55 protein-coding genes and 3 tRNA genes are annotated in these 57,671 nt (G+C 37.8%); 33 read left to right on the forward strand and 25 right to left on the reverse strand.

Going from position 1 to position 57,671, the window contains the following annotated elements:
* The 6 genes from ACZBKJ_RS07650 to ACZBKJ_RS07675 form a co-directional block, all read right to left on the reverse strand.
* A partial coding sequence (locus ACZBKJ_RS07650) for a hypothetical protein (protein WP_463200413.1) occupies positions 1-186 on the reverse strand: 186 nt, incomplete at its 3' end.
* A gap of 252 nt (positions 187-438) precedes the next feature.
* A complete protein-coding gene (gene prfB / locus ACZBKJ_RS07655; protein ID WP_463200414.1) occupies positions 439-1,533 on the reverse strand; it encodes a peptide chain release factor 2 in 1,095 nt (364 codons plus the stop codon).
* A gap of 37 nt (positions 1,534-1,570) precedes the next feature.
* Positions 1,571-2,245: an HAD family hydrolase gene (locus ACZBKJ_RS07660; RefSeq protein ID WP_463200415.1), complete on the reverse strand. Its 675-nt coding sequence runs from the start codon at positions 2,243-2,245 to the stop codon at positions 1,571-1,573.
* Between the two features lie 39 nt (positions 2,246-2,284).
* Complete coding sequence (locus tag ACZBKJ_RS07665) at positions 2,285-2,662, reverse strand: cupin domain-containing protein (protein WP_463200416.1); 378 nt, start codon at positions 2,660-2,662, stop codon at positions 2,285-2,287.
* 37 nt (positions 2,663-2,699) lie between these two features.
* Positions 2,700-4,295 carry an inorganic phosphate transporter gene (locus ACZBKJ_RS07670; protein ID WP_463200417.1) on the reverse strand — a complete coding sequence of 532 codons (1,596 nt, stop codon included), beginning with the start codon at positions 4,293-4,295 and terminating at the stop codon, positions 2,700-2,702.
* A 168-nt stretch (positions 4,296-4,463) separates the two neighbouring features.
* Positions 4,464-5,123, reverse strand: a complete 660-nt coding sequence (locus ACZBKJ_RS07675; protein WP_463200419.1) for an NAD(P)-dependent oxidoreductase — start codon at positions 5,121-5,123, stop codon at positions 4,464-4,466.
* A gap of 139 nt (positions 5,124-5,262) precedes the next feature.
* Between ACZBKJ_RS07675 and ACZBKJ_RS07680 the strand changes: the two genes are divergently transcribed.
* Genes ACZBKJ_RS07680 through ACZBKJ_RS07690 form a run of 3 tightly spaced genes read left to right on the forward strand, consistent with a single transcriptional unit; the run spans position 5,263 to position 7,256 of the window.
* The gene (locus tag ACZBKJ_RS07680) at positions 5,263-5,634 is read left to right on the forward strand and encodes a winged helix-turn-helix transcriptional regulator (protein WP_463200420.1); all 372 of its coding nucleotides are present in this window, start codon (positions 5,263-5,265) and stop codon (positions 5,632-5,634) included.
* A 38-nt stretch (positions 5,635-5,672) separates the two neighbouring features.
* Positions 5,673-6,389 carry an FFLEELY motif protein gene (locus tag ACZBKJ_RS07685; RefSeq protein WP_463200421.1) on the forward strand — a complete coding sequence of 239 codons (717 nt, stop codon included), beginning with the start codon at positions 5,673-5,675 and terminating at the stop codon, positions 6,387-6,389.
* A 15-nt stretch (positions 6,390-6,404) separates the two neighbouring features.
* Positions 6,405-7,256, forward strand: coding sequence for an ATP-binding protein (locus ACZBKJ_RS07690; RefSeq protein WP_463200422.1), 852 nt, complete (start codon positions 6,405-6,407; stop codon positions 7,254-7,256).
* Here ACZBKJ_RS07690 and hemE read toward each other — a convergent pair.
* The 5 genes from hemE to rplU all read right to left on the reverse strand — a co-directional run bounded on the left by hemE (position 7,253) and on the right by rplU (position 11,540).
* Positions 7,253-8,365 carry a uroporphyrinogen decarboxylase gene (gene hemE, locus ACZBKJ_RS07695; RefSeq protein ID WP_463200423.1) on the reverse strand — a complete coding sequence of 371 codons (1,113 nt, stop codon included), beginning with the start codon at positions 8,363-8,365 and terminating at the stop codon, positions 7,253-7,255. The two genes, ACZBKJ_RS07690 and hemE, sit on opposite strands and share 4 nt — an antisense overlap.
* A 24-nt stretch (positions 8,366-8,389) precedes the next feature.
* Complete coding sequence (proB, locus tag ACZBKJ_RS07700) at positions 8,390-9,505, reverse strand: glutamate 5-kinase (RefSeq protein ID WP_463200424.1); 1,116 nt, start codon at positions 9,503-9,505, stop codon at positions 8,390-8,392.
* A gap of 40 nt (positions 9,506-9,545) precedes the next feature.
* Entirely contained in the window at positions 9,546-10,757 is a 1,212-nt protein-coding gene (gene cgtA, locus ACZBKJ_RS07705) for an Obg family GTPase CgtA (protein WP_463200426.1), read from the reverse strand.
* Positions 10,758-10,919: 162 nt separating this feature from the next.
* Positions 10,920-11,177: a 50S ribosomal protein L27 gene (gene rpmA, locus ACZBKJ_RS07710; RefSeq protein ID WP_463200427.1), complete on the reverse strand. Its 258-nt coding sequence runs from the start codon at positions 11,175-11,177 to the stop codon at positions 10,920-10,922.
* 51 nt (positions 11,178-11,228) lie between these two features.
* The gene (rplU, locus tag ACZBKJ_RS07715) at positions 11,229-11,540 is read right to left on the reverse strand and encodes a 50S ribosomal protein L21 (RefSeq protein ID WP_463200428.1); all 312 of its coding nucleotides are present in this window, start codon (positions 11,538-11,540) and stop codon (positions 11,229-11,231) included.
* Between the two features lie 230 nt (positions 11,541-11,770).
* Here rplU and ACZBKJ_RS07720 point away from each other — a divergent pair, with 230 nt between their 5' ends.
* The 3 genes from ACZBKJ_RS07720 to ACZBKJ_RS07730 are packed head-to-tail and all read left to right on the forward strand — an operon-like array spanning position 11,771 to position 14,326.
* On the forward strand, positions 11,771-12,094 hold the full coding sequence (locus tag ACZBKJ_RS07720; protein ID WP_463200429.1) for a hypothetical protein: 324 nt from the start codon (positions 11,771-11,773) through the stop codon (positions 12,092-12,094).
* Between the two features lie 25 nt (positions 12,095-12,119).
* Positions 12,120-12,338: a hypothetical protein gene (locus tag ACZBKJ_RS07725; protein ID WP_463200430.1), complete on the forward strand. Its 219-nt coding sequence runs from the start codon at positions 12,120-12,122 to the stop codon at positions 12,336-12,338.
* The gene (locus tag ACZBKJ_RS07730; protein ID WP_463200431.1) at positions 12,314-14,326 is read left to right on the forward strand and encodes an esterase/lipase family protein; all 2,013 of its coding nucleotides are present in this window, start codon (positions 12,314-12,316) and stop codon (positions 14,324-14,326) included. The genes ACZBKJ_RS07725 and ACZBKJ_RS07730 overlap by 25 nt, the downstream gene beginning before the upstream one ends.
* A gap of 7 nt (positions 14,327-14,333) precedes the next feature.
* On the opposite strand, the gene adk is transcribed toward ACZBKJ_RS07730, so the two are convergent.
* The 6 genes from adk to ACZBKJ_RS07760 all read right to left on the reverse strand — a co-directional run bounded on the left by adk (position 14,334) and on the right by ACZBKJ_RS07760 (position 20,853).
* On the reverse strand, positions 14,334-14,990 hold the full coding sequence (gene adk / locus ACZBKJ_RS07735; RefSeq protein WP_463200490.1) for an adenylate kinase: 657 nt from the start codon (positions 14,988-14,990) through the stop codon (positions 14,334-14,336).
* A 135-nt stretch (positions 14,991-15,125) separates the two neighbouring features.
* Positions 15,126-16,388: a c-type cytochrome biogenesis protein CcmI gene (gene ccmI, locus ACZBKJ_RS07740; RefSeq protein WP_463200432.1), complete on the reverse strand. Its 1,263-nt coding sequence runs from the start codon at positions 16,386-16,388 to the stop codon at positions 15,126-15,128.
* A complete protein-coding gene (locus tag ACZBKJ_RS07745; RefSeq protein ID WP_463200433.1) occupies positions 16,388-16,876 on the reverse strand; it encodes a cytochrome c-type biogenesis protein in 489 nt (162 codons plus the stop codon). The genes ccmI and ACZBKJ_RS07745 overlap by 1 nt, the downstream gene beginning before the upstream one ends.
* A gap of 8 nt (positions 16,877-16,884) precedes the next feature.
* Complete coding sequence (locus ACZBKJ_RS07750; RefSeq protein WP_463200434.1) at positions 16,885-17,472, reverse strand: DsbE family thiol:disulfide interchange protein; 588 nt, start codon at positions 17,470-17,472, stop codon at positions 16,885-16,887.
* Positions 17,469-19,481: a heme lyase CcmF/NrfE family subunit gene (locus tag ACZBKJ_RS07755; protein WP_463200435.1), complete on the reverse strand. Its 2,013-nt coding sequence runs from the start codon at positions 19,479-19,481 to the stop codon at positions 17,469-17,471. Before ACZBKJ_RS07755 ends, ACZBKJ_RS07750 begins: the two co-directional genes overlap by 4 nt.
* A 61-nt stretch (positions 19,482-19,542) precedes the next feature.
* Complete coding sequence (locus ACZBKJ_RS07760) at positions 19,543-20,853, reverse strand: hypothetical protein (protein ID WP_463200491.1); 1,311 nt, start codon at positions 20,851-20,853, stop codon at positions 19,543-19,545.
* A 283-nt stretch (positions 20,854-21,136) separates the two neighbouring features.
* On the opposite strand from ACZBKJ_RS07760, the gene mrdA reads away from it, so the two are divergent.
* The 3 genes from mrdA to ACZBKJ_RS07775 all read left to right on the forward strand — a co-directional run bounded on the left by mrdA (position 21,137) and on the right by ACZBKJ_RS07775 (position 25,305).
* Positions 21,137-23,158, forward strand: a complete 2,022-nt coding sequence (mrdA, locus tag ACZBKJ_RS07765) for a penicillin-binding protein 2 (protein WP_463200436.1) — start codon at positions 21,137-21,139, stop codon at positions 23,156-23,158.
* Between the two features lie 109 nt (positions 23,159-23,267).
* Positions 23,268-23,885: a 16S rRNA (guanine(966)-N(2))-methyltransferase RsmD gene (gene rsmD / locus ACZBKJ_RS07770; protein WP_463200437.1), complete on the forward strand. Its 618-nt coding sequence runs from the start codon at positions 23,268-23,270 to the stop codon at positions 23,883-23,885.
* The gene (locus ACZBKJ_RS07775; protein WP_463200438.1) at positions 23,842-25,305 is read left to right on the forward strand and encodes a GTPase/DUF3482 domain-containing protein; all 1,464 of its coding nucleotides are present in this window, start codon (positions 23,842-23,844) and stop codon (positions 25,303-25,305) included. Before rsmD ends, ACZBKJ_RS07775 begins: the two co-directional genes overlap by 44 nt.
* Positions 25,306-25,382: 77 nt before the next feature.
* Here the strand turns inward: ACZBKJ_RS07775 and recJ are convergent, their stop codons facing one another.
* The gene (gene recJ / locus ACZBKJ_RS07780) at positions 25,383-27,308 is read right to left on the reverse strand and encodes a single-stranded-DNA-specific exonuclease RecJ (protein WP_463200439.1); all 1,926 of its coding nucleotides are present in this window, start codon (positions 27,306-27,308) and stop codon (positions 25,383-25,385) included.
* 225 nt (positions 27,309-27,533) lie between these two features.
* Here recJ and ACZBKJ_RS07785 point away from each other — a divergent pair, with 225 nt between their 5' ends.
* From ACZBKJ_RS07785 to ACZBKJ_RS07840, 12 genes are all read left to right on the forward strand, one after another.
* On the forward strand, positions 27,534-28,007 hold the full coding sequence (locus ACZBKJ_RS07785) for a hypothetical protein (protein ID WP_463200440.1): 474 nt from the start codon (positions 27,534-27,536) through the stop codon (positions 28,005-28,007).
* 279 nt (positions 28,008-28,286) lie between these two features.
* On the forward strand, positions 28,287-28,610 hold the full coding sequence (gene fdxA, locus ACZBKJ_RS07790) for a ferredoxin FdxA (protein WP_463200441.1): 324 nt from the start codon (positions 28,287-28,289) through the stop codon (positions 28,608-28,610).
* A gap of 40 nt (positions 28,611-28,650) precedes the next feature.
* Positions 28,651-29,967: a lipid-A-disaccharide synthase gene (gene lpxB / locus ACZBKJ_RS07795; protein WP_463200442.1), complete on the forward strand. Its 1,317-nt coding sequence runs from the start codon at positions 28,651-28,653 to the stop codon at positions 29,965-29,967.
* A gap of 197 nt (positions 29,968-30,164) precedes the next feature.
* The gene (locus tag ACZBKJ_RS07800; protein WP_463200443.1) at positions 30,165-30,860 is read left to right on the forward strand and encodes a TetR family transcriptional regulator; all 696 of its coding nucleotides are present in this window, start codon (positions 30,165-30,167) and stop codon (positions 30,858-30,860) included.
* A gap of 64 nt (positions 30,861-30,924) precedes the next feature.
* Positions 30,925-31,545 carry a guanylate kinase gene (gene gmk, locus ACZBKJ_RS07805; protein ID WP_463200444.1) on the forward strand — a complete coding sequence of 207 codons (621 nt, stop codon included), beginning with the start codon at positions 30,925-30,927 and terminating at the stop codon, positions 31,543-31,545.
* A gap of 85 nt (positions 31,546-31,630) precedes the next feature.
* The gene (gene rpoZ, locus ACZBKJ_RS07810) at positions 31,631-31,900 is read left to right on the forward strand and encodes a DNA-directed RNA polymerase subunit omega (RefSeq protein WP_463200446.1); all 270 of its coding nucleotides are present in this window, start codon (positions 31,631-31,633) and stop codon (positions 31,898-31,900) included.
* Between the two features lie 160 nt (positions 31,901-32,060).
* Positions 32,061-34,253: a RelA/SpoT family protein gene (locus ACZBKJ_RS07815; RefSeq protein ID WP_463200447.1), complete on the forward strand. Its 2,193-nt coding sequence runs from the start codon at positions 32,061-32,063 to the stop codon at positions 34,251-34,253.
* 22 nt (positions 34,254-34,275) lie between these two features.
* Positions 34,276-34,665 carry a RidA family protein gene (locus ACZBKJ_RS07820; RefSeq protein WP_463200448.1) on the forward strand — a complete coding sequence of 130 codons (390 nt, stop codon included), beginning with the start codon at positions 34,276-34,278 and terminating at the stop codon, positions 34,663-34,665.
* 127 nt (positions 34,666-34,792) lie between these two features.
* Positions 34,793-37,129: a primosomal protein N' gene (locus ACZBKJ_RS07825; protein WP_463200449.1), complete on the forward strand. Its 2,337-nt coding sequence runs from the start codon at positions 34,793-34,795 to the stop codon at positions 37,127-37,129.
* 258 nt (positions 37,130-37,387) lie between these two features.
* The gene (locus ACZBKJ_RS07830) at positions 37,388-37,855 is read left to right on the forward strand and encodes a DUF4124 domain-containing protein (protein WP_463200450.1); all 468 of its coding nucleotides are present in this window, start codon (positions 37,388-37,390) and stop codon (positions 37,853-37,855) included.
* Between the two features lie 74 nt (positions 37,856-37,929).
* Positions 37,930-39,078, forward strand: a complete 1,149-nt coding sequence (gene queG, locus ACZBKJ_RS07835; protein WP_463200451.1) for a tRNA epoxyqueuosine(34) reductase QueG — start codon at positions 37,930-37,932, stop codon at positions 39,076-39,078.
* Positions 39,079-39,087: 9 nt separating this feature from the next.
* The gene (locus ACZBKJ_RS07840) at positions 39,088-39,786 is read left to right on the forward strand and encodes a metallophosphoesterase family protein (RefSeq protein WP_463200452.1); all 699 of its coding nucleotides are present in this window, start codon (positions 39,088-39,090) and stop codon (positions 39,784-39,786) included.
* A 13-nt stretch (positions 39,787-39,799) separates the two neighbouring features.
* Here ACZBKJ_RS07840 and rpoN read toward each other — a convergent pair whose 3' ends face one another.
* A complete protein-coding gene (rpoN, locus tag ACZBKJ_RS07845; protein WP_463200453.1) occupies positions 39,800-41,404 on the reverse strand; it encodes an RNA polymerase factor sigma-54 in 1,605 nt (534 codons plus the stop codon).
* A gap of 512 nt (positions 41,405-41,916) precedes the next feature.
* On the opposite strand from rpoN, the gene ACZBKJ_RS07850 reads away from it, so the two are divergent.
* The gene (locus ACZBKJ_RS07850) at positions 41,917-42,780 is read left to right on the forward strand and encodes a DUF3025 domain-containing protein (protein ID WP_463200455.1); all 864 of its coding nucleotides are present in this window, start codon (positions 41,917-41,919) and stop codon (positions 42,778-42,780) included.
* Positions 42,781-42,796: 16 nt separating this feature from the next.
* Positions 42,797-43,240: a hypothetical protein gene (locus ACZBKJ_RS07855; protein WP_463200457.1), complete on the forward strand. Its 444-nt coding sequence runs from the start codon at positions 42,797-42,799 to the stop codon at positions 43,238-43,240.
* Between the two features lie 47 nt (positions 43,241-43,287).
* On the opposite strand, the gene glyS is transcribed toward ACZBKJ_RS07855, so the two are convergent.
* The 5 genes from glyS to ACZBKJ_RS07880 all read right to left on the reverse strand — a co-directional run bounded on the left by glyS (position 43,288) and on the right by ACZBKJ_RS07880 (position 49,798).
* Complete coding sequence (glyS, locus tag ACZBKJ_RS07860; RefSeq protein WP_463200458.1) at positions 43,288-45,342, reverse strand: glycine--tRNA ligase subunit beta; 2,055 nt, start codon at positions 45,340-45,342, stop codon at positions 43,288-43,290.
* 106 nt (positions 45,343-45,448) lie between these two features.
* Entirely contained in the window at positions 45,449-46,387 is a 939-nt protein-coding gene (glyQ, locus tag ACZBKJ_RS07865) for a glycine--tRNA ligase subunit alpha (RefSeq protein ID WP_463200459.1), read from the reverse strand.
* Positions 46,388-46,541: 154 nt separating this feature from the next.
* On the reverse strand, positions 46,542-46,793 hold the full coding sequence (locus ACZBKJ_RS07870; RefSeq protein ID WP_463200460.1) for a PspC domain-containing protein: 252 nt from the start codon (positions 46,791-46,793) through the stop codon (positions 46,542-46,544).
* 250 nt (positions 46,794-47,043) lie between these two features.
* Positions 47,044-48,543, reverse strand: a complete 1,500-nt coding sequence (gene pta / locus ACZBKJ_RS07875) for a phosphate acetyltransferase (protein ID WP_463200462.1) — start codon at positions 48,541-48,543, stop codon at positions 47,044-47,046.
* A 73-nt stretch (positions 48,544-48,616) separates the two neighbouring features.
* Positions 48,617-49,798 carry an acetate/propionate family kinase gene (locus tag ACZBKJ_RS07880; protein WP_463200464.1) on the reverse strand — a complete coding sequence of 394 codons (1,182 nt, stop codon included), beginning with the start codon at positions 49,796-49,798 and terminating at the stop codon, positions 48,617-48,619.
* Positions 49,799-50,009: 211 nt separating this feature from the next.
* Between ACZBKJ_RS07880 and lptM the strand changes: the two genes are divergently transcribed.
* From lptM to ACZBKJ_RS07900, 4 genes are all read left to right on the forward strand, one after another.
* Positions 50,010-50,192 carry an LPS translocon maturation chaperone LptM gene (lptM, locus tag ACZBKJ_RS07885; RefSeq protein ID WP_463200465.1) on the forward strand — a complete coding sequence of 61 codons (183 nt, stop codon included), beginning with the start codon at positions 50,010-50,012 and terminating at the stop codon, positions 50,190-50,192.
* 136 nt (positions 50,193-50,328) lie between these two features.
* Positions 50,329-51,120 (forward strand): type I methionyl aminopeptidase, encoded by a 792-nt coding sequence (gene map / locus ACZBKJ_RS07890; protein WP_463200492.1) that lies wholly within the window; start codon positions 50,329-50,331, stop codon positions 51,118-51,120.
* A gap of 61 nt (positions 51,121-51,181) precedes the next feature.
* Complete coding sequence (gene glnD / locus ACZBKJ_RS07895) at positions 51,182-53,869, forward strand: [protein-PII] uridylyltransferase (RefSeq protein ID WP_463200466.1); 2,688 nt, start codon at positions 51,182-51,184, stop codon at positions 53,867-53,869.
* A gap of 68 nt (positions 53,870-53,937) precedes the next feature.
* On the forward strand, positions 53,938-54,711 hold the full coding sequence (locus ACZBKJ_RS07900) for a WG repeat-containing protein (protein WP_463200468.1): 774 nt from the start codon (positions 53,938-53,940) through the stop codon (positions 54,709-54,711).
* A gap of 35 nt (positions 54,712-54,746) precedes the next feature.
* Here the strand turns inward: ACZBKJ_RS07900 and ACZBKJ_RS07905 are convergent, their stop codons facing one another.
* Positions 54,747-55,319: a DNA-3-methyladenine glycosylase I gene (locus tag ACZBKJ_RS07905; RefSeq protein ID WP_463200470.1), complete on the reverse strand. Its 573-nt coding sequence runs from the start codon at positions 55,317-55,319 to the stop codon at positions 54,747-54,749.
* An 88-nt stretch (positions 55,320-55,407) separates the two neighbouring features.
* Between ACZBKJ_RS07905 and ACZBKJ_RS07910 the strand changes: the two genes are divergently transcribed.
* The 6 genes from ACZBKJ_RS07910 (at position 55,408) to ACZBKJ_RS07935 (ending at position 57,665) form a co-directional block, all read left to right on the forward strand.
* A complete protein-coding gene (locus ACZBKJ_RS07910) occupies positions 55,408-55,719 on the forward strand; it encodes a rhodanese-like domain-containing protein (RefSeq protein ID WP_463200471.1) in 312 nt (103 codons plus the stop codon).
* Positions 55,720-55,822: 103 nt separating this feature from the next.
* Positions 55,823-55,899: transfer RNA gene (locus ACZBKJ_RS07915), tRNA-Pro, on the forward strand.
* Positions 55,900-55,960: 61 nt separating this feature from the next.
* A tRNA-Arg gene (locus ACZBKJ_RS07920) sits at positions 55,961-56,037 on the forward strand.
* Positions 56,038-56,067: 30 nt separating this feature from the next.
* Positions 56,068-56,143 (forward strand) — tRNA-His (locus tag ACZBKJ_RS07925).
* 144 nt (positions 56,144-56,287) lie between these two features.
* A complete protein-coding gene (locus ACZBKJ_RS07930) occupies positions 56,288-57,178 on the forward strand; it encodes a class I SAM-dependent methyltransferase (protein ID WP_463200473.1) in 891 nt (296 codons plus the stop codon).
* 34 nt (positions 57,179-57,212) lie between these two features.
* On the forward strand, positions 57,213-57,665 hold the full coding sequence (locus tag ACZBKJ_RS07935; RefSeq protein WP_463200474.1) for a universal stress protein: 453 nt from the start codon (positions 57,213-57,215) through the stop codon (positions 57,663-57,665).
* Positions 57,666-57,671 lie beyond the last annotated feature (6 nt).

Genomic DNA, 57,671 nt, shown 5'->3' on the forward strand with positions numbered 1-57,671 from the left:
TTCAGCTTGGGCTTTTTTCTCAGCTTCAGCTTTTGCGTCGGCTTCTGCTTTGGCTTTATCAGCTGGTTTGGTGGGAATGGTGGTTGGGTTGTTCGTTGGTGTATCTGGCGAATTACTACCACAAGCAGCAATTGCTAAAGCCAATGCGGTTAATGTACCAACTTTACAAATATTAGAAAACAGCATAGAAACTCCCTAAAATGGTTAGATTTTAGGGTGGGGAGAGTACATTTGACAAAGAGTGTACCCCCCCCCTGAGATTTTAAGTGCACTTATATACACTAATTATTTATAGAAAGACTAAATAGATAGTGTGATATAAACAGTACATTCATATTCTTACGCAATTCTCAACAAAAGGCAAGTATGAATTACACTAATTTTAGATAAATTTACAAAATATGACATTTTTGATTACCAATGTTACACTTTAGCCCATCAAAGCCCTGCTTTTAAACTTGCCACAATAAATCTATCCAAATCACCATCAAGCACCGCTTGAGTATTTGAATTTTCTACACCTGTGCGCAAATCTTTAATTCTTGAATCATCAAGTACATAAGAACGAATTTGTGAGCCCCAGCCAATATCTGATTTACTTTCTTCTAAGGCTTGTTGCTTTTCCATGCGTTTTTGCATTTCCAGTTCATAAAGTTTAGCACGAAGCATTTTCATAGCAGTGTCTTTATTAGCGTGCTGGCTGCGTTCATTTTGACACGCCACCACCACACCCGTAGGCTGGTGCGTAATTCGCACAGCACTATCTGTAGTATTAACATGCTGACCGCCTGCACCACTAGAGCGATAAGTATCAATTCTTAAATCTGCAGGGTTAATGTCAATTTGAACATTATCATCAATCTCGGGCGATACAAATACCGCCGCAAACGAGGTGTGTCGTCCATTATTACTATCAAAAGGAGATTTTCGCACCAGTCTATGAACGCCAATTTCAGTACGTAGCCAACCAAAAGCGTAATCACCTTTGACAGCAATGGTTGCCGATTTAATGCCAGCAACCGAACCTTCTGAAACTTCCATTACTTCAGCTTTAAAGCCATGCGATTCACACCAACGCAAATACATTCTTAAAAGCATTTGCGACCAATCCTGAGCTTCCGTACCACCAGAGCCAGCTTGGATATCCAAATAACAATTATTTGCATCCATTTCGCCACTAAACATGCGTTTAAATTCCAAATCAGCAACTTGGGCAGCCGCAGCATCCAGTTCAGTCTGTACATCCACAAGTAAACTTTCATCATTGGCTTCTTGCGCTAGCTCAAGCATTGCAGCAGCATCATCTAATTTGGTATTTAAATTATTAATTGTATCAATAATACCATCCAAAACCGATTTTTCTTTACTGATTTTGGTGGCAAGTTCAGGATTATTCCAAATCTCTGGATTTTCCAACTCTAGATTAACTTCTTCTAAACGTTCTTTTTTAGTTTCTACATCCAGATAACGGTATAATTCTTCACCGCGATTATGTAAATCTTTGATTTGTTCAGTATAAGTTGCAATTTCCACAAAAAACTCTCTTAAATAATTTTTTAAAATTTAAACATTAAATTGCCCAATCCGCCACTTGCCAGCCGTTTTCTATCGCATGAGCCTTTAATGTTTTATCGGGATTAACACATACAGCCACATCAGCGTAGGTTAAAAGTGGTATGTCATTTTTAGAATCTGAATAAGCAATTAGTTTATCAAAAACCACGCCTGCATTTTGTTTTTTTTGAATGAAATTTTTAAGATGGAAAATCTTACCATCTTTAAAATTAGGCTGTCCCAATACTTTTCCTGTATAACCCCTATCAGTTACTTCAAGACGTGTGGCAATGGTATGTCGATTATCCACCCCAAACAATTTGGCAATCGGCAACACCACAAAATCATTGGTGGCACTAATAATCACCACAGTATCGCCGTTTTGTTTGTGGCTGTTGATTTGTTTTAAACCTAAAGGACGCATATTGGGTTTTATCCAAGCTTCTAAATAGTTTTGCTGATAGATGGCAAGCTCAGACAATGATTTGGTTTTTAAAAATTTAGCAACAAATTCGTTATATTCTGTGGCATCAAGCACGCCTGCGATATAATCTTGATAAAATTTATCATTCATTTGTTTGTAATAATCTTTATCCACCAAATCATTTTGGCATAAAAACTCGCCCCAACTGTGGTCGCTATCCACATTTAATAGCGTCATATCCAAATCAAATAACGCCAAATTTGCCATATTATTCCTATTTTTTTGACTGATGGTTGTTTGATTTCTTTATTTGTTATTTAAAGGTACAAAACCAGCATTTATATCAACGATGGATAATAAAATCAAATCATCATTACTAAAGTTATAAATGCCATGTTTTTGATTGGCATCAATGACTACAATCTCGCCTGCTTGCACAATTCTTTGACTGTCTTTATCATCAATCAGTTTTGCGCAGCCTGATACAATCAACCACGTATCTTGACCGTTTGGGTGTTTGTGAGCAGGTAAACTGTGATTTTTGGGGATTTGCCACAGCACTACATTGCTACTTTGGGTTTTATTGGTTAAATCTTTATTTGTCTGATAAATCACCGTGCGAATAGCGCCGTTGGGATTTTTTTGTAAAAACGATGATACATCAATCACATCTGGAATATTCATAAATGCACCCACCATCAGCTAAACTGACAAAAGTAAATTAATGAAAAACTGCTGAAAGTCCAATAAAGGATAATGCACTAATGAGCGCGGCAGCAGGCAATGTTACCACCCAAGCCAAAGCGATTGGACGCATAAGTTTCCAGTTGGTGTTTTTATTGACCATACCAATACCCAACACCGCTCCCACCAAAATATGAGTGCTAGAAACTGGAATGCCAAGACTGGATGCACCCATAACCACGGTTGCCGCAGCAAGCTCAGCTGCAAAACCTGATGCAGGGTGCATTTCTGTTAGATTGGTACCAACGGTTTGAATGACTTCTTTGCCAATAAACCACAAACCAACAATCAGTGACACCCCAAAAGTTACCATCACAGGTGCAGGCACTACGGTTTGATCAGCAATCATGTTGTCCTTTATCACATCCATAATCGCCACAAATGGACCTACAGCGTTAGCAATGTCATTTGAGCCATGACTAAAAGCAAAAGCACAGGCTGTAAATACCTGCATCCAACTAAACATAATAAACGTTGCTTTTCCCAAATCTTCTTTATGTTTACCACGTATGGTTTTGGTATAAATAAATGCGGTCAGCCACACCATCGCTCCAATCATACCCATGGTTAAGCCTGCATGTAGTGTAGAAAGATTCAGCCCTGTATGAGCCAAGCCCTTAAATACCACCATTGCCGTCATAATCACTGCGCCTAAAGCTGCAATAAACGGCACCCAAGTTTTTAGAGCTTTTAGGGTGTCTATGCCATCGCGTTTTTCTTCTATAGAATGTAACTCTTTATAGTAATTAGTTTCTAAATCTTCAGCAACAACGTCTGAATCTTTATACATTTCTTGGTCTCGCAGTAAAGCTGCGGTATAGTGGATTTTTTCGTCTTCGGATAGGTGTTCAAAATATTCTTTTTGTTTGCGTTTTAATGCTTTTTTTTCGGCTTTTAATGCTTTTACTTCAACTTCCATACTGTCATTATAAGCCAAAATATGCCGTTTAATCAGTCCATATAAAAAGTAAGAAAAAATCCCCCCAAGTAGTGGAGAGATAACCCAAGACATGGCAATCTCACCAATCTTTGCCCACTTTACAGTAGAAAAAGCAAAACCTGCACCACCAACATGAACCCCAAGCACTATTGAAGAGCCAACAATTCCTCCAATAATGGCATGTGTCGTAGAAACTGGCAAACCTTTTTTGGTGGCAAATAAAAGCCAAAACGCTGCTGCAACCAGCGCTGATAACATCAAATAAATAAACTGGTTTGGTGAGACGTGCAGCTCGCCAATATCCACAATGCCACTACGAATGGTGTCAGTTACCGCACCACCTGCCAAAACCGCGCCCGATACTTCAAAAATTGCAGCAACCGCTAAAGCCTGCGTTACGGTTAAAGTTCCTGCCCCAACGGAAGTCCCAAAAGAGTTGGCAACATCGTTTCCTCCGATGTTAAATGCCATAAAAATCCCAAAAAAACTCGCCACCAAAAATAACATAACTTGATTATAATGGGTGTAATCCAATCCCCACCATAAAAAATAAATACACATCCCTGTCATCAGTAAGGCAAAAAAAAGATTTGCCATCATAGGGGTTTGTTGTTTTGCTGATGAATTCGTCATAAATCCGCCAAGTAAATGCAAAATTTTATTTAAAATAACTTTCCATATTGTAACATATTTGCCAAATCTTTCTAAGCCATCAATCAGCTATTTTTATTTTATCCTACCAATAAACAATAAAGCCCAATAAATATATTGGGTCTTATTATTTGAATTTAGACAATTAGTTTAAACAGCAGCAACTGTAAAATGCTGGTGTAAATGGGCTTTATTTTCAAGGTCATCAGCAATGGCAATCGCTAAATCCGCCACACTAATACCCGCTGGATTATCGCCCGCCATTAAAAGCGTATTATCGCCCAAACGATATTGACCTGTGCGTTCCTCGCTATAATTACCTGTCATCCCTAAAGCTACTGGCGGAGAAATAAATGCCCAATTAACATCTGTTTGAGTTTTTAAATCAGCTAATAAATTGCGAGCAGCATTGGCACCATCATAAATTTCTTTTGGGAAAACAGGCGTATCAATCAATTGAACGCCATCTGCCACATACAAACTACCTGCTCCACCAACAACCAAAAGATAAGCAACATTGGCTTTTTTAGCATTCTTGACAATGGCATTTGCTCCATTGGTAAAATCTTGACCAATATTAGGGTTTGTCCAACCTGCATTAAAGGCACTGACCACCGCATCAAAACCTACCAAATGTTGAGCAAACTCTTTAGTTGTAACATCAACACTTATTGCTGTTAAATTGTCTTGTGCTGGGATTTTATCAGCGCCGCGAGCAAAGGCGGTTACCTTATGACCGCGATTGAGCAACTCATTAACTACCGCATGACCTACATAACCTGTCGCCCCAATTACTGCAAAATTTGCCATCGTTTTTCCTCATTAAAGTTAGTTTAATTACCAAACGCATTGCTTTTTTGTTTGATGAATTGTATTATAGATTTTTAAATTATTTTTTGTAAGTACTTACATAAAAGTAAGCATTGAAAAAAATTTATAAGTGATTGATATGAATAATGATTTATTTTTAAAAAACTTTCAACGCGGTAATGTTTTGGCATCGCTTTGTCCTTCTCGTAAAATTTTAGAGCATCTAACCAGTCGCTGGGGGGTTTTGGTGATGTTAGTGCTGTATAATAAAACATTAAGATTTAGTGAAATTCGTCGTCAAGTTGATGGAATAAGCGAACGTATGCTTGCCCAGACATTAAAAAATTTGGAAAAAGATGGTATGGTCATTCGTACCTCTCACCATACCGTGCCGCCTCATGTGGATTATCATTTAAGTAAATACGGAAAAGAAGCTAGCCAAAAAATTGCAGATTTGGTGGATTGGTTGGAAATTAATTTAAATGATATTTTGCAACATTCCACTCATTGACTAATAACTGATTTGATAGACTTACATTAGGGAAACTTATGCCGCACGTCCAAACACTGGTTGATACTTTAACCCATTACAAAACCTTGCCACACCATCAAGATGCCAAACTTGCCCATGTACTACAAGACATACAAACCTGGCAAAAACAGCGAATTCGAAAATCTCATAACCAGTTATTTACTAATCCCCAAACAGCCGCTTTAGCCGATTATCTTGTTCATCGTATTTACAGTGATGATGCGTTTGATGTGGTTGCCAATCAATTATTGACCGCAGGTCAAAAAGCCCAAGATGGTTCAGGTCGCTTAAAAAAATTAATTCCACAAAATGTATTGGCAACTGGAGTTTTGGGGGTAAAGGCGGCTGTTATGGCAGTGGAGCTGGATTTGGTGCTGGCAAAAGTTATCTTAAATAACCCCACACTTTATCAAATGTATCAAGACACCGGCATTGATTGGAATTTAATCACTAAAGCCTATCCTCTGGCTCACCAAAAACAAGAACGTATTGCCCAAACTCAAAATATTGAATACGTCTGCAAACAATCATATCACTACTTTAATTCTTTTTTGGTGCAAAAAGCATTTGATTTTGCCAAAAATACCGCTTATGAACACGGCTATCAACCTTTGTATGACTTTATTCACGATGGACTAAATGCTATCAAGCGAATAAAAAAAATCAGTGATTTTACCGACAGTTATACTAAGATTGAATTGATGACTATTGATAAAATTTACCAAACCAATTGATAAAAAGGATATGTTATGATTTCTGCTGAACTGATTGAACTGGCGACACAATTTTTAAAAGACCGCACTAAGCAGACAATTTATTTAGATAAGGAAATACTGGCATATCGCTGGAGTGGTGGGCGTCATGGGTCACTTTTGCCAATTGATGTAAATTTATCGTTAACTTTGGATGATTTACATGGAATTGATGGTCAAAAGGCGCAATTAATACAAAATACTCGGCAATTTTTACAAGGTCTGCCCGCCAATCATGTTTTAATGACCGGTAGTCGAGGAGCTGGGAAATCATCACTTATACGAGGGTTATTAGCCAAATTTTACAGCCAAGGTTTGAGAGTTATAGAAGTGGCTCGAGATGACTTATATCATTTGGATAAAATTCGTCAAGTTGTCAAAAATACCAATAACAATTGTCACTATATAGTATTTTGTGATGACTTGGCGTTCAATGTTGAAGATGAAAATTATCGCACCTTAAAAAGCATTTTGGATGGGGCGTTAGATAGTGAACAAGAACGTCTTTTAGTGTATGCCACCAGCAATCGCAGACATCTACTGCCGCAAATGATGAAGGACAATCTTAACATTTATAATGGTCAAACCAGTGAAGTCAATCCCTATGAAACCATCGATGAAACGGTTTCTTTATCTGACCGTTTTGGGCTTTGGCTATCGTTTCACCCCATGAATCAAGATACTTATCTAAATATTGTTCGTCATTATTTAGATAAAAACAAACTCAGCTTAGATGACGCCGCCAAACACGAAGCATTAAAATGGGCAAGTTTGCGCGGTGGTCGTTCTGGGCGAATTGCCTACCAATTCAGTCGCCACTGGATTGGTAGCCAAATGCTGATGGATTAGATTTGAAATTCATGCACAGTGTCAATAAATACTTTGGCATGCTCAGGATTTGTCCACTGAGTAATGCCATGCCCTAAATTGGCAATATAGCCTGTTTTTTCGCCCATATAAGCATCTTTCAACATAGCTTGGGTAGCTTTTTTGATACCGTCAGTACTACCCAACAGTAGCATTGGGTCTAAGTTACCTTGAATGGCTTTGGGGCGAACAACTTTTTTATATTGCAAACTTAAAGATTGTTGGCACTCTTTTAAAGTGGTGCGTGCTTTTGCTAAATTAACTGTCCAATCCAAACCCAATGCATCAGCGGTACTATCAGCTTGAATATCCAACCATAAACCACCACCTTTTGTAAACATCACAATCGGAACATCTGGGTGTTTGACTTTTAGTTTGGCAATAATTTGACGGTTATATCTATGGCTAAACTCAATAAATTCTTGATATGCTAAAGCCCCGCCCCAACTGTCAAAAATCTGCAGTACCTGAGCGCCCGCTTTGACTTGAGCGTCTAAATAATCAACCACCACGTCGCTAATTTTAGCCAATAAAACATGCAGCAATTCTGGCGTGGTATACATCATTTGCTTAATGTGGCGAAAATCACGACTAGAACCGCCTTCTACCATATAGGTTGCCAAAGTCCATGCACTGCCACTAAACCCAAACAATGGCACTTGACCTGCAAGAGCATGGCGAATGCTAGTAACAGCACGCATGACATAATCAAGCTCATTGGCGACATCAATTTTAGGTAAATGAGCAATATCCGTTTCAGTACGAATGGTTTTGTGAAATTTTGGTCCCTCACCTGCTTCAAAATACAAACCTAAACCAAGTGCATCAGGAATAGTCAAAATATCACTAAATAAAATCGCTGCATCAAGCTCAAAACGGCGTAAAGGCTGCAATGTAACTTCGGTCGCAAAATCAGTATTTTTACACAAACTTAAAAAATCACCTGCTTGAGCACGTGTTTGTTTGTATTCTGGTAAATAACGACCTGCTTGTCGCATCATCCAAACAGGTGTTGTATCAACAGGTAAAAAATTTAATGCGCGCAATAAACGGTCATTTTTAAGAGCTGGGAAATTTGGATTTATTGTCATAATCAACCTTATTTGTCCATTAATTTATAAAATCGCCATATCATCACGATGCACCATAATTGCCTTATTGGCATCGGTAAGATTTAATATGGCTAGCACCTCATGTGTGTGTTGTTTGGTAATTTTTTTGGCATCATTTGCTGAAAATGCAACTTGACCAACAGCAACTTTTACTTTATCTTGGCTGATAATTTCTACCACATCGCCCGCCTCAAAATCGCCCTGTACCTCCACCACGCCAACTGGCAATAATGATTTACCATTATCTAAAATGGCTAGTTTTGCCCCATCATCAATAATTAATGTGCCTGACATGCGAACATGAGCGGCAAGCCATTGTTTTTTGGCAATCAATTTGTCTTTTTCATCAGTAGCCAGATAAGTGCCGATAGCCTCGCCTGCCACCAAACGCGTGATGACATTTTCTGCCTTGCCGCTAGCAATAATGGTTGGACAATTTGCCATTGCTGCCAATCTAGCAGCGCGTACCTTAGTCAGCATGCCACCACTGCCCCATTTTCCACCGTCGCCAGCCACATCAAACAAATAATCCGCCATTGCACGTTCTTGGCTAATAAGTTTGGCATCACAATTTTTGCTAGGATTATCTGTAAAAATACCTTGTTGGTCCGTCAAGATGATATACAAATCCGCCGAAAGAATGGTTGCCGCCATTGCTCCTAAGGTGTCATTATCTCCAAACTTAATTTCACCATAGGAAATTGAATCGTTTTCATTAATCACTGGTACAACACGCCAAGCAATGAGCTGATTCATTGTTTGGCTAATGTTTAAATAGCGTGAACGATGAGAAAGATCATCGTGAGTTAATAAAATTTGTGATGATTGCACACCTCTTTGAATTAAAGCCTGCCACCATGTTTCAATCAGACCCATTTGACCAATGGATGCGCACGCTTGCAATGCTGGCAATTTTTTGGGGCGTTCAGCCAGTCCCATACGCACTACCCCTTCAGCAATTGCTCCACTAGACACAAGTACAACTTCCACGCCTTGTTTATGCACTTCAGCAATCTGTTTTGCCCATTCATAAATAGCGGTACGGTCAAGTCCCTTGCCGTTATTGGTTAGGAGCGATGAGCCAATTTTTACAACAATTCTATGGATTTTTTGTTTCATATGCATCCATTTTTATCAACAATTTAATTAATCATACTGATTAATATGGAGCGTATTCTACTTCCACATCATAATCATCGTCATCATCATAATCATCGTCCAAATCCACCCCCTCTCTTTGGGCTTTGCGACGCATACGATAGGCTTCTTTTTGAATTTCACTGTTATGACGAACTTCTTCTTCCAATTTAGCAAAACGCAATGCTTGATTGTTAGCAAAATCAGCATCTTCCGCTTCACGCTGACGTTCCTGCTCAATTTCATTCATCAAATAGTACTTAACTTCATCCAAACCAAACCCAGAAATGGTTGAAGTTAAAAATACTTTGCCTTGCCAACCTAAATGTTGAACAATTTCATCACAAACGCGTAAACGTTCAGTATCATCGAGTTGGTCAATTTTATTTAATACCAAAATTTGTGGAAGTTCTGATAATGCTGTTGAAAATTTCGCTAATTCATTTAAAATGATTTTAGCGTTATCTACAGGGTCTGAACCGTCAATTGGTTTGACATCAACAATATGCAAAAGTCGTCTGGTGCGTGCAACGTGTTTTAAAAAACGAATGCCAAGCCCTGCGCCATCGGACGCCCCTTCAATCAATCCAGGAATATCTGCCATTACAAACGATTGATGCGTACCCACATCAACCACTCCAAGATTTGGTACAAGTGTTGTAAAGGGATAATCAGCAACTTTGGGACGAGCCGCTGACACTTGACGAATAAACGTGGATTTACCAGCATTGGGCAGCCCAATAAGCCCCACATCCGCAACAACTTTTAGCTCTAATTTTAAATTTTTAGCTTCACCAGGAAATCCAGGGATGGCTTTTCTTGGGGCTTGGTTAGTGCTGGTTTTAAATCGTGTATTACCAAATCCACCATCACCACCCTTGGCAACGCGAAATTTTTGACCAACTTTGATTAAATCACCAATCACAGTGTCCGTATCGGTATCAATAATGGTTGTACCAACTGGCACGTGTAGATAAATATCATCGGCACCTTTACCTGAACAGTTTTTAGAACGTCCATTTTCACCACGTTTGGCTTCAAACTTGCGGGTGTAACGATAATCAACCAGTGTATTGGTATTATCATCAGCAATTACATAAATATCACCGCCCTTACCGCCATCACCACCGTCAGGACCGCCTTTGGGGATAAATTTTTCTCGGCGAAAGCTGACAATTCCATTACCACCATCACCGGCTTTGACGCTAATAACCGCTTCATCAATAAAACGCATGACATTCTCAAATTTCTAAAAATTTTTATTTTATCATAAGTTAATCGATTTTCAGTTGTATTGTCTAGAATTTTTTGCTCAGTTATTTTGCTGGCTAACTTCCATCAAAAAAGCCCACTGTCAAAAACAATGAGCTTAAATCAATATTAAAACTTATTGATATTATTTGGCTAGTACCGATACATAACGGCGACCGAACTGACCTTTGGTTTCAAATTTTACCACGCCTTCAGTCAAAGCAAATAGAGTATGGTCTCTACCCATACCTACACCAGCACCTGCATGAAATTCAGTACCACGCTGACGAACAATAATGTTACCTGCAACTACGTCTTGACCACCAAATACTTTTACACCAAGCATTTTTGGGTTTGAATCACGACCGTTACGAGTAGAACCTGCGGCTTTTTTATGTGCCATGAGAATGTCTCCTAATAAATGTCTAAACAGACATCAATAAGTGTAAGTAGTTTAAGCGTTAATCGCGGTGATTTTCAGCTCAGTGTACCATTGACGATGACCTTGCTCTTTGTGGTAGTGTTTACGACGACGATGTTTTACAATACGTACTTTTTTACCACGACCATGGCTAACCACTTCAGCAACAACATTGGCACCAGCAACAACAGGCTCACCAATTTTAATCTCGCTACCATTAACAACCATCAATACTTCTTCAACAATGATAGAAGCACCAACTTCAGCCTTTAATAACTCAACTTTTAAAGTTTCGCCAACCGTTACGCGGTGTTGCTTGCCACCACTTTTGATTACTGCGTACATTTATGCTCTCCAATGTACCTGTAGTGCCGTGACTATCCCTTGATAGCACTTGATAACGAACACGACAAGGAAAAATAAGGCGTGATTCTACTATAATTAAGATAAAAAAACAAGTAATTTTTTGCTGATTTTTTATTAAATTTGTTTATTACATTCCTTGATAAATTGCATAATTAAATCGCTGATGATAATATCTCCACAAACTGTGATAATTTATGCGGATAAACAGTATGCTATATATCATCTCAATACTGATTAGTAGTATTGTCTTTATCTCTGGGCTAATTGTTATTCATAAAAAACCCCACTTGGCAAATCAAATATTAGGGAAGTTGGTATTTTTTGGTTTTGTTTTGCAAATATTGACAAATTGGTCATTTTGGGGAGAAGGCACTTCATTCAATCCATTTGCTGTTATCATCAGCACAGATAAAAGTTACATTCGATTTATGATTTTATGTTTGGTTAGTATTTTTTGCTATTCAAGTGCACTTGCTTTATTATATAAAGCACATGATTTTTATAACAACCCATCCAACGAAGATAATTTATAATTATTGATAAAAATCTACTAATCATATGATTAAATTTATTTACCTATCCGTTATTTTATCACTGTTATTTGTTTTGTCTGGTTGTCAGTCGCTATTATTAAATAAATCTGAGCAATCTGAAATCATCAGTAAAAATCGCACCAATATTTCCACTTCTAATAAAGTAAGCTTAAACACAGCTTCCATCTTATTGTCCGCTGGCTTAACCAAAAGCAATGCATGGCAAACTTTCATGATTGTTTAATGGAAGTTAATGGTCTTTTTTTGACAGATGATGATAATGTAGATAAAAATAAATTAGCATTATTAAGTGAACTTTATTACGCTTATGCTGACCATTTAATCAAACAAGATGACTGCAAATATACGGATAGAGAACCAATTCATTCAAATTATAAAAACACATTAAATCATACTTATGAAACTCATTTAAAGAACAATGCAAAATATATTTGTTTAAACCATCATAAACATGCATTAATTAAAACATTAAATTACAGTTATGGTTATTTATTTTACGACCAATTAACTGGAAAAAATACCGATAGTGATTTTGTTCAAGAAAATGATATCAAGACCCAAGATTTATATCATTTAGCAATCAATTCATTAATTTATGAAATTTATAAACAAAAAGATACCGATTATGTTACTGCCATAAAAAGTCAGAACTGGGATGTAAAAAACCAAAACCCATACGGTCAATTGCAAGTTAGTCGCTATCAAATACCAGAAAATACAATTAATTTATATCTGGAGAATGATGCTTTTTTATTAGACAAACTGCAACAACAAGAAAACTCTTTATCGGATTTAATTTCAGCATATGATAAACGCATGAAAAGTCTTCAAACCACCAGCACCCGACAAGGTATTGGTGTGGGCTACGTTGGCATGCTTGAAAATCGTTACGTTTTAAATGTTAAAAATCATACCCCCGTTTATGATTATGACGATTTAAAAAGCCGCATTCACTCTATGGGCAACATACTTTTAACAGCAGTGGCAATTCCATTTGGTCAAAATTTAAACGATGTTTTAAATAGTCATCAAACTAATATTTATTTATTCAACCCTTATCAACATCAATACATTGATATATTGGGTAAAAATTATCCGCTAGCCGCCAATTTTTCGGCGGGCTATTCTCAATGGCTTGATGAAAATCATCTAAGTCAAGCTGGCATTACAAATATACTAAAAAAACAAGATATGATGCTGCCTGAACTGTTTATGTTGGAACCTTATAATCCAAATAAAAAGGTGGTTATTATGGTGCATGGTCTGGCATCAAGTCCAGCGACTTGGCTAAATTTAACTAACAATCTACTTGCTGACCCTGTTTTACGTCAGCATTACCAGGTTTGGCAAATTTTTTATGCCACCAATTTACCCATGTTAGAGAACCGCTATCAAATACAGTCGTTGATTGAAGCGGCGTATCATTTTTCAGACCCCGATGGCAAAAATCCTGCTAGTAAAAACAGCGTCTTAATTGGGCATAGTATGGGCGGGGTAATTTCTAGAATGATGGTATCAAATGACAATCTTTTAGGGAAATTGGACACACTAAATATCAGTAGCAATTCTACCAATAATAATCATCCCTCACAAACCACGATTGAGCAGGCACAAAAACTACTGAAACAAAATTATCATATTGAATTAAATAACCGTTTTGTTTTGCAATCTCTACCTCAGGTAGATACGGCAGTATTTATCTCCAGCCCCTTTCGCGGTACAGATTATGCTGAACGTTGGTTTACATTATTAGCAAGACGTATCATTCGCCTACCCATCAGTTTAACTAAAAACATTGTTGCCATGGCGGGTTCTGATGACGAAAAAACCCTGAAACATGATAATTTTGCGGCATTATATCTGCAAAATGGTGCCAGTCAGCTGTCTGACCGCTCAGCATTTATGCAGCTGACTGCAAACATCGAAATTGACAAAAACGTTCATTATTACAATATTATGGGCAATCACGCCAAAAAATCATTAAACCCAACAAATCAAGACATAAATTCTTTAACAACGCTTGAAAAAATGCGCATGACGAATTTATCAGATGGGATAGTACCTTACAAAAGTTCACATTTAGATGGTGCGGTACGTGAAATTATCCTCAAAGGCAATCATAGCCTACATGAAAACCCCCAAACCGTTAAAGAACTGCGTAAAATCTTACACGAACATTTAAACAATTTGGGGGAAACTAACAGTAATTAACTCGTTATTATTTAGATTTTAATACCGTAAAAATATCTTCTTTAACTGCATTAATGTCTTTGGTACCGTCAAACTGATGATAAGTTGGCGCATTTTCACCTGATTGAGCAACCGCCTGATAGTGAGCAACTAAAGCAGCGGTTTGATTATGGTAAACCTTTAAACGGTCTTTAATGGTTTCTTCTTTGTCATCATCACGCTGAATCAAAGGTTCGCCTGTTTCATCATCAAGTCCTTCTACTTTTGGTGGATTATACACAACATGATACACCCGACCAGATGCTGGATGGCTACGACGACCAGACAAGCGTTTGACAATTTCATCATCAGGTACGCTAATTTCTACCACAAAATCAATGTTTACATTGGCAGCTGAAAGCGCTTCAGCTTGGGCAATAGTGCGGGGAAATCCGTCAAAAATACAACCATTTGCACAGTCAGGTTGCGCGATACGCTCTTTGACCAAATTGATGATGAGCTCATCTGAAACCAGCTGTCCTTTATCCATGACGCTTTTAGCTTGTTTGCCAAGTTCTGTGCCCGCCTTGATGGCTGCACGCAACATATCGCCTGTAGAAACTTGCGGAATGCCAAATTCTTTTGAGATTAATTGAGCTTGAGTGCCTTTACCAGCTCCGGGTGGTCCAAGTAAAATAATTCGCATCATTTTTGTTCTCCAGATTAAAAAGTCTTTATAGGCTGTTCACTATAAACGACTCATGCATAATGTTCAAGCAGTTTTTTAAAATGTTCACCATTTTTTAAAGCTATGTTTTAACATTGGTTTAATTTTAGTATCTTATGGAACCACCTGATTGATATTGAGTTCAGCAGTTTGCTGTTTTTTACCAAGTACAATAGGACTGGCTAATAAATCGCCTTTTTGGGTTGCTGCGGTGCCCGACTTACTGATATGTGCACGCACAATCAGTTCTTTGCCTGCATTTTGCGCAGCAGACAACGTATGTTCTGGCATCATGGCATCCAAATCACTTAATGAAACGTTTAATTTTGCAGAAGTCAATTCATTGGCAGACAATTTTTTAACCGCATAGGGTGCTCCGCCTTGACTATCAGAAATACTAACAAACAAGGTATCTGTTTTTTGCATTTCTGCTAATAGCGATTTATCCACAAAAACACTGATAACAACACCTTGTTTGATTTTTTGTTCTTGTTCATTTATCTTAGCAGTTAGTTCATCAAGACTTTGTAAAGCTTGACTTCTATCACCTGATTTTTTTGCGACGTGAGTGCGTAGTCTGGCAATCCACGCTTTGGCAGCATCTAAATTTCCCGCTCGCATTTCACCCATTGCCATCATCATCAACGCCCCTTCGTGGTCAGGAGTGGTTTTAAGGATTTCAAGAACTGCGTTTTTTGCGGTATTGTCCAAAATACCATTATTAGCAAAAAAACTGGTTTGCGCATAGGTCATGGCAATTTGGCTGTCAGTTGGATTTAGTCGATACGCTCGCGCCAAGGCTTCAACTGCCTGAGGCTGAGCATCCAACGCCAAAAATAATTCTGATAAACGCATCCAGCGGTTTGGGTCGTAAGCGTGCTGATAAACATTGGTTTGCATGGCGCTAATCAAAGCAATGCTGTCTTTTTTTGCCCAGTCCGGCGGAGTGTCAAGCTTACCCGTCAATAAATCATCAGCAATTTGCCCAACGGTATCTTGAGCTGCCCACAGTTTAAATACTGAAGTTCTATCACTGGTCATTAAATAAGCCAAAATCGCCAGAATGGGTATCCAAACCATCACAATGATACGGCTTTTTTTAGATACTGCCGGATAACCTTGTTGATAGGTTTGAGCGGCAATCAGCTGACGTTTTAATTCAGCTTGATAAGCATCAAAAACCACATCATCAATCTTACCCGCCTGCTTATCAGCCAATAATTCAGCAATGCGAGTTTCAAATACTTGAACATTCAGCGCCAAAAGCTGATTATCATTGGCCTTTTTTGCTTTAAACCAAGGAAGAATCACCATCAAAGCAAGCAATACCGAAAGTAAAGCAGCAACACTAAAAAACAAAATTATACTTGGGGTCATCATTTATCCTTGTCTTTGCCGTAATCTGTTAGGATTTTGGCAAGTTTTTGTTCTTCGTTGGCATCTAATGTATTGATTTCTTTATCTGCATTTTGATACTGTGCTTTTTTGGTTCTATAAATCCAGCCTACCAATAACAGCACCAAAAACACGGGAGGAAAAACCCACAAAATCCAAGTGGATGGTCGCATTGGTGGTTTATAGCTAATAAAATCACCATAACGTTCAAACATAAAATCTCGAATTTGACTGTCAGTTTTGCCGTCTTTTATCATTTGATAAGTTTGGTTTTTTAAATCCTGAGCAATAGGCGCATCTGAACTTGCCAAATTTTGATTTTGACATTTTGGGCAACGCAGCTCTTCAATTAAGGCTTTATAACGAGCTTCTTCGTTGGCATCTTTAAAATCATGTATTTCAATTGCTGCTTGGACTGTATTTACCCCAATCAATAAACATAAACCCACCATCACAAATAACTTGTGCATTTTACCCCCTACAAACCTTGGCACGCTTTATTTTTTGCTGTTTGGTCTTTGGCATCATCAGCAAGTGCATCCATACATGGCTTGACTTGGTTTTGCCAATTATGTTCGTTTAACTCGCCCGTTAAATGCTGATAAACCACACCGTGAGCATCCAATACAAATGTTTCGGGAGCGCCAGTCAACCCCAAATCCAGCCCATAACGTCCATCCAAATCCTGCAATGAATACAAAAATGGGTCTTGATACGTTTGCAAATATGACAATGCATCCGTCAGTTCATCTTTATAATTGATGCCAACAATTGGCACATTTTGTGCCTTTAGTTGCAACAAAAACGGATGTTCCACCTTACATGTTGGACACCATGAACCCCACGCATTTAGCAAAAAAGGCGTTTTAGGTAAATCATCCTTAGTTAATGTTTGTTGTGTATTGCTTAATAAGGGAAGCTCAAATGCTGGCAATGGTCTGTTCATTGTTGTATTAATGGTAACCTGGCTTTGTTGCCCTAAGCGGTTAAAAAACATCAGCACCATCAGCACAAACACCAAAAAAGGCAGCATAAAAATCATAAGGTGTTTTTGAGTTTTGGTCATAGGTTACCTGTTTGTTCTTTGTTTAATTTTGCTTTAGATAATTTTGCAATGCGATAACGTTTATCAAGCATGGCAATCATGCCACCAAAAGTCATGATTAACGCTCCAAGCCACAGCCAGCGCACCATTGGTTTGACATAGACACGCACCGCCCATGTTTTACCTGAAATTTGCCCATCGTTATCAGCAATAGGTTCGCCTAACGCCACATAAATTTCATTTAACAAACTTGGTCGCAAACCCACTTCTGTCATTGGCATCATACTAACTACATAGTTGCGTTTTTCTGGATACAATATTGTTAAAAGGCGGTTATTTTTATGTACGGCAATGGTTGCTCGGGTAGCATCATAATTGCTGGCTTTGATCGTTTCAAATTCTTGTAAGTCAAATTCATAACCTTGAACAAGAGTCTTATCACCAACAGTCATCGCAACGTCTTTTTCTACCGATAAATTACTCACGCCTGCCACACCTAAACACACCACCAGCAAGCCCAGATGTGAAATTTGCATACTCCAATAACTTGGTGAAAGTTTACGCAATCCATCGCCAAAACTTTTAGCATTTTTAGTTTTGTCTTTAAAATCCAAAAACATAAATGCAAGTACCCACACACAAAGACTCGCAGTCAAGTAAATAGAGCCAAAAAATGGTATGTTATCACCCAAAAGATTAATCACATACCACAAAACCGCCCCAAAAACTAAGCTGATAACAGCGGTGATAAGCAGCATCTTAAACCATGGACGGCTATCGTATTTGTAGCGTAGATTTGCCCCAGCTCCCATAAACGCAAGTAAAATCCAAGTTGCCGGCACAAATAAAGCATTAAAATAAGGATGACCAACAGAGACTTGACCCAGTTTAAAAGCGTCAGCAATAATAGGATATAAAGTGCCTAAAAGCACCACCAACGTTGCAACCAACAAAATCATATTATTAACAACCAAGATGGTTTCTCGAGATTTTAATTGATAATAACTTTCAGTGGTTAATTTCCAGCCACGAAATGCAAACATCAACAAGCCACCGCCAATCACCAATGCTAAAATGGACAAAATAGCAATCCCACGAGTTGGGTCAGATGCAAACGAATGCACTGAAGTAATCACCCCAGAGCGCACCAAAAACGTACCCAACAAACTCAATGCAAAGCCAAAAATTGCTAGCATAATTGTCCAAGCTTTAAACACGCCTCTTTTTTCAGTAACGGCTAAAGAATGTAAAAGTGCAGTACAAGCAAGCCAAGGCATCAAAGACGCATTTTCTACGGGGTCCCAAAACCACCAGCCGCCCCAACCAAGCTCATAATATGCCCACCAAGAACCAATAGCAATACCCAGCGTCAAAAATCCCCAAGCCGCAATCGTCCAAGGTCTGCTCCAGCGTGTCCATATTGCATCCAATCTACCTGCCCATAAAGCCGCCATACAAAATGCAAACGGCACTGCCAACCCCACATAACCCATATACAAGGTTGGTGGATGAAAAATCAATCCGGGGTCTTGCAGTAATGGATTTAAATCCACGCCATCAACAGGTAAATTTGGCAGACTGCGGTCAAACGGGCTTGATGTAAAAATAAGCATAATAAGCATCATGGTTTGCACCATGCCCAAAATCGCCAAAACCCGAGCGCGCATATCCAGCGGTAGAGCTCGGCTAAATATTGACACAAGCATGCACCAAGCTGATAAGATGGTTATCCATAAAAGCAGTGAACCCTCATGACCACCCCAAGTTGCAGATAATTTATAATACCAGGGCAATAAGCTATTGGAATGGGATGTTACATAAATTAAGCTAAAATCATTACACAAAAATCCTGCTACCAGCCCACCAAACGCTGCCATCATGGCAAAAAATTGAGCGCCCGCCAAACTTGGAGCAAGGCGTTGCCATTGGATTTGATTTTTAATCACGCCAAGCGTTGGAAAAACCGCTTGCAATATTGCCAGCACCAACGCCAAAAGTAAGGCAAAATACCCAAGTTCTGTGATAAGCATATACCATCCTAACAGATGATAATCGTAGTTGATTATCATCGTTTATGTAAAATTTGATTATCTAAAAAAACACTGCCACCAAATGCACCCAGCCTGCCAAAAGCCCAGTGATTGCCCCAAGAACCACTAAAGTCATTTCATCTTCCTTAAAAGCAGGGCGCAACAAATTTTGAAACTCTTTAGGGGTTAATGCTTTTAAACGACTTTCAAACAATCCAAAAATTTTTGATGCTCTGGACGTGTTTAATTTGGGGTCGCGGATTGGCACCATCGTTGCATCAATGGATTTTTCAATGATAATGTCCTTAAACTCGCTTAATTCTTTATTACCCATGCCCATCCGAAGTGTCGTTGCAACAATGGGCGACTCCAAAATTTCATATAAATGTTTTTTGGTTAGTTTTCGAGTTTTGGATGAATGCATGCCATACATCATCTCATACATAACGTTTTCTAAAGTAACCAATTCGTTTACCACAATTTCAGCAAAAACACTGGATACTTCATCTTGGCGTTTCATAAAACCGCCCTGCCACGCATAGCGATGTACATGGGGAAACATGGGATAAATTTTTTTATCTTGGTAACGAAACAGACGAATAAACCATAAATAACGAGGTTCAACAGGGTTAAACACCATCCATATCGCAATCCAATTGGTCAAAGCTCCCCAAATTGCGGCAAAAAATGGCACTGTCCAATGTTGTGGTACAAAATAAAAAATTGCCATTTGCACCAAACCAAAGCCAAAACCTATAACCGCACTGATTTTCCAGATAAAATTAATCTCTTTTTTACCCACCCGTAAAAACATTTCTACCATTAGCTTGCGGTCATTTTCCATTTTTTTAACTATCATTTGACGCATATCTACCAAATCTTCCACATGATAGGTCAAATCCAGCACCAAGGCTTTCATGATAGCGGGCAATTCGTGATGGGCGTGTGCATAAATCCGCCGTTTTATCGCATACGGTAAATGACTCCATAAATTTGGATATTTTTCCAACATAATTTCATCAATCAAACTTTCCAAATTTTTATCCACCGATTGGGTGATAAAATCCGCCATCTCCTCAGGTTCCATTGCCTGAAAAAATTCATCCAATGAGCCTAGTTTGGATAATGTTTGGTCAACAATCACGCCAGAAATTTTGCCCGCTTTAGCAGGAACAATGCCTTGCCAACCAAGCCCTTTTAAACCAAAGGGCATGTCTTTAATGCTGATTCCCCAAAATTTAATGGGATAAAACAGCATCTGTAAAGCCATCCAAACATGCACCCAAGTTACAAAAGCAGTAACTGGTGGAATTGTCAACATGGCAATAAATTCAGGGTGCTTGGCAAGTATAAGCCACAAATCTGATAACATAATGATAGGGCAGGAAAAAAACACTGGCAATTTTACCACAAATTTACTGCAAAAGTACGACAACATAACATTGCCATAAAATATCACCTATGGCTTATTTGTTGATTAAACTTAAAAAATTACAAAACAAATGTTACCATTTTAGTTACAATTGATGTTAAAATGGCAAAGTTATGGTAAATCCCTTTTATTAGCTAAGTTTGTAAAACTATGATAAAATCAGCCATTTTTATTAATTTGTTTAGATTTAAGCACATAACAGATTTAAACTTGTAAGAACCTTATGAACCAACCTTTAACCAATGACTCCGACCAAGCAACGGCGCTTTTTCATAGACGTACACTTTTTGCTGCTATTTTTGTATTATTGGGACTTTTTGGATTGGCATGTCGTTATGGTTACTTACAAATTAGCCAATATGAAAAATACAGCACCAATGCAGAAAATAACCGTATCAAACTGATTTCTGACCCGCCATCACGTGGCTATATCTATGATCGTAATGGTATTTTATTGGCAGATAACACGCCTGTATTTACCGCCGTTATCAGTCCTGATGAACTAGAAAACCCTGAACAAACTTTAAAACTTTTAGCTCCAATTTTTGATTTAAGTGATGAAGAAATCGCCGACATTTTGGCACGTATTGATAAATCAAAAAACGATTTGGTCACCATAAAAATTGACCTAAATGAAGAGCAAATCGCTCAATTTAGTGAAAGAAAGCCCTTTTTTCGTGGCGTAAGTATTCAAACTAAATTAACTCGTGTCTATCCTCATGATGAACTGTTTGCCCATGTTATTGGCTATGTAGGGCGAATCAATGATAAAGAATCCAAACAAATCAAAGCAGACCCTGACCGAAAAGATTTGTATGCTGGTACAGATTTGATAGGAAAACTTGGCATTGAACAGCAATACGAACGAGTGCTGCTAGGTAAACCAGGCTATCAATCTGTGGAAGCTAACGCTCATGGCGAAGTACTGCGACGCTTGGACACAAAAGCGCCTGTAGCAGGCAATGATTTGTATCTTAGTTTGGATTATGGCTTACAATACGTTGCTCAACAACAGCTAGCAGGCAGACGTGGTGCAGTAGTGGCACTTGACCCAAAAAATGGTGATGTTTTAGCTTTTGTTTCAAATCCCAGTTACGACCCCAACCCCTTTGTTTCAGGGATTCCATCAAAGATGTACTCAGCTTTACGTGATGATATTGACCAGCCTTTGTATAATCGGGCATTACAGGGTCTATATCCTCCAGCGTCCACCATCAAACCTTTTGAATCCATGGGGTTTTTGCATTATGGCATTATGGGGTGGAATGACACAATTTTTGACCCGGGATATTTTAGTTTACCTGGAGACAGTCATAAATTTCGTGACTGGAAAAAAGGCGGACATGGGACGGTAGATATGTCTAAATCCATCATCATGTCGGTGGATACCTATTATTATAAAAATGCCTATCGTTTAGGGATTGATAAATTGCATGATTGGATGAGCAGTTTTGGTTTTGGCAAAAAAACAGGGATTGATTTACCCAACGAAAAACCGGGCATCATGCCATCACCTGAATGGAAGCAAAAAACCTATAAAAAAGATTGGTTGCCTGGCGAAACCATTTCGGTATCTATTGGGCAAGGAGCATTTTTGGCGTCTCCATTGCAAGTTGCCAATGCTACCGCCATGACAGCAATCAAAGGCAAACATTTAACTCCACACATTTTAAAAAATTCTAAAGGCGAAGCTGAGGTTCCTATCATCGATAAACCTGATGGAATTATTGAATTTAGTGGCACAGAATCAGACTGGCTAAAAATGCATACCGCAATGGAAGACACGGTTAAACGTGGTACAGCCAAAGGCATCTACACGCCTGTTTATCGCATTGCAGGTAAGACAGGTACAGCGCAGGTCAAATCAATTGCTCAAGGCAAAAGTTACAACAAAGCCGCTTTGGATTCACGCCACTGGGACCATGCATGGTTTACAGGATTTGCTCCTGTTGATGACCCCCAAATCGCCCTAGCCGTTATTGTAGAAAATGGTGGTGGCGGTAGTAAGGTTGCTGCGCCAATTGGTCGGGCATTATTTGATTATTGGGTATTACAACGGGAAAAAAATCCAATTTTACCGCCAAGTAAAGAAGAATATGCCAAAATTCGCGCTGAAAAACACGCTCATTTGCAAGCAAAAATAGAAGCTAACGAAAAAGCCAAAGAGCAAGCAAAATTAAAAGAAACGCAAAAATCGGAAAAAGATAAACACATTAAAGATAAAATCAAATCTGAACATCAATGATAAGATTTTATGACTAAATCCATCTTATTATTGATAATATATTTACATTTTTATCACAGTTTTAATATTGACAGATAAAATTGATAAATATTTAACCAAGAAACCATTTATGACCAAAAAAAACACCAAATACCACCAAAAAAATAGCCAAAAACCCAGTCAAGTGCGTATTATTGGCGGACAATACAAACGTCGCTTAGTGTCATTTATTGAAGCAGATGGGTTACGTCCCACTCCTGACCGTTTACGCGAAACTATTTTTAATTGGCTATTGGCGGATATTCATGACGCACTGGTGCTTGATGTTTGTGCAGGTAGCGGAGTTTTGGGTTTTGAGGCATTATCAAGAGGCGCAAAATGTGTTACTATGATTGAGAAAAATATAAAGCAGATAGATGAATTAACAAAAAGTATCAATTTGTTAAATATTCATCAAAACAGCTTAACACTCATTCATGGTTGTGCCAAAGAAGTCCTAAAAACGCTGGATACGCCTTTTGATGTTATTTTTCTTGACCCGCCCTACTCGTTGGATTTATGGGCAACGCTACTAAACGGTATCATTGACAGTCATCTGTATCATAATGATAGTCTGATTTATATAGAAAGCGACAAGCCTTTGGAATTGTGCGTACAAGGCATTGACGTTACTTTTGTAAAACGCACCAAAATTGGACAAGTGTATGCAGGAATTATTAAAATCAACGCTCGCTTTATCAAAAAATAGTCTTGCCGTGTCAAAAAAAGCTTCTATCAATAACACGTTTGGTGAGCCTGTCAGTGTCGCCATCATCGGCCATACCAACACTGGCAAAACATCATTAATGCGAACTTTGCTTCGTGATTGCGATTTTGGCGAAGTCAAAAATGCTGCTGCTACCACTCGTCATGTTGAAGTTGTTACCGTCTCTGATGAACAAGATAACCCTTTAATTCGCCTATATGACACGCCCGGGCTTGAAGACGCAACAGGCGTGATGGATTATTTACAAGAATATACCGATGGGCGGCTTGATGGCGTAGACCGATTAAATGCTTTTTTGCAGGCAGTTAAAGAACAAAACCCAGTTTTGGAAAACGATTTTTCTCAAGAAGCCAAGGTTATCTCTGCTTTACTTGATGTTGATATCGCCATCTATGTAATTGATGTGCGTGAGCCAGTTTTGGCAAAATATAAAGATGAATTGGCAATTTTAGCCAGTTCAGGAACCCCGGTTTTACCCGTTTTTAATTTTATTAAATCAGGCAGTCCTTATATGGCAGAGTGGCAAGAAATGTTAGCACGGCGTGCCTTGCACATCATTAATGCCTTTGATACTGTCGCATTTGATTTTGATGCCGAAATTTCTTTGTGGAATAACCTAGGCACACTGACCTCCGCTCCTGTTTTTGAAGCTCTACGCGATGAGCGCACTTATGTTTGGCATGATATGTCAGAAATTGGTAGTTTAATGATTGCTGATTTTTTGGTTAATGTTGCCAGTTTTAGTATAAAAATCAATGAACACGACGACCCAAAACCCGTGCTTGCCAATATGCAAACCGCTGTACGTCAGGCGTTTCATATTATGCAAGAACGCCTGCTTGAGCTTTATAAATTTTATCATGTGGCAACTGATGAAGGTGAAATGGTTGTTGAAGGCAATAACCAAGACATTTTTGACCAAGAGCTTTTGGCGCGTTATGGCATCCGTGCAGTCAGTGGCGGTGTTGCTGGCATGATTATTGGTGCGGGCATTGATGTGGCAACTTTAGGAGCGAGCCTAGGATTAGGAACAGCAATTGGTGGAGTTATTGGTGGTATTTTACCCAATAGCTTAACCATCAAAGATAAAATGATGAACGTTAAAACCATCAACATCAGCAGTGAAACTTTAACACTACTTGCCACTCAATCACAAAACCTGCACCATACCCTGCGTCATCGTGGTCATGCTAGTCTTGAAGTCATTCATCTACAACGCGATGTTACTTTGCCATGGCAAACTGATAGACTACCATCAGCGCTCAAAAAAGCACGTGCCAATCCGCATTATTGCAGTCTAACCACACATTATGATGATAAAACCAGTTTACGTGAGGAGCTTGTTGAACGTTTAATGCCGCTGCTTACTGAGCATTTAGAAAAACTCAATGCCTGCCCGTAAGCACAAACCATGAATGACAAATAACACCCACCATAACCCCTAAAGTTAAATAAAAAACTTAGCGGTGATTGCCTGATTTAATTAATCTGACAAACCGCTAAGTCTTTGATAAACAACTGCACATATTCATTATTTTGCCATTGATTAATCTCAAGAGTAAACAAAATGTGTACCTGACTGGCTCGATAGTCCCAATTATCAACATCATAATTAAACCAAATCGCTTCTATTGGGTAAAGTACACCGGGAGCATTTAAAGTGAGTTTTAGATGCTTTTCTTTTAAAATTCTAAAATTAACCACTTCAAATACACCATCAAAGGCAGGATGAGCAAACCCATTGCCCCAAACACTGATATTTTTTAAAGTACGAACAAAGCTCAAACTAAAATCGTTAGCGATTAATTGACCATCAGTAAACCGCTCTTCATTAAATACTTCATCATCAAACTCTTGCATGGCAGTTAGCAGTGCCTGACCAAAAGCATTAAAATTTTTCTTATAAATTGTTAAGCCTGCCGCCATGGCATGCCCACCAAAATGCAAAATCAAATCTGGATTAGCAATCGCTACAGCTTCTATGACATCGCGGATATGCACGCCTGCAATGGAGCGTGCTGAACCTTTGATTAAATCATCATCACCAAGTTTGGCATTATCAGCAGGCGCAAATACAACGGCAGGTCTATAAAGCTGCTCCTTAATTCTTCCAGCAACAATACCAATTACTCCTTGATGCCAACCATCTTGATACAAACTGATTGCTTTGGGTGGATTTTTGTCATCGCTTAAATGCAATGTTTCAATAATATGAGTAGCCTCATCTCGCATTTGAGATTCTATGGCGCGCCGAGAATAATTAAGTCGCCCCAATTCTGTCGCCAGATGATGGGCGGTTTCATAATCATCAGCCAACAAGCATTCTATACCTGTACGCATATTATCCATGCGACCTGCCGCATTAATTCGAGGCGCAACTACAAATCCAAAATCATCAGCATTTACTTGACGATAATCACGTCCTGCCTGCTCAAGCAGCGCTAAAATTCCAAAGCAACAATCTGCTTTAGCAATTTGTGCTAAGCCATGAGTTACCAAAATTCGGTTGTTTTTATCCAATACACCTAAATCAGCTATTGTGCCCAGCGCCACCAAATCCAAATATTTGGCTACTTTTGTGGTGGATTTACCCATCTGTCTTCTGACTTTGGCGACCCGTCCCATTACATAAAACGCCACACCCACACCAACCAATGATTTGCTTTTAAAAGTACAGCCTAATTGATTAGGATTGACAACGGCAGCAGCCTCTGGGCTGGGTTTGGTGGTTAAATGATGGTCAGTTATCACCACATCCACACCCAATTGACGAGCCTTTTGCACGCCTTCATGGCTGGAGATGCCGTTATCCACAGTAATGATTAGATTTGGACGAAACATCTCCACACCGTATTCTACAATTTGTGGAGTCAATCCATAACCAAATTTAAAACGGTCTGGCACCAAAAATTCAACATCACCACCCATTTCACGCAAACAGCGCACCATTAATGTAGTTGAGGTTGCGCCATCACAATCAAAATCACCAACAATTAAAATACGTTTTTTCTCATCAAGCGCTTTATCAATTGTCAAAACTGCTTTATCAATATCTAATAAATCGCCTGCGGGTAAAAGTCCAGATATAGACATATCCATATCATCAACAGACAGTACACCACGAGCGGCAAATAATCTGGATAAAGTTTGACCATAAGTTTGTTGTAATTCATCTGAAATATGTGAGTACAAACGTGGTGATAGCGTTAGGGTTTTTGGTGTAAATTGCCCAATAACTTGGCGAAAATCCCAAGTTTGACTGGTTAGATGGGTATTGGTTAGATGGGTCAAACTAGCATTAGCAAACTTTTGAGTGGACTGCTGTTGAGCGGATTGTCTATCGGTATAATTGGAAACGTCAGGATATTTGGTAAAAACACTGTTTTGAATTTCATCTTTACTCATAGTTACTCTTTTGTAATTGTGTTAATTTTCTTGATATTGTAGCATAAATTATTCAATAAAAATTTACCCCTCTTTTTCACTTATTTACTGTTTTTTATAATTTATCTACCTGGTAATTTTTGGTTCATGTTAGTTTATTTTATACCATTACATTTTTTTACTTTAAATCCTGTAATTAGACCCCATTTTTAAATAAAATCACCCATTTATTTTATTGGAGCACTTATGTCCACTCCCATTGTTGATAATGTTAGCCCTTATCTTGATTTAGATAAAGTTCGCAAAGAATGCCAAGATATGGTAAAGGCTCGCGCCAAAATTTCAGCAGGTGTTGCTATTATTCCTTTACCCTTTTTAGACGTGGCTATTGATGTTGTGATGCTATCCCAACTTTTTCCCAAAATTAATGCTCGTTTTGGTTTAAAAGACCCCGATTCTTTTGATGAGGCAACTCGCCAAAAAAATATTATGGAACGCATTACAGCTATCGGAGGTCTGATTGCAACACGTGGAGTTGTTAATAAAACCGTCAAAGGTTTTGGTACGCGTTTGATTGGTAAACAAATTGCCAAATACATTCCTTTAGGCGGTCAAATCTTTGCTGGAACACTTGGTTATATCATATTTAAAAAAATCGCAGATGAGCATATTAATACCTGTTATGATATCGCTAAAAAAGCTCAGCAATCAGCTCAATAATCCATCGTACACCTTACACAAATATCAATTCATACCCATCTGTCTATTTTTATTTAGTCAGATGGGTTTTTTAATCTTATTTTGATAAGAATAAGAAACAATCATTATTATTAATAATAAGCATTATCATATATAACATCTTTTTGCAATTTTTATAATGATTTTATATGCAATCATTTATAAAAACATTGCCTTTAGTTTGAGAAAATCCTTTAAAAAGGATAAAATACGCAATAATTTGTTATGAATTGAAAATTGATTTTTATAAAAGGTTTTACTATGTCATTTGTTGTTACTGATAACTGCATTTTATGTAAATATACTGACTGTGTTGAAGTGTGTCCTGTGGACTGTTTTTATGAAGGTCCTAATTTTTTAGTTATTAATCCTGATGAATGTATTGACTGCGCATTATGTGAACCTGAATGCCCTGCCAATGCAATTTTTTCTGAAGACGAAATTCCAGCGGGTCAAGAAGAATATCTTAAAATCAATGAAGAATTATCTGCTATTTGGCCCAATATTACTGAGAAAAAAGATGCTTTACCTGAACATGAAAGATGGGATGGCGTACAAGGTAAATTGCAATATTTAGTGCGTTAATTACTGCATTAATTTTTAAATAAATTGGGTATACATCTTCGTGTCTGACGAATTAGTCTTTAACAATTTAGCTTTGTCATTAAATAAGCCTTTAACTATTGGCATTGTTGCAGGTGAAGCCTCTGGTGATGCTTTGGGCGGTGATTTTATGGCTAAAATGAATGCACTTCATCCCAACGTTCGCTGGGTTGGTGTTGGCGGGGACGCCATGAAAAAGGCGGGATTAACTTCACTTTTTGACATAAAAAGACTGTCTGTCATGGGACTGGTTGAAGTTGTTAAACACCTACCAGATTTATTACTTGCCACCAAAGAGATTTTAGATGCGTTTTGCAGACACAACATTGATATTTTTGTTGGTATTGATGCACCCGATTTTAATCTACGAATCAGTAAGTCTTTAAAAAACCAAAGCCTAATTAAACCAGTTTTTTGTGTGCAATACGTTAGCCCAAGTATTTGGGCGTGGCGTGAAAATCGCATTTTTAATATCAAAGCAGTGACTGATTTGGTGCTTTGTCTATTTCCTTTTGAACTTCCAGTTTATCAAAAACATCAACACCCTGCCGTTTGTGTTGGTCATCCCTTACTTGCAAAATTAAGCCCAGATACCCGAACAGATACGGAGAAATTTCAAACATTTTTGCAAAAATTTAGTCCAAATTTTCCTAAACTGCTGCATTTTACCCAAAATGAACAAAAAATTTGCCTAATGCCAGGGTCGCGACTTTCTGAAATTCATACGATTTTACCACTGCTGGTAGAAACCATGGTTTGGCTTAATGATAAAGGCGACTTCTGTTATCTATTGCCTGTTATCAGTCAAGAACATAAAGACTTCATTGAGTCATTCATCCAAGAAACTGCGCCTGCTTTGTCCGCTAAAATTTGCATTATTTTTAACCAAAAATCTCAATTTGATATCGATGATTGTTCATCTTCTGCAAATGCGTCAGCCGCCAATTATCAGAACCTAAGCGTTAGCCAAGAAATCATGAATATAAGCTCTCTTGTTATTTTAGCATCGGGTACGGCAACGTTAGAGGCACTGCTATTACACCGCCCAATGATTGTCGTGTATAAAGTTAATCGCTTTACTTACTTACTTGCCAAGCGCCTGGTTAAGATTCCTTATGTATGCCTGCCCAATATTTTATCATTTAATCAAACCCGAAAACCCATCGTGCCAGAGCTACTACAGCACGATGCCAATGCTGAAAATATCGGTAAACACGCACTCAATATTTTAAAGCACCCATCAACACAAATTCATGAACAAAAAATAACCACTGACCTTCTTCGCCAAAACAGTCATGCTAATCCTGCTAAAGTTGTATTGACGTATTTTTTTGAGTAAACAACTATGATATAATGGGCGGCATTTCGTGAGCAATTTTCAAATGTTGCTTTAGCAAAATTATCAACAAATAAACAATGATCCAAATAATTTTTTGGATATTTTTATTCATTAATTCAACAATATACATGGGCATCATTCCCTAACGGGAAATTTTTTGTATATAAAACTATAAGTTATTTTAAAGGTTGCTATTTATGGTAAATACCGAAACCAAGGTGAGTCGCGAACAAAAAAAACGTCAAACCCGACAAGCGTTTTATAATGCCATTCTTGATTTATGTATAGCGGGTCAGTCTTACAGCTCTATTAGTTTACGTCAAGTTACCCGTCAAGTCGGTGTTGTACCAACCGCTTTTTATCGTCACTTTGAAGACATGGAGGAGCTTGGTAAATCTTTGGTTGAAGATGAACTAGGCGAAGCTTTAGCCACTTTACGTGAACATATGCAATTTGGGCGCAAACGCACACATGACAACCAAATCGCTAAAAGCGTGCAATTGTTCTTTAAAGCGGTGGATGCCCAACCTCGTTATTGGCAGTTTATCGCCAGCGAACGTTTTGGCGGCTCCAAAGCGGTACGACTTGCCATTGCTGAGCAACTTAGAACGTTTGCTAAGGTCATGAGTGCCGACCTTGCTTTACAACCTGGTTTTAGCCACATCAATGATGAAGACCGCTATTTACTTGCTGAAATTGGTGTAAATTTAAGTTTTTCATGGATTATTGATTGGCTAGATTTAACGTATATGCCAACTTTAACCGACGCTAATGCTAACGAAAAACTAGAAGCCGATAAAAAAGCAATGTTGCACAATTGCACCCGTCAAATGCAAATGACTCTATATGGTGCTTATAATTGGAAATCTGGCGAAAAAACCGTGTTAGATTGATTAAAAAATAGCCACTTTAAAAGTGGTTATTTGCTTTATTTAACTTTTAAGGTAAGGGCAATCTATGAGTGTTGCAGTAGGAACTTTGTTTATTATTTCCGCCGCATCAGGCACAGGCAAAACATCATTGGTTAAAGAACTTTTAGCGACCACCAAAAATCTAGTTGTTAGTGTTTCACACACCACCCGAGAGCCTAGACGTGGCGAGGTTGATGGTGAACATTACTACTTTACAAACAAAGAAGAATTTATGCGTTTGGTTGGTGAAGCTGAATTCTTAGAACACGCTGAAGTTTTTGGTAATTATTATGGTACAAGCAAAACTGTCGTCAATGATTTGCTTAATGCAGGTGTTGATGTAATTTTAGAAATTGATTGGCAAGGCGCTTTACAAGTAAAAAGACAGTTGAAAGATGCTGTATTAATTTTTATTTTACCACCCAACCGTGAAGCCTTACGCAGCCGCCTATCCAACCGAGCTCAAGACACCCTAAAAGTCATCGAAGAACGTTTGGCAGGCGCAGTTCGAGAGATGCAAGAATACGTCAATTTTGACTACATCGTCATTAATGATGATTTTAATCAAGCTTTAAATGAACTGCAGTCCATCGTCTGCACCTACCGATTACAAGTTACTAAACAAAGCGCCAAAAATCAACAGTTAATCAGCGATTTACTCAGTTGATTATTTAGTTTTATCAAAAACTTTATAGCAAATAAAAAATATGCTATAATGAAAGATTATTAATTTGTTAGTTTAAGAGTGTATCATGGCTCGTGTCACAATTGAAGATTGCCTAAAAAATGTAGATAACCGTTTTGAGTTGATTTTGGTTGCCAGTCGTCGTGCGCGCCAACTTGCTTTGGGTCGCGTTGAACCAACGGTTGCCCCAGAAAACGACAAACCAACAGTACTTGCCCTACGCGAAATTGCTGAAGGCAGTGTAACGCGTGCAATTTTAGATGAACCTGATGAAAATTTTATCAAAAGAGAGCCACCTAGTTTTGAGATGATTTTGATGGGCAATCACGGTTTCTAACCGTTATTTACTGACAAATCCAAATAAAAAAGTTGTACTTGTTGTAGTATGGCTTTTTTTTATGGTTAAAAATCACTCTTAGAAATTGTAACACTTTTTAAAAACCATTGACTTTTTTGATAAAAATTGATTTATTATCTCTTTTGACCGTGAGATTGCCATGCTAGCCAATTACCGCCCGCACGATATTCCAAGTACCATGAGCCACCCTTTGGTTGATGAGGCAAAAGCCAGTTTGATGCACGCTGTCAATTATCTAGCTGAAGATGAAAAAAAAGACATTGTTCGCGCTTGTCATTTTGGCGACATCGCCCACCTTAAAGACAAACGCAAATCAGGCGAACCTTACATTACCCACCCTTTTGCTGTAGCTGAAATTTTAGCAGGTTTTGGTTTGGATAGAGATACCATCATTGCTGCCATCTTACACGACACGGTTGAAGATACGGAAGTTACAGGTGAGATAGTTAAAGATGAATTCGGCGAGGTGGTTGCAAGACTGGTCGATGGTGTTACCAAACTAAAATCTTCTAGTATGAGCAAACAGCAAAGCAAAGCAGCAACTTTTCATAAAATTTTGGCGGCAACCATCATTGACCCGCGCGTGCTAATCATTAAACTTGCTGACCGTTTACACAATATGTCTACGCTTGACGCTGTACGCGAGGAAAAACAAAAATCCACTGCCCAAGAAACGCTGGATTTCTACATCCCTTTTGCACGCATCATGGGTCTAAATGACATTGCAGATTATATTGAACTTTTATGTTACCGCAATTTAAACCCTGTCATGTACACCAAATTTAATGATAAATTACTACAACATGGCTTGGGGCGAAATTTTCAAAAAATCAGTATCAGCACCTATCTGCAAGATTTACTTACCCAACTTGGTCTGTCGGGTCACGTCCAAGTTTTGGATAACCGCACTTCCATGTACCGGCAATTTTTTAAAAATCGTGGTGAAATTAACCGTCTTATTCGTCAATACGATTTTGAAGTGGTGCTTGATGATATTGGTGCTTGTGACAAATTGGCATTTTATTTAGTGCAAAAATACCAAATCGCTGACCGCAACATTCAAGATCATATCCGAAAACCCTTGGCAGGTGGCAATCAATCTTTAAGTCTAATTTATGAGGAAAACTATAATTATATCAAAGTTCTGTTGCTGACCAAACGCATGAAAGACGCATCACGTCTTGGCGTTATCAGTCGTGATAAAGGTGATATTAGCCAATCTGTCGTGCAAGCCAGCCTTAGAAATATGCAAGAGCTGTTAAACGCGCGTGGTGAAAGTGATAATGATGATGTATCCTTGGCAGTCATTGATGAACTAATGAACTATTTGCATGAACGTAAAATTGTTTGTTACAGTCCTCAAGGTCGAGCCTATGAATTACCACGTGGTTCGACTGCTTTAGATTTTGCCTATGCTGTAGGTCCCATGGTAGGCAATATTGCTGTTGGCGCAGACATTAATGGCGAACATGGCAAGCTTGGGTTGGTGCTTGCTGATGGCGACAGCGTGAACATCCAAACTGATAAAAACGCCACACCAAAAGCTGATTGGCTTGGTTTTATTGCCACCAACAAAGCGCGCAATGAAATTTTAAAATTTTTAAAACATCTGCCAGACGACCAAAAAGTTCATTATGGCAAAGAAGCTCTTATGCGCGCCTTAAAAAATTACGATAAAACCATTGATAGTTTAAATCAAAATGACTGGAATGATATTTTGGCGTGGCGTGGCGTGGCAACCCAAGACGAATTATTTATGCAAATTGCCACAGGTTCGTTATTACCGCAGCTTGTAGTATCACGATTGTTTAGTGAAGAGGTCGATATTGCCGATGGCAATGAAATCACTCAATCGCGTCATTTGATTGCGGGCGTCAAAGGCGTGGAAGTTACTTTTGGTCGATGCTGCAACCCTATTTATGGCGATAGCATCGTTGGTCATTTATCCGCCCGTCAAGGCTTAGTTATTCATCGTCATAAATGTTATTCACTTGAAGCCATTCGTGCTGATAACCCTTACCAAATCATTCAGATGAATTGGAAAAAAGACGTCAATATTGACCATAAATCGCAACAATTGCACTTTTCAGCGACTTTACGAATTTTTGCTTTATTAAATGAAGAACAAATCAGTCAGGTTATTTATGAATTAAAAGCGATGAATGTTGGCATTGAAAGCACATCGGTTAAAGCAGATGAAAAAGCCATTAAAGGTAAAATGGGCACAACCACCCTACAAGTGATTGTACGCTCAAGAACTCATTTATCCCAAGCTATTGAAAAACTACGCCAAATTTTAGGCTATCCTAACATCATGCGTTTATATCAATAACTGATTATTTTTAAGGATTTTTATGACTAAAGAAATCATACACACCCCCAATGCCCCTGCTGCTGTTGGCACCTATTCTCAAGCTGTTAAAGTATCAAACACAGGAAAAACCGTCTATATCTCAGGACAAATTGGACTGGACCCTAACACCATGACTCTAAAAGACGGTTTTTATGCACAAGCAGTTCAAGTATTTGATAATATTGAACAAATTGCAAAAGCTGCTGGCGGCAGTTTAAGTGATGTTGTTAAATTCAATGTATCTTTGGCAAATTTAAGCGACTTTGATGAACTCAATAAAATTTTTGAAAGTCGTCTTGTTGCCCCTTACCCTGCCCGCGCTGCATTGGAAGTTTCTGCCTTGCCTAAAGGTGCTTTGGTAGAGATTGAAGCCATTTTATACATTGAATAATTGTTATTAAAAAAACTCCTGTCAGTCAAATTAACGCCAAATTTAAGTAAATACTTAGTTGGCGTTTTTTTATTCTTTATTTTGTGATTTATTGTTTATAATAATAAAAACTAAAAAAGTATGCATTATGACAACTATGTTTGACCCAGAAAATCAACTTTTGCAAATTGCCCTACCTACACCACTTTATACGCTGTTTGATTATTTATGTCCTCAAAACTGTCTTGCAAATATCAAAAATACCTCAACAGACACTTTGATTGGTCGGCGTGTACAAGTGCCTTTTGGACGTCAGACCTTAATTGGTATGATTTTGGGTTATGTTGATAAAGACAAGAGTGATATTGACAGTCAAAAATTAAAAAATATTTTACAAATTATTGATAAAAAACCAATTTTTAATAAAACACAGTTAGATTTTGCCAAATGGCTTGCCAGTTATTATCATTATCCACTGGGCGAAACATTGGCAGTCATGCTACCAACCTTATTATTGCAAGGCGAATCTATAGAAAAAACAACCAAAATTTGGCACATCAGCGCAGAAGCTAGTGATGACAACTTTGTACAAAAAAAAATCAAAAAAACCGCTAAAAAACAATGGTCAGACTTTTTAATCATTAAAAACCATCCAAATAGTGATAAACAACGTCTAAAAAATCTTGGTGTAAGCACACGAAATTTAACTTTATTTCAAAATGCTGGTTTGATTGTTGAGGATATTTTAACCGATGTAAAAATCAATCCGCCAAAACTTAATCAGCCTGCCTTAGAACTCAATTCAGAACAACAAATTGCCGTAAATGCTATTCATAAAGCTTTGGATAATCATCAATACCAAGGGTTTTTGTTGGATGGCATCACAGGTTCTGGCAAAACGGAAGTTTATTTACAAGTCATTGATAAAACACTTAAAATGGGAAAGCAAGCCCTAATTTTAGTACCAGAAATTGGCTTAACTCCCCAAAGTCAAGTACGTTTTTCCGAGCGGTTTTGTGCCAATATTGTGGTTTTACATTCAAAATTAAATGATAAACAGCGACTTGATGGCTGGATAGATTGCCAAAATGGTCAAGCTCAAATCATTATCGCCACACGGTCAAGTTTATTTTATCCATTTGCCAATCTTGGATTAATTATTATTGATGAAGCACATGACGCGTCTTTTAAACAACAAGACCATTTGCGCTATCACGCCTGCGATGCTGCTCTTTACTTGGGATATATCAAAAAAATTCCTGTAGTTTTAGGAACAGCCACTCCCAGTCTAGAAAGCATTAAACTTGTACAAGATGGCAAACTTACTGAGCTTAAACTAACCCAGCGAGCTGGCAATGCTAAACCGCCAACACTTGAGCTGATTGATATGCGTCGTGGTGTGATGGATTATACCAATGTACTTGGAGAATTTCATCACAGTCATTTTGCGATAAAAACCATTGATTTGATTCGTCAAACACTAAAAAAAGGGCAACAAGTGCTGATTTTTTTAAATCGTCGTGGTTTTGCACCCATTTTACTGTGTCAAGCGTGTGGCTGGCAAGCCAATTGTCCAAATTGTAGCAGTCATCTAACCTTGCACAAAAACCACCTAAAAAAACCTGCGCATATCAATTCAAGTTATTTGTATGATTATCTCAAATGTCATCATTGCGGTTATCAAATCATCACCCCAAAAATCTGTCCCGATTGCCAAAGTAAAAATCTTGCTGATTTGGGGCAAGGCACAACCCAGTTATATGAGGAATTGCACGCTTTATTTGCCAATCCACAAGCCACTGACACCATTTACCCCATCATACAAATAGATAAGGACACCATGAGCCGAAAAAGTTCATGGTACGAATTAGGTAAAAAAATCAATACAGGCGACCCAATGATACTCATTGGCACGCAAATGATTGCTAAAGGTCATCATTTTCATCAAGTTACACTGGTGGTGGTTGCTAATGCCGACCAAGGTTTTTTATCACCTAATTTTCGTTCGCCAGAACACACCGCTCAACTGATTTTACAGGTAGCAGGACGAGCAGGACGCGCCGATTTAGCTGGCAGAGTTTTAGTTCAAACCTATCAGCCAAATAACCCATTATTGCTAGATTTAATCAAACAGGGTTATCATAAATTTGCTCACGATTTACTTATTGAGAGAAAACAGTTGCCCCTTCCCCCTTTTTGCCACGCAGCCATAATTTGTGCAAGTAGTACCAAAAGAGAACTTGCCAATGCTGCAATTATGGGTGCAAAAAATACATTACCTCAAAATGATGAACTTATGGTACTTGCACCAATACCTGCCGCGGTTACCAAAAAGAACAACCGCTACTACATACAGCTTTTAATTTTGGCTAAAAATCGTCGCTACTTACATGAAATACTGTCACAATATTGGTATCAAATGCCTTATTTGCCTACATCAAAAAATGTTAAACTAACTATAGATATTGACCCGATAGGCTGGTAAATAAATCAAATTAGTCAGCCAGTTATGCAGACTAACCAATCAAAAATTTATTTTGCAGACAACGCCCAAATAAATGTTGGTTAATTTGATTGATTTTTAATCTACTGACCCATAAAAGCGATAAATCCAAGTTTTATATGCCTAATCGGTCTTGTCTTTTATTTGTATTTGCTGCGATAATATAAAAAACTTTATGTAAAAAATAATCAAAAGTTTGACCTAACAAAGGTAAAAACTTCATTTTGGAAGGAAAATTTGATGAAATTCCCTTTATTAACAGTCGGTATTGTGTGTTTGGGTACTTTATTTTCTGCTGCCAATGGTGCGACCACCACTGTTTATAAAAGTGTTGGTAAAAAAGGCGAAGTCTTGTACTCGCAAATTCAACCCAAAAATGGCAAATACGAAACTTTAGAAATGCGCAGTGATGGACGCACTTCTGATGCAGGACAACAAGCCCAGCTCCCTGATGCAACTGCACCAGCGCCAACAGCTGCTGACAGTCAAAGAATTGCTGAACTTGAAAAACAAGTCAAAGAGCAACAAGCCAACGAAATGGCAAGACACTGTCAAAATATGCGTGCCAACCTTGCTAATTTAAGCACAGGCGGACGTGTTTATGAAACCAATGCAAAAGGTGAACGTGTGTATCTAAATGATCAAGAAATCAGTTCTCGTCGTCAAAGAACACTAGATGCAATCAATCAAAGTTGTAACGGCAAATAGTCTAAAAATAGGTATGGCTGTTTTAAATTATTATGCTTTTTAGCATAAGTTTTGTTAAAATAGACAATTTTGACATGACTACAGCAAAACAAATTGAAACAGCCTGTCCAAAAGCCTTAATAAAAGCATGGATAAAAACTCAAGCATTATCTTTAGGTTTTAGTGATTGTGGTTTTTTATCCGTGCACCATGATTTATTTGCCAAATCCACTACCCATTTACAAGCACGCTTATCACAAAATTTACATGGTGAATTAAAATTTTTAGAAGAAAATCATCATTTGCGTGCCAATCCTAGTCTTTTAGTTGCAGGTGCAAAAACCATCATCAGTGTTCGCATGGATTATTTGCACGAACTTCCAAAGCCCAGAACCATTAGTGATAACCAAAAACCCAACCATGCTATCATCGCTCGTTACGCCCGAGGTCGCGATTACCATAAAACGATGCGGCAAAAACTAAAAGCTCTAGCTCATTTAATTCAAAATGAATTACCAAGCTGGCAAGGCTTGGGGGTGGGCGCTGAAGATGATTTTATCTTTCGCCCATTTAGTGATTCAGCCCCCATCTTTGAACGCCCTTTAGCTGACGCGTGCGGTCTAGGTTGGACGGGTAAACATACCTTACTTATCAATCGTCAAGCAGGTTCTTTTTTTAATTTGGGTGAATTGTTTATCAGTTTAGATTTGGTGGAAAAAAACACCAGTACGCCTGTTTCTAGTCATTGTGGCTCTTGCAATGCATGCATCGATGTTTGCCCTACAAAAGCTATTATTGCCCCTTATACTGTTGATGCTAAGGCGTGTATTTCTTATTTAACTATAGAACACAAAGGCAGTATTGATATCAAATATCGTAAAGCAATTGGCAATCGAGTATTTGGCTGCGACGATTGTCAGCTGATTTGTCCATGGAATCGATACGCCAAAATCAGTTTGGTTGCCGATTACGCTCCCCGTCATCATTTAGATAATATTACTCTAAATCAACTCTGGCAGTGGCAAGAAAGTGATTTTTTAAGCTTTACTGAAGGTTCACCCATTCGTCGTGCTGGATATTTTGGATTTATGCGCAATATCGCCATCGCTTTAGGCAATAGCAAGCCAAAAAGACAACAAGAAAAACAAGAGGTTGTAGCTTTGTTGAATACTAAACTTGGGCAAAACGCCATATTGGATGAACACATTCTTTGGGCAATTCATGAAATTTATACCGATGAATAAGGAGAAAAAATGAGTATTTATGCTTTTGGCGATATTCATGGTTCAAATGACAAATTGATTGCTCTTTTAGACACTATCAACCCTAAAAAATCTGACACACTGATTTTTTTAGGCGATATGATTGATAGAGGTACAAACAGCAAAGGTGTGTTAGATACAATTATGACCTATGAAACCATTTGTCAAGTAATTACACTTTTAGGCAATCACGAACAAATGCTTTTAGACGCTTACCTTGATTTTACCAATCCTGATATGCTGGATTTTTGGCTACGTTATGGTGGTGATAACACGCTTTGGTCATTTGGTTTGACTGATGATTTGCATGGATTATTGAAAATTCCTCACCATTATATTAGATGGTTAAAATCTCGTCATCAATATTTTGAAACAGATAAATTTATCTTTACACACGCCACCCCAAAACCCAATCTTGCTTTAAAACAACAAGGCGAAATTGGTCTGCGCTGGCGACCTTTACACCATCATGATACGCCACACATTTCAGGTAAAACCATTGTGTGCGGACATACCACGCAAAAAGATGGGCGGGTATATCAACATCAAGGGCTTATTTGCATTGACACCTATGCTTATGCTGATGGATTTTTAACCGCTCTGCAAATTCCTGATGATAGTGATGATTTAGTCGTATGGCAAACAAATAAAAAATTAAGCACCAAAAAAAGTTTACTGCAACTTTTATAGACAAATGATAAAATTAAATTTTTTGTTTGCGCAATGTTGATGATGGAATATTCATCAATTCACGATATTTGGTTACAGTACGTCTTGAAATGCTGATACCTTCAGCTTCTAAGGCTTTGGTAATATTAGCGTCAGAAAGTGGTTTTTTGGGGTTTTCACAGGCAATCATTTCACGAATTTTAGCACTGATAGCGGTAGAAGAAACATCGCCTTCTTCACTACCAACGCTGGATGAAAAGAAATATTTTAATGGCAAAAGCCCTTGTGGGGTTAGCATGGTTTTATTGGTTGTTAAACGTGAAACTGTGGATTCATGCAGCCCCACTTCTTGAGCGACGTCTTTTAGAGTCATTGGAATCATCGCTTGTACTCCACCTTCAAAAAACCCTTGCTGACGCTGAACAATACAGGTTGCCACTTTTAATAAATTTTGATTGCGTTCCTCAATGCTACGAATAAACAATCGGGCATCCGTCAAATGCTCTTTTAGATATAAATTGCTTGGGCTTTCATCTCCTTTTTTGATTAGGCTGGCGTATTCTTGATTGATTTTTAATTGAGGTAGAACGTCAGGGTTTAATACCACTTTCCATGCACTGGTATCTTGAGTATCTTTTAAAGATTTTTTATGATACACGCCATTTTTATGATTTAAGGCAATCACCAAAATATCCGGGACATCAACTGCTTGTTCTTGGTTGTCATCTTCTTGATAAAAACTTGTTGCAGGCTCTGGGTCAAGTGTGCGAATTAGGCTCATTGCGCCTTTAATTTCATCCACAGTCAATCCTGTTGCTTGCATTAATGCTTTGATGTTGTTATTTTCCAAATAACTTGTTGCTGATAACACCAAATAAGCCTCATCAGCAAATGGCAAATCCAAATTTTCTCTAATTTTTTCATTTAGTTGAATTCGTAAACATTCTGCCAAATTTCTTGCACCCACTCCTGTTGGTGAGCACTCCTGAATGCTCTTTAATACTGCCATAATTTGAGCAGGCGTGATTTCTTTTTCCCATTGATAAAAAGATGCCATCAAAGTTAAGTTTTGGTGCAATTCATCAATGTTTAAGCGAATATAACCAGAACCATCCATTGCATCAATCAAATATTCAGCGATGATCTGTTCATTTTGAGTTAGATGTTTAAAATTCATCTGCCAACGTACATGGTCTTGAATAGTTGATTTGGTCGCTCCCACATACCCATCAATTTCTTCATCAATTTGTCCACGCACATTAAAATCACCATCATAATCTACATCACTTGCATAAACATTATCCCAGTCATTATCGGTTGCCTCGCCATCAAGCTGGTTTTGAGATAATTTATCGTAACTGTCAGCCTCACTATCATCGCCAAAACCATCGTTATCTGGTTTTTCACCTTTGGTTTGCCAATTATTATCCGTCCAATCATCAAAAGTTGGCGTATCAAGGCTGACCATCTCTGGCTCTTCTTCTATTCTTTCTAGTAATGGATTATTATCCAATTTTAGCTGAATTTCTTGTTCCAGCTCTAAATGCGACAATGCAAGCAAGCGAATTGCCTGTTGCATTTGCGGGGTGAGCTTTTGTGATGTGTTAAGATTAACACCCAATCCAAATGACATACTCATAAAAATAATCCAATCGCCATATCAAGTAAAAAACAAGATAAATCCAACAAACCAAACAACCAAATCACATTTCACCATTATTCATATTTTGGTATATTTTTTGCATTTTTTATGGATAAATGATTAAAATGTTGATTTTTTATAATCTGACAAATTTTTATTAATCGTTCTAAATATATACACAATTTTAATGCCATGATATAGAAATATTGTGTCATTTCTTTGGTATTTCATCAATTATTTATTAAGTAATTACTATTAACTAATTGTTTTATAATGTTATTTTTGTAATTATTTTATTTTTCTTTTAACATAAAAGTTAAAAAAATTAACATAAAATTAACATAAAATCCATCAAACCATAATCTCAAAAAAATTGCCTTATGCAAAATAAGTGGCGCATTTTGTCTGTACTGACACATTATATCCATGATAATAGTATGGATTTTTATGGACAATACCAAAAAACAATCCTGTGATATAATCTAAATGTCTATCATTAGAGTGATTATATGCAAGATTTTATTTCATCCTTTGCCAGCATTGACCAAAAAGCAATGTGGTTTTTACCATTTTTAGATATCCACCAAGCACTACATGCCCAAATAGTAAATCACCCACCAAAAAACCTAGCTGGTTGGTTAAACGCGTATTTTACTCGTCAAACCCTAAATATATCTATACACAATACAGACAAAAAATTAACTTTTACCAGCCAAGATGACCTCCCTCACGGGACATCCTACGAACAATTTATCTTTCATCAACACAAAATCCCCACTCGCAACAATCTACATGACTGGTTTGGAGCGTGCATTTGGTCTTATTTTCCCAAAACCAAAGCTTTATTAAACCATAAACATTGTCAAAATTTTACCCAAAACAACCAGCGAAATCGGCTTCGCGATACCATCACTGTATTTGATGAAAATGGGGCAATTTTGGTGGTTAGCGATGAAATGATTGGCGAGGCGATTGCTGATTCTTTGGCAAAATTTGACTGGCAGCACTGTTTGGTGGACAATCGTTTTTATTGGCATAATCCCATCAATCCTAAAGCTAATGACAAGGCTCAAATCATGATTTTTGGGCACGCTCTACTAGAACAGCTAATTACACCCAGAAAAGCGTTATGCAGCCACACCGTTATTATCAATGTACCATCAACATTTTTTGGTCTATCATTAAAAGATAAATATGCGTTTATTGATGAATGTTTATGTTGGCAAATGGATAAATTTTTACAAGATGGTGTTACCCCTCAAATGCTCAATCCTTTGCCAATACTTGGCGTACCTTATTTTTGGAAAGAAAATCAAAATCCAGATTTTTATCAAGATTCATTTGTTTTTCGCAAAGGTCGTAAAAACAGCTAGCAAACTAGGATAAATCATGCATAAAATAGCCCTTATTTTACATTTACTTGGCGCTACAATTTGGGTTGGTGGACATTTGTACCTACTAATTCGATTAATGCCAAATTTTATTAAAAATAATGATGTTGCCAGTTTTTTAGCGTTTGAAAAAAGCTATGAGCCACTTGGTATGACAGCCTTGGCAGTGCAGGTAATAACGGGCATTTATATGTTAAATAATATTTTGCCAATTTCGCTATGGTGGTCGCCAATGGGCGCTTTAACTGCTTTGATTCATGCCAAATTAACTTGGTTGGTTTTAACCATCTTAACCGCCATGAGCGCTCGTTTTGGTGTCGTTGCAAAGCTAGAAAATAATACTCATAACAAAAACACCCTAAAAATCATGGGTGTTCATGTTTTATTGGTTAATATCTGGGCAATTGGTTTTGTGATTACAGGGGCATTTTTTCGCTGGTAATTTTAAAGCTGGTCAAACTGTTGCCAGCTTAATGCCCCTGCTTTAAATTAGCCTTGCAATAATCCAATATCTGCCACACTTAAAAACAGCATGCGGATTTGACTTAGTAATGCCAAACGATTGTTTTTCAAGTTCACATCATCAACATTCACCATTACGTAGTCAAAAAAATCATTGAGTGGTTTATCCAAATGAGACAAGGTCAGCAATAATGCCTGATAATCAGCAAAATCCAGCATGGGCTTTGTAGCTTCTGCCGCTGCTGCAACTGCTTGGTATAACGCCACTTCAGAAGGTTCATGCAATAACTGCACATCAACAGCTTGAGCGGAAAAATCAGCTTTTGCTAAGATATTAGCCACACGTTTATTGGCTTCAGCCAAAGATTTTGCCTGAGAAAGCTGGCGAAATTCTTGTACTGCGCGCACACGTCTATCAAAATCAAATGGTACATTTGTATTAATTTCTTGCACTGCGATAATGGTATCTACCGCTACGCCTTGCTCTGTGTACATAGCACGATAACGCTGAGCAAAAAATTCAAGTACATTTTGCACGGTGTCTGATGAAATTTTATCGCCATATGCTAAGGCTGCCTGCTCAACAAGTTCTGCTAAATTTAGTGAAAGCTGTTTTTCAATTAAAATTCTTAGTACACCAATGCTATTTCTGCGCAGACTAAAGGGGTCTTTTGAGCCTGTTGGCGCTTGCCCAATTCCAAAAATTCCAACCAATGTATCTAATCTATCTGCTAACGCTAGCGCTATACCAATTGGTGTATTTGGCAAAGCATCGCCACTAAATTTAGGTAAATATTGCTCAAAGATAGCTTCGGCCACTTCTGGTGCTTCATCTTTTTTAGCGTAATAAGTGCCCGCAATGCCTTGTAGTTCTGGGAACTCACCTACCAAAGTGCTAGCAAGGTCGCATTTTGATAGTAAGCCTGCTCTGGTTGCCTTTTTGGCATCAGCACCAATTTTGGCAGCAATAAAGGCAGACAACTGAGTAATGCGTTCGGATTTTTCCCAAATTGTACCTAATTTATCCTGAAATACCTGATTTTTCAAAGAATCAGAAAACGCAAATAATGGCTGTTTTTGGTCTTGCAAAAAGAAAAATTCAGCATCGGCAAGGCGCGGGCGCACCACTTTTTCATTACCTAAAATAACCTGATTTTTATCAGTGCTATCAATATTGCTGATAAATATAAAATTAGGTTTTAATTTGCCATTGTTATCTATTAAACAAAAATATTTTTGGTCAGATTGCATGGTACTGATTAAGGCTTCTTGTGGCACTGCCAAAAATCGTTCATCAAAACTGGCAAGCAGTGCAATGGGTAAATCCACCAGCGCAGTAACCTCATCTAAAAGCTCATCAGGAATGACAGCAACCGCTTGGGTTTTATTGGCTAGCTGCTCTACTTGGGATAAGATATCTTGTCTACGTTTATTAAAATCAGCGATAACTTTATGATTTAACAATATTTTTTCATAATCATTCGCATGAGGTATGTCAAAAAATTCTGGGGCGTGATAACGATGTCCACAGCTTTGATTTGAAGTCTGATGTCCTTGAATGATTGTATCAATTACTTGATTATTTGCCATCAAGACTACCCATTTGACAGGGCGTACAAACTCTTCCTTGCTTGCCCCCCAGCGCATACGTTTAGCGATTGGTAAATCATCCAAGGCTTTTTGAAAAATTGCTGGTAATAAATCGGTTGTTTTTTGACCACTAATCTGTATTTCGTAGCCAATATAGTCGCCTTTTTCGGTGTGAATTGTAATGAGTTTATTTTTATCAACACCTAGACCCTGAGCGAAACCTTGTCCTGCTTTGGTTAAATTGCCATCTGCATCAAATGCCGCTTTAACAGAAGGTCCTCTTTTTTGTTCAGTTTTATCAGGCTGCTTTTCGCTTACAGCAAAAATCTGCACCGCCAAACGGCGTGGCGCAGCATAGGCTTTTATTTCGTCAAAAGTAATATCAGCATTTACCAGTGCATTTTTAACATTTTGCAATAAAGCATCGCGCAACGTTTTTAGATTTTTTGGTGGCAACTCTTCTGTGCCAAGTTCAAATAGAATTGTGGTCATTTTTTACTCTTTATTTACAATAATCATGGCATTTTTCTAGATTATTTTGCAATAGTTTATTAGGTTTTATCATGCTTCTAAGATTCTTAAAATGTGAAATCGCCCGCTATTGTTTATCTAGCCATTTTTCTAGTGCTTCTTGTTTGTGCTTATCATCTGCTAGCGGAAAACCCAGTCTTGCCCGAGCTTTGACATAACTTTCAGCAACTTTACGCGCAAGAGTACGTACCCTTAAAATAAATCTTTGGCGTTCAGTTACACTAATCGCCCCACGTGCGTCCAATAAATTAAAAGTATGACTGGCTTTTAGTACCATTTCATAAGCTGGTAATGGCAAATTTACCCCAACCAATTTATCGGCTTCACTTTCATAAAAATCAAACAATTCAAATAATTTGGCAACGTTGGCGTGTTCAAAATTATAAGTTGATTGCTCTACTTCATTTTGATGAAATACATCCCCATAAGTTATCTTACCAAATTCACCATCTGCCCACACCAAATCATACACGCTATTCACGCCTTGAATGTACATCGCCAAACGCTCAAGTCCATAGGTAATCTCGCCTGTTACAGGAAAACATTCAATGCCACCAACTTGCTGAAAATAGGTAAACTGAGTAACTTCCATGCCATTTAGCCACACCTCCCAGCCAAGCCCCCAAGCTCCCAATGTTGGTGATTCCCAGTTGTCTTCGACAAAACGTACATCGTGAGTCAATGTATCAATACCCAAGGCTTGCAATGAGCCCAAATAAAGCTCTTGAATATCGGGTGGATTGGGTTTTAGTACTACTTGAAATTGATAATAATGTTGTAAGCGATTTGGGTTTTCACCATAACGCCCGTCAGTAGGTCGGCGAGATGGCTGAACATAAGCAGCATTCCATTTTTCTGGTGTTAAAGCTCTTAAAAAAGTTGCGGTGTGAAAGGTTCCCGCTCCAACTTCCATATCATAAGGCTGTAAAATCACACAGCCACGATTTGCCCAATAGTTTTGTAGGATTAAGATTATTTCTTGAAATGTTAAAGTTTTTGCTGTCATAAATGAATACCCAAAAATTTTTGGTTATTCTATCATAAACCACCGCAAAACTTAAAACCTCAATGCAAAAAAGCCACAATGCTAGAAAGTGGCTTTACAACTGGTCAATGTGGTTAAATTTATCTGACCGCCAAACAAGTAGAACAGCACAGCATCAATTTTCTAACCGTCCAGTATTTTGGCAATTAATATAAGAATTTTGCGTCGCATCTGGCATCAGCACCCACATAATTCCATAAGCTACCATTGCCATTGGCAAGGTAACAAACGCACTTAAAATAATAATTACCCAAAATAAGATTCGCACATTGGTTGGTGACCAGCCAACATACTCTGCAATACCGCCAAGCACGCCTGCAACCAAACGATTGTTTCTTGAGCGATGTAATTTAGCCAATCTTGCCATGATAAACCCCCGTGCCATCAGCTAATTGCTGATTTAATAATAGATATTAAATTGATTCGACTTATTATGTGCCGATTGTGTGTCAAAGTTCAAGAAATTTTCGCCAGTAATTTGTTATAATTGGGTAAAAAGTTTTAAGCATTTTTAAGTATTGTTTGCGGTATTGATTGTATTTTTACAAAAGTTACAAAAATGAGCCAGAATCATACTGGCTCATTGCAAATCAACCATTTAGCAAACTATTAAGAGTTTAAGCATTATCGTTAATTGCCTGAATTGCAGTCAAGGCAATGGTATAAACAATGTCGTCCACCAAACAGCCTCGAGACAAGTCATTAACAGGTTTATTTAAACCTTGAAGCATAGGTCCTACGCTAATAACGCCCGCATTACGTTGAACTGCTTTGTAGGTTGTATTGCCTGTATTTAAATCAGGGAAAATAAATACATTGGCTTCACCTGCCACTGATGAATTTGGAGCCTTTTGTTTACCGACGCTTGGTACACTTGCCGCATCAAACTGAAGAGGTCCATCAACCTTAAGCTCAGGCGCTTTTTCGCGAATCAGTGCAACAGCATTTTTTACTGTTTCTACATCTTCACCAGAGCCTGAATTCATAGTTGAGTAGCTAATCATAGCAACTTTTGGATCAATACCAAATGCTTTAGCACTGTGAGCAGACTGAATGGCAATTTCAGCAAGCTGTTCTGCGGTTGGGTTTGGATTGACCGCACAGTCGCCATAAACAACCACTTGTTCAGGAAGTAGCATAAAGAATACACTAGACACCAAAGAATATTCTGGAGCGGTCTTAATCAACTGAAATGCTGGACGAATAGTATCAGCGGTTGTATGTACCGCACCCGATACCAAACCATCTACATCGCCCATATGCAGCATCATAGTTCCCAATACAACCGTATCAGTTAGGGCTTTTTTAGCACCTTCTTCATCAATTTTGCCTTTACGACGCTCAACCATTGGCGTCACATACTGATCAGCAATGCTTGCAGGTTCAATAATTTCAATGCTTTCAGGCAAAGTTACACCACGATTTTTGGCAACTTGAATAATCTCTTCTTTATTGCCAAGCAGCACGCATTGAGCAATGCCACGACTTTGACAAATGGCTGCTGCTTCTACTGTACGTGGTTCATTACCTTCAGGCAATACAATACGTTTTTTGGCAGATTGGGCAGTTTTAACAACTTGATTACGAAATGCAAAAGGCGATAATTTTTTCTGTCTAGAATTTGATAAATAAGCGCTTAGCACTTCTTTATTGACGTGACGCAAATCACCGTCTTCGGTAGTGCTGGCAATCTCAGTAAATGGTGCAGGAACTGGGCAGTTTTCGGCGGATGCACAAGAAACAATCACTCCAAAAACGCGCTCGCCTTTTGCTCCACCAAATTCAGCTGCATACACCGCCAAATCATCAATGTTATCTGTCACAAAAATAACATCGGCATCCAATGCGTTTGCCAACGCTTTATTAACATGACTTGCATAAGGAGTTTTGTCAGTTGCGACAACGCCACGCACCACCGTTAAATCATCGACCTGATTAGCCACAATTCGCTCTAAAAGCTCATCAAGTTGACCATTACTAATTGCTTGGCGAAGCTGTTCATCGCCATGACCTGCAAAAGGATTTAGCAAACTTGCGTCAATTTCATTGCTTAAATTTTTAGCAACCGCGCCTAGAGCAATTTTTGGAGTGGTAGGAATTAATAATAAAGTTTTCATGGTATCGCTCTTATTCAAAATTAAATCAAAAGTCAGACCAGACAAATCTGACTTTTACCAAAATACTGTAAAATTACAAACCCAATACTTCCAAAGTATCTGTCATGATTTGGAATTCTTCATCAGTTGGAATGACCCACAATTGACGTTGTGAATTTTCGGTGTGGAAAGCACCTTCAGCGCCACGAATCAGTTCAGCGTTTTTAGCATTATCCACATCAAAACCAAAATGACGTAAATTTGCCACAATCTTAGCACGCATATCACTGCCGTTTTCACCGATACCGCCTGTAAAGACAATACCAGTAAATTCAGGCAGTGCGCAGCTTAAACCCGCCAAATATTTAGCAACACGGTAAGCAAACATTTCAAGTGCTAAAATTGCATCTTTGTTGCCTTCTTTAGCGGCTTGTTCAATGGTGCGCATGTCATTAGACAAGCCAGATACACCCAAAAGTCCACTTTTTTTATTGAGCAATGTATCCACTTCTTCAATAGACAATCCCATAACACGATGCAAATGAATGTGCAAACTTGGGTCAACATCTCCGCTGCGAGTACCCATCATCAAGCCTTCAAGTGGTGTCAAACCCATACTGGTATCTAAACTTTTACCATCATAAACAGCAGTTGCTGAACAACCATTACCTAGATGCGCTACAAGCCAGCCGTGTTTTCCTTCTTTATTAGTCAATTCACTAGCGCGATGGGAAACGTAGTGGTGTGATGTACCATGAAAACCATAACGACGAATGCTGTGTTCTTCATACAATGATTTTGGAATGGCGTAGCGGAACGCTACTTCGGGCATGGTTTGATGAAACGCTGTATCAAATACCGCTACTTGAGGTAAGTTTGGATAAATTGCCAATACCGCTTCTACACCAGCTGCATTAGCAGGATTGTGTAATGGAGCAAGGATGGACAAACGTTTGATTTCACTCAATACATGCTCATTGATACGCACCGCTGATGAAAACTCACGACCACCATGCACCACGCGATGACCAACTGCCACGGGATGATATTGCTCAATTAAGGCAAGAATTTTTTGCAAAGCCAGCTGATGAGTTGCACCAGGTATGCTGATTTCTTCTTTGCTACCGTCTAGATGTTTATGTTTAATGCGAGCATCTGCGTTGCCAAGCGCTTCAGCAAGCCCTTCAATGCGAGTGCTTCCATCTTGACTAATCAAAGCATATTTGATAGAAGAAGAACCACAGTTTAATACTAAGGTTGGATTGGTTAATGACATGACAATTCCTTTATAACTAAAAAGGTGAGAACATTTGCTAAAAAGAATCGCTTTTTGATAAGCGACCCTGTTACCCAAAATATTCGTCATTATAACAAACATAATTAAAATAACACAATAACAGCATTTAAAAACTCTTTAGTGTAAATCAAAACTTTATCAGGCTTTATGTTATAATAACCCATTTATTTTTGATTTTAGATGACCCATAATGTTAAAAATTTTTTCTTTACTGGCACTTTTATCTGTTTTGTCTGCTTGTGGTCAAAAAGGAGCATTATACCTTGCTGAGAAAAACCCAAGCCAAAGACCATTGTTTGAATCCGATTCTTCAGTAGATTCATCAAAAACTTATCAATCTGATGAATCTGAAAATCACATCAATGATTATTAAAATACCTATTTCTCACAATCACCAGACTTAACACAGTTTAATGAGTAGTCCAATTAAACAAAAGATAATTTAATCATGATTTGATTTAATACCATAGATTAATTTTAATAAATTTTAAATAAATAAACTAAGGCAAATTGTAATGAGCATTCCTATTTTAACCAATGATGAAATTACCAAAATGAAAATTGCAGGTCAGCTTGCTGCTGAAGTTCTACAAGTTTTAGACCCTTATGTAAAAGCTGGTATTAGCACAGGTTTTCTGGACGATTTAGCATATAAACACATTACTGAAGTTCAGCATGCCATCCCTGCTTGTCTAAATTACAAAGGCTATCCTTTTACTTTATGTACATCCATAAATCATGTCGTTTGCCATGGCATGCCCGACCATCAGCGCATTTTAAAAGACGGTGATATCATCAATATTGATGTTACTGTGATTAAAGATGGTTATTACGGCGATACATCAGCTATGTGGATTATTGGCGAAGGTTCAGTTATGGCAAAACGCATTTGTGATACTGCCCAAAAAGCTCTGTATGCTGGCATGAGTGTGGTTAAAAATGGCGCTCGGCTTGGCGATATCGGAGCAGCTATCCAAAAAGTGGTAGAGCCTGAACGCTTTAGTATTGTTCGTGAATTTTGTGGTCATGGCATTGGTAAAGAATTTCACTGCGAACCTCAAGTTTTACATTATGGTAAACAAGGTACAGGCATTGAACTTAAAACAGGTATGGCATTCACCATTGAACCCATGATTAATCAAGGCGTATGGCAAACCAAAATTATGAAAGACGGTTGGACAGCCATCACCAAAGACCGTAAACTTTCTGCTCAATGGGAACATACGCTGATTGTTACTGACAACGGCTGCATTGTAACCACAGCTCGACCAGATGAAGATTTAAGCTGGGTTAAACAATAAACCATAAATAGAGTGCTGCTTGGCACTCTTTTTTTTAATCCAAATTACCAAAGACGATAAAATGGATAATTCAATCATTAACCTGCCCAATTTCCCTGATTTTACAGATAATAACTATTTAATCTTCAAAGATTATCTAAAAACTGTCAATCAAATTTTACATGAAACATTATTTACTTTAGAGCAACAAGGTCCTAACGTTATCCAAAACATTCTCATTGCTCGCACACACATCATTGATAAAATTTTAAATACTTTATTTGAGCATTTTTTTACCGATATCAATCATGATATTGCACTATTTGCTGTTGGCGGTTATGGCAGAAGTGAATTATTTCCCCATTCTGACGTGGATATTTTAATTTTTGGCGAAGCGACCAAGAAACATTCCAAAGCTATTGCTCAATTTCATACTGCTTTATGGGACATTGGCATCACCCCAGCCTTATCGGTTCGCACGTACGACCAAACTCTTGATGCGATTACAGACCACACCATCGCTACTGCCCTACTGGAAAGTCGTTTTATTGCAGGCGATGAAATTTTAAAAGACAATCCCATAACAATTGTTAAAAAATCATGGACAGTAAGCGATTTTTATCACGTTAAAATGATGGAAATTCAAAAACGGCATCAGGCACATCACGCCACCGAATACAATCTTCAGCCCCACATCAAAAACACTGTTGGCGGGCTTCGTGATTTACATGTTTTAGGGTGGCTTGGCAAACTTTATTTTAATGATGTTGATGATTTGAGTGATTTGGTCAAAAATAATTTTATCAATCAAAATCAGCTAGACAATCTTAAAAAAGCCAAACACTATCTTTGGTGCATTCGCCATCATTTACACGCATTAACAGGTTGTTATGAAGACCGATTGACTTTTGGTAAACAAAAACAAATTGCTCCATTAATGGGATTTTTTGGTGATGGCAACACGCCTGCTGAGCAATTGATGAAGCAGTACTATCGGCACGCCATGACGATTGCTAGTTTATCAGAATTATTATGTAATTATTTTTATGAAAGTTTTATTTTATTTGAGTTTGATTGCAAAAAAATAGATGATGATTTTAGTCAGATTTGGATAAATAATTCACCAAACATTCCGATTTCAACCGCTGCCATTGATATTAATTACCCTGATGTTTTTACTCAAAAACCTGAAAATTTATTAAAAATTTTTTTGGTTATGGGTCAAAAAAATACTGCAAAACTCACCGCAAAAGCCTTACAAGCTTTATATCAGGCAAAAGACTTAATTGATGATGATTACCGCAAAAATCCCATTCACCAACAACTGTTTTTAGCAAATTTACAGAAAAATAATGCTCTGTTTGAAAGATTGCGATTGATGAAACGTTATGGCGTTTTAAGTAATTATTTGCCTTTGTTTGAACCCATCATAGGATTGATGCAGTATGATTTATTTCATCGCTATACAGTTGATGAGCATACTTTATTATTGGTTTACATATTACAAACTTTAAATCATTTAAATGACACTCAAAAACAGGCATTTGATTTAGTGGGCGAGATTTATCAGCACATTCACCGCAAAGATATTTTAACCATCAGCGCGATTTTTCATGACATTGCCAAAGGTCGTGGTGGCGACCATAGCGAGCTTGGTGCAAAAGATGTATATGAGTTTTGCCTTGGCCATCATATGAGTGAGCATGATGCTGATTTTGCAGCTTGGCTGGTACGTGAGCATTTAACCATGTCGCTTACTGCCCAAAAACAGGATATTTACGACCCTGAAGTGATTAAAAAGTTTGCCAAACTGGTTGGTTCGGTTACTCGCCTAAACCACCTCTATGTTTTAACCGTTGCTGATATGAATGCGACCAACAGTCAGCTTTGGAATAGCTGGCGAGCAGCTTTATTAAAACGGCTTTACTTAAGCACTCATCAAGTATTAACTTTGGGTGAGGCAATTATTGACAAACACTGCTTACTACAAAGTCGTCAAAAAAAAGCAAAAGCTTTGCTTGAGTTTTCTGATGATGTAATTGATGCTTTGTGGAAAAATTTTGGTGAAGCGTATTTTTTAAGCCAAAAACACACAGATATTGCTTGGCAAACACACAAAATTTTAACTCATCAAAACAACCTACCCTTTGTCAGTTTACAAGAACACAGTGATTTAGCATTGGACGCTATGCAGTTATTTGTTTGCATTCCTGACCGAAAAAACTTATTTGCCAAAATGGTCAGTATTTTGGACAGTCTTGGGCTGAGTGTACTCAATGCAAACATTTTAACTGTAAATATTGATGGCACACCTTGTGCGCTAGATACCTATGTGGTCATTGACCGTTTTGCTCTACGGGATAATACAGGGCGATTTATTAGTAAATTTTTAACTGATATTGATGCACAAAATACTCTAAAATCTGAACTGATTTTTAACTTAGACAAAAAATCCATCAAACCCAGCTCAGAATTTGGTCTGGAGCGTTCGCTAAAACATTTTTCAGTTACAACTGATATTTGTTTTGAAAGAGCTAGTATGAGCATTCATCAAAATCATCACAAAATGAGTCTTGTTACTAAAGATTCCACAGGGCTTTTAGCAAAAATTGGTTGGGTGTTTAGTAGACTGAGCATTCAGGTGCATGGTGCCAAAATCACTACAATGGGTGAACGTGCCGAAGATATATTTTTTATCAGTGATAATGGCTGTTTGCTAAGCGATGAAAAATTAACACATTTAAAAAATACATTGCTAAATGAGTTATAAAACAGCAAAAATTGCAATTTGATATTAATGAATTTATAATAATTTTAAATTAGTTATTGGAAAACTTAATGAAAATTAAATTGTTAACATTATTATTTCTAGGCATATTTTCTACAGCAGGCTCTACCCAAACCACCGAAGAAGTCTATGAATTTTGCGAAAATCATGCCAATTTGCCTGATGACTATGAATACAGTTCTTACAATGATTGCACACTTAATGAAAATCTAACCCCAGTTCGCCAAAAATCCACCAATAAATACACTTACGTTGATAAAACAGGAAAAATCATTATGCCCGCTAAATTTGATGAAGCGCATGGGTTTGATGATGGTTTAGCACTGGTCAAACAAGGTGATTTATTTGGTTATATCAAAAAAGATGGAAAATTTGCCATCAAGCCCCAATTCAAAAATGCTTTTGGTTTTCACAATGAACGTGCAAAAGTTTTACAAAATGGCAAATGGGGTTTTATAGACACTCAAGGTAAAGTTGTCATTAAGCCTACTTATGAATACAATCAAACTGCAGACTGGTTTGATGATGGTTTGTTGCTAGCTCAACAAAATGGCAAATGGGGTTTTATAGACACTCAAGGTAAAGTTGTTATCCCGTTTTTCTATGATGAAGCTGAAAGTTTTAGTGAAGGTTTGGCAGTTGTTGGCATAAAAGACGCTGACAGTTCCGCCATAAAATATGGTTATATTAATAAAAAAGGTGAAACTGTTATTTCTTTAAAGTATCGTTATGCAAGCGATTTTGTTGAGGGAAGCGCCTTTGTTGAGATGAATGATAAAATCTACTTTATTGATAAAGACGAACAGCCCATTGATTATAATTAACCATTTATTAATTTTATAACTCATCATTTTTTAAATCAAACATCGCGAAATATGCAATCAGCTATATGGTCATTTACCATACCTACTGCTTGCATAAAAGCGTAACATGTTGTCGCTCCCAAAAATTTAAAACCATCTTTTTTAAGTTGTTTGGCAAATTTTTCACTTATATCAGTTTTAGCAGGAACTTCAGCCAAAGTTTTTGGGCAATTGTCTTTTGGGTAAGTATCAAATTGTCGAATAATCCCCCAAAGATAATCGCTAAATGATTGATTTTCTGTAATTTTTTTATATATTTTAGCATTATGAATAATTGCCAATATCTTTGCTTTATTGCGAATAATATTTTTATTTTGGAGCAATTTTTCAACATCATTGTCATCAAAACAGATAATTTTATCAGGATGAAAGTCATAAAACGCTTGATATAAATATTCTTTTTTTCTAAGCACTAAAATCCAGCTAAGACCAACTTGCATCACCTCTAAACATAAATTGGCAAATAATTCCTGATCATCAAATAATGGCTTACCCCACTGTGTGTCATGGTAATGTTGATATAAAGCATCATCGACACACCAAGAACAGCGAATTAAATGTTCAGCCATTTTAAAAACTCCCAAAAAACTGTTATTATAACAAAAATTTATTTGTTGCTTAGTATTTAATGATGTAATAGCTGTATGAGGAATTTTTATGATTAAACCTTTAGACATTCGTCAATTTACCCCAAGCGAAGATACCGTAATTTGGGACGTTCGCGATGAAATCAATTTTAATGAAGGACATATTGCTTTTGCCAAAAATCAACCTCTTGCCAGCCTAACTAAAGAGCTGCTTGATAATACCCAAGGTGATATTTATGTACTTTGCGGTGGCGGCACAAAAGCTGAAAAAGCCTGTCAGCTTTTAGAAAGTTTTGATAAAAACCGTCAAATCATTCATTTAATAGGCGGAACACGAGCCGCCAAAGCTTTGGGTATGCCAATTATCTCAGAAAATATTTAAAATTTAATTTTATATAAATCAATAAGTTATAAAATTTTATTTATTTTTTTTTAAATCTTACTTGACAATGAAACCTAATGTGCTATCATACGCACCACAAAGACGGAGTGTAGCGCAGCTTGGTAGCGCATCTGGTTTGGGACCAGAGGGTCGGGGGTTCGAATCCCTCCACTCCGACCATATTTGTCAAGCCTTTACCTATTAGGCTTTTTTTATTAGGTTGCTGACATCAACTACTAGAGCGCCTGTAGCTCAGTTGGATAGAGCATCCGCCTTCTAAGCGGGTGGTCGCAGGTTCGAATCCTGCCAGGCGCGCCATTTGCCTGAAGCAATCATAAAATCTTTATGGCGGTTGTAGCTCAGTTGGTAGAGCCCCGGGTTGTGATCTCGGTTGTCGTGGGTTCGAGCCCCATCAATCGCCCCATATTCAAAAACTTCCAATTTTAATAAAATTGGAAGTTTTTTGTTTATATACTTTTCTCTTGAATTTCCCATAAGATTATGCCATGATAGTAGTGATAATGGTTATTACATAACAGTTTAATCATACACTCTTAGGAAACTGCTTATGGCTACCCTCTCTCTTTCTCAAACCAATCATCATTTTGATAATTTGGTTTTTGATGATGCAATTGCTCAAACATTATTAATCCCTTTGTATGGGCGCGCTGTAGAAAGCCGTCAAAAAAATCCTATTATTACCGACTCTTATGCCTGTCAACTCAGCGATTATTTTATTAAAAATGGTCAAAAATTAAGCCAGTTTGGCGATAGACGAAATACCGTTGGCTGTGCAATTCGCGCCAAACATTTTGACAAACAAGCCTTGAACTTTATTCAGCAGTCCATTCAAACCAATCAAAAAGTCCCCATTGTTGTTAATGTTGGCGCAGGACTTGATGCGCGCTGCCAAAGACTTCTGGATATAGATAAAAAAACGGCAAAACAAGCGTTGTTTTATAGTGTAGATTTACCCGAGGTTCTAAATTTTCGTAAAAAATTACTGCCAGTGTGTGATAATGAAATTTTACTGACAGGTTCTATTTTAAAAACTGATTGGCTAGATACATTGCTATTATCTGATTCTAACGCCCGTTTTATTTTTATTATTGAAGGGGTTTTGATGTACTTTGATGAAGCGGATAATCGGCGGTTTTTGCAAAATCTAGCCAATCGTTTTTCTGACTCAGACGTTCATTTTGATATATCTAGCACATTAATTTCTCAACGTTCTGATAAACACATTGCTGTCAAACACGCTAAAGCGCGCTTTAAGTTTGGCATAGATAATCCACTTACCCTACAATCTTGGCATCAAAAAATTAAACTGATTCACACCTACTATTATGGTGATTTTCCAGAAATTAAAGCAATTGGCGCAGTATGGTCAAAATTAATGCGCTACATTCCACTATTTAGACATTCTTTTAAAATGTTGCATTATCATATTTTGGATTAATATCAATCAATTATTTTATCAATGGGAGTTTATTATGTATCAAAACGTTCTACTTGTTACTGATTTAAATGACGACACTGATTTGGTTGCTGCTAAGGCCAAATGGGTATTGCAAATATCGCCAAATATACAACTATCAGTATTGCACATTGTAGAAGAAACCATGCTTGGTTTTGGCTATGAACTTATCCCTGCTTCAGCATTACATGAAGAAATTGATGAAGAGCGCTGTCAAACAGCGCGTACCCGTTTAGCTCAAGTGCTTGAAAGAAATGACCTACAAGCCCACGACGCTAAAATCAAAACCGCCATTTCTGGTCGTCGTGGCATTATTGATTATGTCAATAACAATGCCATTGACTTGGTTATTATTGGCAGACACAAACGTACAGGGCTTTCAGCTTGGCTTGAAGGTTCAACCGCCGATAGCATTTTACCCAACCTAAACAGTGATGTTTTGGTAGTGCAGCTAACCAGCAATAAATAATTTTTA

It is taken from the genome of Moraxella sp. I5G, assembly GCF_055193055.1.

Bases quoted from the DNA above. Each gene is read 5' to 3' on its own strand.
- ACZBKJ_RS07660 (WP_463200415.1), bottom strand. From the start codon at position 2,245: ATGGCAAATTTGGCGTTATTTGATTTGGATATGACGCTATTAAATGTG.
- ACZBKJ_RS07665 (WP_463200416.1), bottom strand. From the start codon at position 2,662: ATGAATATTCCAGATGTGATTGATGTATCATCGTTTTTACAAAAAAAT.
- ACZBKJ_RS07670 (WP_463200417.1), bottom strand. From the start codon at position 4,295: ATGACGAATTCATCAGCAAAACAACAAACCCCTATGATGGCAAATCTT.
- ACZBKJ_RS07675 (WP_463200419.1), bottom strand. From the start codon at position 5,123: ATGGCAAATTTTGCAGTAATTGGGGCGACAGGTTATGTAGGTCATGCG.
- ACZBKJ_RS07680 (WP_463200420.1), top strand. From the start codon at position 5,263: ATGAATAATGATTTATTTTTAAAAAACTTTCAACGCGGTAATGTTTTG.
- ACZBKJ_RS07685 (WP_463200421.1), top strand. From the start codon at position 5,673: ATGCCGCACGTCCAAACACTGGTTGATACTTTAACCCATTACAAAACC.
- ACZBKJ_RS07690 (WP_463200422.1), top strand. From the start codon at position 6,405: ATGATTTCTGCTGAACTGATTGAACTGGCGACACAATTTTTAAAAGAC.
- hemE (WP_463200423.1), bottom strand. From the start codon at position 8,365: ATGACAATAAATCCAAATTTCCCAGCTCTTAAAAATGACCGTTTATTG.
- proB (WP_463200424.1), bottom strand. From the start codon at position 9,505: ATGAAACAAAAAATCCATAGAATTGTTGTAAAAATTGGCTCATCGCTC.
- cgtA (WP_463200426.1), bottom strand. From the start codon at position 10,757: ATGCGTTTTATTGATGAAGCGGTTATTAGCGTCAAAGCCGGTGATGGT.
- rpmA (WP_463200427.1), bottom strand. From the start codon at position 11,177: ATGGCACATAAAAAAGCCGCAGGTTCTACTCGTAACGGTCGTGATTCA.
- rplU (WP_463200428.1), bottom strand. From the start codon at position 11,540: ATGTACGCAGTAATCAAAAGTGGTGGCAAGCAACACCGCGTAACGGTT.
- ACZBKJ_RS07720 (WP_463200429.1), top strand. From the start codon at position 11,771: ATGCTATATATCATCTCAATACTGATTAGTAGTATTGTCTTTATCTCT.
- ACZBKJ_RS07725 (WP_463200430.1), top strand. From the start codon at position 12,120: ATGATTAAATTTATTTACCTATCCGTTATTTTATCACTGTTATTTGTT.
- ACZBKJ_RS07730 (WP_463200431.1), top strand. From the start codon at position 12,314: ATGGCAAACTTTCATGATTGTTTAATGGAAGTTAATGGTCTTTTTTTG.
- adk (WP_463200490.1), bottom strand. From the start codon at position 14,990: ATGCGAATTATTTTACTTGGACCACCCGGAGCTGGTAAAGGCACTCAA.
- ccmI (WP_463200432.1), bottom strand. From the start codon at position 16,388: ATGACCCCAAGTATAATTTTGTTTTTTAGTGTTGCTGCTTTACTTTCG.
- ACZBKJ_RS07745 (WP_463200433.1), bottom strand. From the start codon at position 16,876: ATGCACAAGTTATTTGTGATGGTGGGTTTATGTTTATTGATTGGGGTA.
- ACZBKJ_RS07750 (WP_463200434.1), bottom strand. From the start codon at position 17,472: ATGACCAAAACTCAAAAACACCTTATGATTTTTATGCTGCCTTTTTTG.
- ACZBKJ_RS07755 (WP_463200435.1), bottom strand. From the start codon at position 19,481: ATGCTTATCACAGAACTTGGGTATTTTGCCTTACTTTTGGCGTTGGTG.
- ACZBKJ_RS07760 (WP_463200491.1), bottom strand. From the start codon at position 20,853: ATGTTATCAGATTTGTGGCTTATACTTGCCAAGCACCCTGAATTTATT.
- mrdA (WP_463200436.1), top strand. From the start codon at position 21,137: ATGAACCAACCTTTAACCAATGACTCCGACCAAGCAACGGCGCTTTTT.
- rsmD (WP_463200437.1), top strand. From the start codon at position 23,268: ATGACCAAAAAAAACACCAAATACCACCAAAAAAATAGCCAAAAACCC.
- ACZBKJ_RS07775 (WP_463200438.1), top strand. From the start codon at position 23,842: ATGCAGGAATTATTAAAATCAACGCTCGCTTTATCAAAAAATAGTCTT.
- recJ (WP_463200439.1), bottom strand. From the start codon at position 27,308: ATGAGTAAAGATGAAATTCAAAACAGTGTTTTTACCAAATATCCTGAC.
- ACZBKJ_RS07785 (WP_463200440.1), top strand. From the start codon at position 27,534: ATGTCCACTCCCATTGTTGATAATGTTAGCCCTTATCTTGATTTAGAT.
- fdxA (WP_463200441.1), top strand. From the start codon at position 28,287: ATGTCATTTGTTGTTACTGATAACTGCATTTTATGTAAATATACTGAC.
- ACZBKJ_RS07800 (WP_463200443.1), top strand. From the start codon at position 30,165: ATGGTAAATACCGAAACCAAGGTGAGTCGCGAACAAAAAAAACGTCAA.
- gmk (WP_463200444.1), top strand. From the start codon at position 30,925: ATGAGTGTTGCAGTAGGAACTTTGTTTATTATTTCCGCCGCATCAGGC.
- rpoZ (WP_463200446.1), top strand. From the start codon at position 31,631: ATGGCTCGTGTCACAATTGAAGATTGCCTAAAAAATGTAGATAACCGT.
- ACZBKJ_RS07815 (WP_463200447.1), top strand. From the start codon at position 32,061: ATGCTAGCCAATTACCGCCCGCACGATATTCCAAGTACCATGAGCCAC.
- ACZBKJ_RS07820 (WP_463200448.1), top strand. From the start codon at position 34,276: ATGACTAAAGAAATCATACACACCCCCAATGCCCCTGCTGCTGTTGGC.
- ACZBKJ_RS07825 (WP_463200449.1), top strand. From the start codon at position 34,793: ATGACAACTATGTTTGACCCAGAAAATCAACTTTTGCAAATTGCCCTA.
- ACZBKJ_RS07830 (WP_463200450.1), top strand. From the start codon at position 37,388: ATGAAATTCCCTTTATTAACAGTCGGTATTGTGTGTTTGGGTACTTTA.
- queG (WP_463200451.1), top strand. From the start codon at position 37,930: ATGACTACAGCAAAACAAATTGAAACAGCCTGTCCAAAAGCCTTAATA.
- ACZBKJ_RS07840 (WP_463200452.1), top strand. From the start codon at position 39,088: ATGAGTATTTATGCTTTTGGCGATATTCATGGTTCAAATGACAAATTG.
- rpoN (WP_463200453.1), bottom strand. From the start codon at position 41,404: ATGAGTATGTCATTTGGATTGGGTGTTAATCTTAACACATCACAAAAG.
- ACZBKJ_RS07850 (WP_463200455.1), top strand. From the start codon at position 41,917: ATGCAAGATTTTATTTCATCCTTTGCCAGCATTGACCAAAAAGCAATG.
- ACZBKJ_RS07855 (WP_463200457.1), top strand. From the start codon at position 42,797: ATGCATAAAATAGCCCTTATTTTACATTTACTTGGCGCTACAATTTGG.
- glyS (WP_463200458.1), bottom strand. From the start codon at position 45,342: ATGACCACAATTCTATTTGAACTTGGCACAGAAGAGTTGCCACCAAAA.
- glyQ (WP_463200459.1), bottom strand. From the start codon at position 46,387: ATGACAGCAAAAACTTTAACATTTCAAGAAATAATCTTAATCCTACAA.
- ACZBKJ_RS07870 (WP_463200460.1), bottom strand. From the start codon at position 46,793: ATGGCAAGATTGGCTAAATTACATCGCTCAAGAAACAATCGTTTGGTT.
- pta (WP_463200462.1), bottom strand. From the start codon at position 48,543: ATGAAAACTTTATTATTAATTCCTACCACTCCAAAAATTGCTCTAGGC.
- ACZBKJ_RS07880 (WP_463200464.1), bottom strand. From the start codon at position 49,798: ATGTCATTAACCAATCCAACCTTAGTATTAAACTGTGGTTCTTCTTCT.
- lptM (WP_463200465.1), top strand. From the start codon at position 50,010: ATGTTAAAAATTTTTTCTTTACTGGCACTTTTATCTGTTTTGTCTGCT.
- glnD (WP_463200466.1), top strand. From the start codon at position 51,182: ATGGATAATTCAATCATTAACCTGCCCAATTTCCCTGATTTTACAGAT.
- ACZBKJ_RS07900 (WP_463200468.1), top strand. From the start codon at position 53,938: ATGAAAATTAAATTGTTAACATTATTATTTCTAGGCATATTTTCTACA.
- ACZBKJ_RS07905 (WP_463200470.1), bottom strand. From the start codon at position 55,319: ATGGCTGAACATTTAATTCGCTGTTCTTGGTGTGTCGATGATGCTTTA.
- ACZBKJ_RS07910 (WP_463200471.1), top strand. From the start codon at position 55,408: ATGATTAAACCTTTAGACATTCGTCAATTTACCCCAAGCGAAGATACC.
- ACZBKJ_RS07930 (WP_463200473.1), top strand. From the start codon at position 56,288: ATGGCTACCCTCTCTCTTTCTCAAACCAATCATCATTTTGATAATTTG.
- ACZBKJ_RS07935 (WP_463200474.1), top strand. From the start codon at position 57,213: ATGTATCAAAACGTTCTACTTGTTACTGATTTAAATGACGACACTGAT.